Here is a 57,671-nt window from a genome sequence, read left to right on the forward strand (position 1 = left end):
AGATGCATAACGCACATCCCCTGCCCATTGAAAGCCCAGCCATTGCACATCATCCTTGATAGCTTCAATGTACTCCTGCTCTTCCTTAGCTGGATTGGTATCATCAAAGCGTAAGTGACAGTCACCGCCGAACTCTTCAGCTAAACCGAAGTTCAGACAGATAGATTTCGCGTGACCAATATGGAGATAACCGTTTGGTTCAGGTGGAAAACGTGTGACGATTTTGCCAGTCACCCTTCCCGTATCAATATCTTCCTGAATGATAGGACGAATAAAATTATGATTAACAGCAGACTCGGACATATTGAATGACAAATTTTTTATGAAAACGCGCATTATACGCTCTCCGTTAGGATGGGTAACAGCGCTGTTTTTCATCCTCATATAGAAAACCGCTAAATCCTGAACGATTGTTCTTTCGTATAGCCCCATTGTCGATTCACATTGAATCCCTTATTTGTGATAGACATAGTTCAATTATTACAAATCCAGTATTACAGGATAGCGACCTGTTTATTCCCATCAGAACCCATATTGCTCTATCATGTTGTGTTTAAAATTGATCCGGGACCTTTCCGTTATGATCAGACGTTTTACGCAAATATTGCTATGGCTATTTGCCACTTTTTCTTTTTCAATACAAGCAGATGGGATATCCAAAATGCCACAAGTCAAACTTGAAACCAGTCATGGTGACATCGTTATCGAACTCAATGAAGATAAAGCGCCTGTCACTGTTGCCAACTTTCTTAACTATGTTAACGAGGGTTTCTATGACGGTACGATTTTTCACCGTGTTATCAAAAATTTTATGATTCAAGGCGGTGGCTTTACTCAAGAATTCCAACAAAAACCCACCAAATCAGCCATTGAGAATGAAGCTGACAATGGTTTGAGTAACAAGCGAGGCGCTGTTTCTATGGCGAGAACCAATGATCCTCATTCAGCCACTGCTCAATTTTTTATTAACACTGTCGACAATGGCTTTCTTGATTTTCAGGGTAAAGTACCCAGCGGTTGGGGCTATGCCGTATTTGGTGAAGTCATTGAAGGTATGGATGTCGTCGACTCAATAAGAGAAGTCGATACGACTATGCGTGGACCACATCAGGATGTGCCTACTGAAGACATTATTATCATTAAAGCCAGCGTCATCAATTAATCAGATAAAACCTGCTTGTTGTTACACAAGCAGGTTTCTTTCTTATGACCAAACTATTTATCTCTGACCTTCACTTAAATCCTGCCAAGCCTGAATTAACCACGCTAGCCTGTCAGTTTCTTCAACAACAGTCTGATGCTGTTTCTGAGATTTATATTCTGGGTGATATTTTTAATACTTGGTTAGGAGATGACTTAGTCCCTGCTGAGTTTTCTGATTTCACCGACACTCTGCGTTCATTGACCAAAGCCGGAATAAACCTTTATCTGATGGTGGGTAACCGTGATTTTATGCTCGGTAAAGCATTCGCAGACGCTGTGAATGCCACATTGATTAAAGACGGCTTCGAGCTCGATTTGGCAGAGACACCAACCCTGTTATTACATGGTGATAGCTTATGTATTGATGATGTTAGCTATCAACGTTATCGAAAAGTGGTGAACAATCGTTTTCTGCAATGGTGTTTTTTAAAGCTCCCTGCACGTTTCCGCCAAAAAATATCCGACAAAATAAAACAACAAAGTCAGCAAAAGAAACAATATAAATCCAGCCAAATAATGGATGTGAATCAGGCCGAAGTTGAGAAAGTGATGTTTGAGAGTAATGTCAGACTACTGATTCATGGTCACACCCATCGTCCCGCCATTCATCAAGTTAGATTAAGAAACAATCAAGATGCCTATCGCATTGTATTAGGTGATTGGGAAAATAAAGTCAGTTATCTTTTGGTCGATGATCAGCAACTCACATTACATGATCACCGACTAGATAATCAGCAGCAAACTTTACGATTGCGATGAATTTTCGTCCAGTACCTGAATCAACTTTTCAGGTGGCAAATAGCCAGGCAAATTCTGGCCAGACTCGAGAAAAATAGAGGGGGTGCCTTGCACACCCAGTTGCTGACCTAATTCGAACTCAGCTTTTACCGGATTAGCGCATGTCTTTGTAGGAATTTCCTGACCCTGTTTTGCTTTGGTCATAGCTTTCTGTCTATCGGCCGCACACCATACATTGACAGCATCATCATAAGATTTAGACCCTATCCCACCTCGCGGGAAAGACAGATATCGGACTCGAATGCCCAAATCGTTGTATTTCTCCATTTCAGCGTGCATCTTACGGCAATAGCCGCAATCAATATCAGTAAACACAGTAATGGTGTATTTCGCTTTTTGGGGACCGAATATAATCATATCTTTTTCATCAAGCTTGGCTAAAGCATCTTTACGTAAACTCACCCGACGTTGTTCAGTAAGATTGATTCTTGAATCCAATGACATCATGTCACCCTGAATCACATAACGGCCATCTTTAGAAAAATAGAGAATTTGACCATTAATAACGGCTTCATAAAATCCAGTATCGTCTACCGCTTTTAGGCTAGTAACTTTTACATCGGGTAATGACTTTTCTATCTTTTTACGGAGCTCATCATTATCGGCGTTTACGACACTGACACCGAACAAAGACAGTACTAATATGGCATATTTCAACATGGAGTTATTATTCTCTAAAGTTATTAAACTGTAATGGCATATCGATTTTATCGTGACCTTTTAGCATGGCAATAATAGATTGCAGTTCATCACGCTTTTTTCCCGTTACTCTGACGCTCTCGCCTTGAACAGCCGCTTGCACTTTCACTTTACTTTCTTTGATGAGTTTAACAATCGTTCGGGATAAGTCTTTGTCGATACCTTCTCTTACTAAGACATCCTGTTTACGCATTTTCCCGTTACCAACAGAATCTTTGACTTCCAAACAGCTGACATCAACGCCACGCTTGACTAGCTTGAGTCGTAAAATATCGAGAAGTTGATCTAACTGGAAATCACTATCTGCATGCATCGTGAGCACTTTGTCAGACTGCTCTACTTTGGCATCAGTTCCACGGAAATCAAACCTGTTCTTTAACTCTCGGTTTGTTTGGTCCACTGCATTGGCAAGTTCATGTTTATCGACTTCAGAAACGATATCAAAAGAAGGCATCTGTTCACCTGATTGCGCTATAAAATCGAGCCAGTTTAGCATTAATGTTTGATAGCGTCAGGCTTATCAACTCTTAGCCACGCGGGTGGTGCTGGCCGTGTAATTGTTTTAATCGCTCTTTGGCTACGTGAGTATAAATTTGTGTTGTGGATAAATCAGAATGACCGAGTAATAACTGCACGACCCGTAAATCTGCGCCATGATTGAGTAAATGTGTTGCAAAGGCATGTCTTAATGTATGGGGTGACAAATGCTTATCAATACTTGCTTGGCTGGCATAACGTTTAATGATGTACCAAAAGGCCTGCCGAGTCATTGCCTTGCCTCGGCGAGTAGGGAATAAGTCATCCGTGATCTGACCATTCAATATCGCAGGCCGACTTTCGTAGAGATAGTCCTGTAACCAATCCAATGCAATTTCACCAATGGGCACCAAACGTTCCTTGTTTCCTTTGCCAATACAACGAATCAGACCTTGCCGAAGATTAACTTGCTCTAACTGCAATGACACCAGTTCAGAAACCCGAAGTCCTGCTGCGTAAAGCAGTTCCAGCATTGTTCTATCTCGTAAGCCAAGTGCATCAGTAATATCTGGTTGAGCTAATAACGCTTCGACTTCTGTTTCCGTCAGACTGTCAGGTAAAGATCGACCTAGTCTTGGTGAGTCTAGCTGGGCCGTCGGATCGGAATCACGAATATCTTCACGCAATAAATAGCGGTAGAATCGTCTCAGAGAAGATAAAAGTCTGGCTTCACTTCGGACTTTTCTTCCTTCGCGTAAGCGCTGGCTTTGATAGCGTTGAATATCTAATTGCGTGGCTGAGACTAAATCAATATCAAACTGATTCAACCAGGCAGAGAAGGCTAATAAATCTCTACGGTAAGCGTCCACTGTATGTTGACTTAGCCCAGATTCTAACCATAAGCTGTCTAGGAAAGGTTCAAGATAATAAGAAGGTTGTGGCTCGCTCATAAAACTACTGTTAAATATCCGATATTTAATAGTAACAACTAAGCAATAAAAAAGGGCAGTGTATACACACTACCCTTTCTTTCCAATCGTCTGTTATGACAATTCGGGTTATAGCTTTTCTTTAATACGTGCTGCTTTACCAGTCAAATCACGTAAATAGTAAAGTTTAGAACGACGGACATCACCGCGACGTTTTACTTCAACACTGGCGATTGAAGGGCTGTGTGTTTGGAAAACACGCTCAACACCGACACCACTAGAAATTTTACGAACAGTGAATGCTGAGTGCAGACCACGGTTGCGTTTAGCAATAACGACACCTTCGAACGCCTGTTCACGTTCACGGTCGCCTTCTTTGATTTTAACTTTAACAACAACAGTATCACCCGCTGAAAATTCAGGGATATCCTGTCTCACTTGTTCAGCGTTAAGCTGTTCGATAATGTTACTCATTGTTAACTCCCAACTAATCCTGCCCGCTCTCGGCAATAAACTCTTTTAATAACGCAGCCTGTTCATTAGTCAACGTGTCTTTGTCTAATAAATCAGGTCGTCGCAACCATGTTCGTCCCAAGGACTGTTTGAGACGCCATTTACGAATTGCTCCATGGTCGCCTCCCAGCAATACCTCGGGTACTGACTGGTCATCTAAAACTTCTGGTCTGGTGTAATGTGGGTAGTCCAGCAAGCCAGCTACAAAAGAATCTTGCTCTGCAGACTGCTCATCACCTAATACACCGGGTATCAACCTGGCCATGCCATCGATCATCACCATGGCTGCCAATTCTCCACCACTAAGGACGTAGTCACCTATCGACCACTCCTCATCAATTTCTTTTTCTATCAAGCGTTCATCAACGCCTTCATAACGCCCGGCCAGCAGAATCAACTTCTCTTTACCAACCAGTTGTTGCAGACTTTTCTGGTCCAGTTTTCTGCCCTGCGGTGAGAGATAGATAACCGTTGCATCTTCACCCAGCTTTTCTTTTGCTGATGATATTGCCTCTTGCAGAGGCGCAACTTTCATTACCATACCAGGACCACCGCCATATGGCCTGTCGTCTACAGTTCGATGTCGGTCATAAGCAAAATCTCGCGGATTCCAGTAGTCTACTTTCAATAAACCATTTGTTACCGCTCTGCCTGTTACACCGTAATGAGTAACCGCATCAAACATTTCAGGAAAAAGGGATATCACACCTAAGTGCATTATCCGTCTCCCATCAATAGTCTTTACTCCAATCAACTTGGATTAGTTCTTCATCCAAATCGACCAGTTTTACAATCTCATCCACAACAAAGGGAATCAATATCTCAGTTTTATTGCCTTCAGCTTTAACAACCAACACGTCATTTGCACCGGTTTCAAGCAGATGGTCAACTTTTCCTAATATTTCTTGCTGAAGATTGATTACGGTCAGACCTTCTAAGTCATTCCAATAAAACTCATCTTCATCAACAGGTTCCAGTTGAGATTTTTTAATCGCCAACTCAGCACCAAGTAGTGGCTGAACCTGATCGCGGTCTGTGACGTTCTCAATTCCCATCACAACCCCTTTTCCTTGCAAACGGCCTCCAGATACTTTTATCTCAAGCCATTCACCACGTCTTGATAAAAACAGTGGTGAATATTGCAGGATATTCGCCCTAGGTTCAGTAAAAGAATACACTTTGACCCAACCTTTGACGCCAAAGGCACCGGATATTTTACCTACCGGGATAAACTCCTCGGATGTTGACATATCCTAGCGCCCTTGCGATTTATGCTGCTTTTTGTGCTTCTTCAATCAGCTTAGCAACGCGTTCTGATGTTTGCGCGCCTTGGCTGATCCAATGAGCAACACGGTCTAAGTCAACGCGAAGCTTTTCTTCTTGACCACGAGCAACCGGGTTGAAGAAACCAACGCGTTCGATGTAACGACCATCACGCTTGCTGCGTGAGTCTGTTACGACGATACCGTAAAAAGGGCGTTTTTTTGCGCCACTGCGTGTCAATCTAATTGTTACCATAATTTAGCCCGTTGAAAACTGGATCGGAAAACCGTCGTATTCTACGCAACTCTCCGATATTTGAAAAGTCCTTTTAACACTTATTAGAAAGGAAGGCCTCCACCCATCGGAAATTTACCACCTAAACCTCTCATCATTTTGGCCATCCCGCCTTTAGAACCCATCTTCTTCATCATTTTTTGCATCTGGCTAAACTGTTTTAGAAGACGATTCACATCTTGAATTTGTGTGCCACTCCCCGCGGCAATTCTTTTTTTGCGCGAGCCTTTAATAATTTCAGGCTTTTGTCGTTCTTTCTTCGTCATGGAATTGATAATAGCTTCGAGCTTGGCTAACTCTTTATCATTCACCTGCTGTTTAGCCGCAGCCGGAATATTCCCCATGCCAGGCATTTTTTCCATTAAAGAACCTATTCCGCCCATCTTGCCCATTTGGCGCAATTGTTCCTGAAAATCTTCCAGGTCAAAGCCTTTACCTTTTTTCAGTTTATTAGCCAGCTTTTCTGCCGAGCCAACATCCATTTTACGCTGAGCTTCTTCGACCAATGACAGCACATCGCCCATTCCGAGGATTCGTGAGACAACACGATCAGGATGGAAAGGTTCAAGTGCCGCTGTTTTTTCACCCACCCCCATAAACTTAATGGGTTTACCAGTAATATGTCTTATTGATAAGGCAGCACCACCACGAGCATCACCATCTGTCTTAGTGAGAATGACACCTGTCAGGGGTAAGGCTTCATTAAATGCTTTTGCGGTATTCGCGGCATCTTGGCCGGTCATACTATCGACGGTAAATAACGTTTCAATCGGATTAATAGCAGTATGAATCTGCTTAATCTCATCCATCATGTCATCATCGATATGCAATCGACCAGCCGTATCAATGATGACCACATCGACATAATCTCGCTTTGCTTGCTCTATGGCATCACGAGCGATATCAACCGGATTTTGTGAAGACTGGCTGGGGAAAAATCGAGCATCAACTTCTTTTGCAAGTGTTTCTAATTGATCAATCGCGGCAGGTCGATAAACGTCCGCACTAGCGACCATGACAGATTTACGCTCACGTTCTTTTAGCCATCTAGCTAACTTCGCCACACTGGTTGTTTTACCTGCACCTTGTAGGCCAGCCATTAAGATTACAGCGGGTGGCTGGGTATTAAGATTCAGTGATGAAGAGCCATCGCCCATGACAGCGACGAGTTCATCATTAACGATTTTTACTAAAGCCTGACCTGGCGTTAAACTACGGAGAACATCTTGCCCCATCGCGCGTTCTTTGACATTTTCAATGAACTCGCGCACCACGGGTAGAGCGACATCAGCCTCAAGTAATGCCATACGTACTTCACGAAGTGTTTCTTTGACATTTTCTTCAGTGATACGTCCCTGACCACGAATTTTTTTGAGTGTACTGCCGAGTCTATCGCTTAAGCTATCAAACATAGATCACCTTGTTAGCTGATGATGTCCTAATAAGAATTTTAGGATTAGTTAATTCAATACACCATTATAACTGATATATTGTTTCGGTCATTGTTACATCGTTATATTATTGAAGTAATAGGGTAAAAAAAATTAGGTTCAAGGATCACACATAATTATGGCAATAGCGAATGCATTAGCATTTCTACTTTATTTAAGCAGTAGCGTTATTCTTATCAGACGTTTTGTACAAAAGGATCCAACGTCAGTCAATGCCAGTATCCCCGTTGGGATTTTGATCATCATGGCATTACTTTTTCATGGCACAGATATCTTTTTTACCATGAGAAATGCTGGAGGTTGGGAACTGGGTCTGTTTACAACATTTTCACTGACCACTTGGCTGATGGCATTTATCGCGTTGATTATCGGTTTTCGTTTACCTAATACGCATCCAGGCATTATTGTCTATCCTCTGGTGGCCTTGAGCTTGATGCTAAAGGTGGAGCTCCCCTCTCCTGAGCCTCCATCTATCTCTCAACCCGCATTGGAATGGCATATACTATTATCGCTTGCCGCTTATAGTTTTTTTATGCTCGCTGCCATACAAGCCATCATCCTAGCGGTCCAGGAAAAACAACTTCATCAACGTCACTTGAATGGGTTAATCCGAAAACTACCGCCCCTACAAACGATGGAACGGGCCCTCTTTCAACTCTTGAGCAGTGGCTTTGTACTATTGACGCTGGGCTTGATTACTGGCCTGATGTTTGTTGATGATCTCTTTGCTCAGCATCTTGTGCACAAGACCGTCCTGTCTATCATTGCCTGGTGTGTATTTGCCAGTCTGCTTTGGGGAAGATGGCGATATGGCTGGCGCGGACAAACAGCAGTGAAATGGACACTTGCTGGATTTATTTTTTTGTTACTTGCTTATATGGGCAGTAAATTCGTTCTTGAATACTTGATGAGCTAACGGTTTATGCTAGAAGAAACCTCTATATTGGTTCTATTCCTTATCCTATTTTTTTTATTGTTTCTGTCGGCATTTTTCTCAAGCTCAGAAACAGCGTTAATGTCACTCAACCGTTATCGTCTGAGACATTTAGAACAAGAAGGTCACCGTGGCGCGGTGATTGCCAGTCAGCTATTAAATCGCCCCGACAGACTGATCGGCCTCATTCTACTTGGCAATAATTTCGTCAATATCCTCGCTTCAGCTATCGCGACAGTCATTGGCATAAAACTGCTTGGAGAAAACGGTATCGTTGCCGCCACGTTTGCACTCACACTTATTGTGTTGCTTTTCGCGGAGGTCACACCAAAAACACTGGCAGCCTTACACCCTGAAAAAGTCGCTTTTCCAGCCAGCTTTGTATTGAAACCTCTACTATTCTTGTTATACCCACTTGTCTGGTTCACAAATGGTATTACCAATAATATGGTCAGACTGTTTGGTGTGTCACCAGAACAAGCGGCTACTTCAGCGATTAATACTGAAGAGCTGCGGGTCGCACTAATGGAAGCGGGTAGCATGATTCCAACACGTCACAAAGACATGCTGATGAGCATCCTTGATCTGGAAAAAGTGACGGTGAATGACGTCATGGTGCCAAGAAATGAAATCGAAGGTTTGGATATCAATGCCCCTTTTCCTGAGATTGTGCAACAACTCTCTCATTGTGGTCATACCCGTTTACCTGTTTATGAAGACAGTATGGATAATATTGTGGGTATTCTTCACCTACGCAAAGCCTTACATCTCATCTCACAGAATAATCTCACTCTGGACAGTCTCCGCAGTATCATTAAAGGCGCTTACTTTGTTCCAGAAGGCACGCCTTTAAATACACAACTCATCAACTTCCAAAGAAATCGCCGTAGAACAGGGCTGGTTGTGGATGAATATGGCGATCTATTAGGCCTGATAACACTGGAAGATATTTTCCGGGAAATCGTAGGTGAGTTCACCGCTGATACCATTGACGAAGACAAAGATATTCATCCACAAAATGATGGCAGTTATCTTATCAACGGTACGGCCAACATTCGCGAAATAAATCGAAATAATAGCTGGGACTTACCAACAGATGGCCCTAAAACCATCAACGGTCTCGTGCTTGAGTATCTGGAAAGTATCCCTGATCCTGGCGTCAGCGTTCGAATGGGAGAATACGTTATTGAGGTCATTCAGACATCAGATAACGCCATTAAAACAGTGCGTATCAGACATTTACAGTCTGAACTGGAACAGGAAGAATAAACTTGTCGCTCAGATATATAAAATTATCTGGTCTGAGCGAAAGTGAAAGTCGTGCCTTAAAGTCGATGTTACGTATCGCATCGCCCTTACTCACTTGTCAGTGGACTATTACAGAAAAACATGATGCTGATTTAGAAATTTATAGTTTTGACTCAGCTGCAGGGCTCAAAGCGTGGAAAAATCATTCCTCCACCCTGGCCGCACTGTTGACCCACCAGTCTGAGCATAACGATGCCATTGATATCATTTTCAAAAAACCGCTACATAAAACCCAGTTTGCTGAAACACTAAACCTGGCAGCAGAACAATTGTCAAAGCACTATTTGCAGTTATTAGATGAGACTAATTTACAGCCAATTCAAACCCATAAAAAAAGCTGGCTCAGCAAAATCACAGACTTTATTCGTATTCAAAAAAACCGCGCCCCACCTTCCTGCATTGAACTTGCAAGTCATTACGCATGAAACAAGTACGGTTTCAGCAATAAAAGATCCAGCGTTACTACTGATATGGATCAACCAACTACCCCATGATTTTTATCAGCGTGTCCCTTCTTTATTAAGCAACCTGAAAGCGCTTATTCATCAGAAAATTAAACCAGGCCTCTTACTGCAGCTATTAGAAATGTATCGTGCTCAGGTCAACGAACTGTTGTTCACCCGAGATATCGCCGCAGTAAAGCGTGATTTATATATCAACACGGAAAGTCTTCGTACGATAAGCCTGATAAACGAGCTCATCAGTTTATTGTCCATAGCCTATCAACAAATCATTCAGGTTCATTACCAACGTGGGAAAACGCCACTTGCTAATCCAGTTATGTTATTGGCACTGAACAGAACGGCTGAGATGCTTAGCTTGCAGTTACTTCATAACTTTCAGTACTACCGGCTAGCCCCAACTGGCGCCTGGAAACAACTGCACGAAATGTTTCTCTATCAAGAACAAGCACAAACTTTACATCAGGACCTCTCCGTTAAACCTTACTATCAAAGTCGTAGTTTTTTCGAAATTTATGGCCAGATTGTTCTGACTGCATTGACCGATCCTTATAGTCAGATGAGGTTTGATGTGCTGCGCTTGTACAGACTTATGGCGCAATTCACCGATAAGATTGTGATCGACAGCATGTCTGAACAGCAAAGTAAGGTGAATAGTCGCTTCTTACTACTGGGGCACTTCTGCATTGATGCCAAGCAGGATATCTGCCCACAACCACTTCATAAAACAGACATATCAATAAGACATGCCCCAACAAGTCGGCGTCTGGACACACAAGCCGTATTAAGAGCCATTGAATCAACGTTACGTGATGCAAAAAGTCATCGTACACAGACGGTCATGTCGTCGGAATTGAGACTGGTCAAACATATCATCCCTCAACTCAACACAACTTATGAGCGACGTTTTGAACGTATCAGAGAACAGTCATCCAAGCCCATACATATCAGTTTAGGTCTAGAGTCAGTTCATCAAAGCCTTCAAGGTAATGTCGTCAATGCGTTGGAGTGGCAATTAATTAATCACAGTCAGACAGGGTTGATGGCAAAACGCGCGAATAAAGGCTGTTATCACCTAAATATCGGTGACTTTGTGGGTATTTTCGAAAAAAACAGTCTTCTTATGCTGGCTGTCATCAAATGGTTACAAATTGATATCCATAATGACGTCCAGATTGGGCTTGAACAAATAGAGGGGCGACCAGTTCCTGTAAAATGCCACCCCGAGAATGATGAGGAAGCATATCCTGGTTTGTTGCTGGAGACAGAATTTGATTCTCGCCCACACATCATTTTGACAGACAAAGGCTTATTCTCACCCAAAAGAAAAATACGGCTGGAAGGGCAAAATCTATCTAATTCAATTATTGCTAATGGGCTTATCGACAGCAGTTTGGATTATGAAATTTTCAACTACAGCCTCAATCTTGGTTCATAAATGCGTGTCGATCGCATATCATGGATGGACTTGTCGAGATAAAAACTCAAAAACGGAATACCAATATGCGTACCTTTATAAAAATTGTCGTCTTTTTAATCGTTATTGTTATAGCAGGCCTTATTGCTCTGCCATTTTTCATCGATCCTAACGACTATAAAGATGAAATTTCACGTGAAGTTGAAAAAGTCACTGGACGAAACTTGACTCTACAGGGTGATATTGGTTTATCCGTGTTTCCCTGGATTGCCCTCGATCTAGGTCCGCTGTCACTAAGCAATGCAGAGGGTTTTAACGCAGAAACATTTGCTAAAGTTCAGGCCGCAGAAATTCGTATCAAGCTTATTCCGCTACTAAAAAAGCAGTTAGAAATGGATACCATCATCCTCGATGGTCTTGTACTTAATCTTGAAACAGATAAAAGTGGTAAAACCAACTGGGATGATCTGGTTAAGCCTGATGCCACAGAAGAAGCAACAGTCACTGAGGCGGAATCTACAGCTGATTCTGATGAACAATCCAGTCCTGCCTTACAAACCATTACCGTTGCAGGCATCAAACTCAGCAATGCTAATATTCTCTGGTCAGATGCGTCTAAAGGAGAAAGTTATCAGTTACGTAATCTTAATCTGACAACTGACCCTCTCGAACCAGGCGTTCCCACGGCTGTTGATATGGACTTTGATGTCATCAGCACAAAACCAGAAGCCAAAGCGCATGTCACACTGACAACCAATGCTGCTGTGGACATGGAGAAACAGCAATATGCCTTAGAGGGCTTCTCATTCTCAGCCATTGCAGAAGGTAAAGAGCTGGCTTTCAATCAGGCTGATTTATCTCTTAAAGGTGATATTAAAGCGGATCTAGCAAAACAATGGGTGGAAGTAAGTGACCTCGCGCTAGCAGCCAAAGCAACAAATAACCAGCAAAAAGTGGATGCCAAATTAACGGGACAAGTCACTTCCAATCTGGCTACCCAGCAATCCAATATCGATAATCTAGACATCACTGCCACCATCCAGGATCCAAGCTTACCTGATGAACAAGCTGAATTTCACCTGACCAGTGGTATCAAAGCTGACTTAAAACAAGAGACCCTCACCGTGTCTGCTCTTGTCTTAAAACTGCAGGATTTACTCCTTGAAGGGGATATTCAGGCTAAAGATATCCTCAAAGAGAAACCGACCTTTGCAGGCAGCATTCATATCCAACCTTTCAGCTTAAGAAAATTGGCGTCTGATATGAAAATTGAATTGCCTGAAATGAGCGATGAATCCACACTGGAGAAAGTCGAACTTCGTTCAGAACTGAGTGGTTCTACCAATCAAATTAATCTAAAACAGCTGGCTCTGACTTTGGATCAAAGTAATCTGACAGGACAATTTGCTGTAAGCAATTTCAGCAAACCTGCGTTCAATTTCAATCTGAAACTGGATCAAATTGATGCAGATCGCTATATGCCGCCTGTAAAAGAAGAAAAAGAGACAGATAAGACTCCAACCACAAATGACAACGCAAACAAAGCAGCGACAGCTGAAGAAGCTTTACCGCTGGATGCATTGCGCCAAATCAATGCGAAAGGCAGCATTGATATTGGCAAATTAAAAGCCACAGGCCTGAACAGTGAAAATATTCATATTTCCATTGATGCCGGCGATGGCCTGGTTAAACTTACCCCACTTAAAGCAAACTTATATCAAGGACAATACAACGGTAATATCATTCTTGATGCACGCAGTGACGCATTAAAACTGTCACTGAATGAACAAGTAAAAAATGTTCAGGCTGGACCCTTACTCAAAGACATGACCGGGGATGCCAAAATCAGTGGGACCGCCAATGCGAATGCCAAGTTAACAGGCTCTGGAGCCACCGTTTCACAAATCAAGCAAACCCTGACAGGTAATGGTGGCTTTGCTTTTACAGACGGTGCATTGCAAGGTATCAATATTGCCGAGATTATTCGTAAAGCCAAAGCGGCTTTAAAAGGTGAATCACTGCCTGCATCTGACGCGCCCGTTCAAACTGACTTTTCCAGTATGTCTGGCACGTTTACGGCAAACAATGGTGTTATCAACAATCAGGATCTCGCCGTTAAATCCCCTTTGCTGCGTATCGATGGCGCCGGCAAAGCAAACCTGGCAAATGAAACACTAGACTATGGCTTAAAAGTCGCTGTCGTCGGAACAAGTAAAGGTCAAGGCGGTAAAGAGCTTGAAGAACTTAAAGGTGTGACCATTCCCATCAAAATCACTGGCACATTCTCAGAACCTAAACCCACCGTGGACCTCGCTAATCTTGTCAAAGATAAAGCAAAAGAAGAACTCAAATCTAAAGCAGAAGAAAAGCTTAAAGAAAAACTGGGAGATGATTTAGGCGGTCTTCTTGGTGGCAAATTAGGAGGTTCAAAAGCCAAGTCTGAAACTCAATCAACAGAGGCGGAGAATGCAACTGATGCTGAGTCTGAAGAAGAAAAGTCCTCTGATAAAAAATTAGAAGATGCCGTCAAAGATAAATTGAAAAACTTCTTCTAAACGATAAATACTCTTTCGTATCTGCCCGCCTTGATACACCATCAGGCGGGCTTTTAATTTGAAAAACATGACAAAACCTTTCCATTTCGCTGATGCATTACTCGACTGGTTCGATCACTACGGTCGTAAGAATCTGCCCTGGCAACAAAATCCAACGCCCTACCACGTCTGGTTGTCTGAAATCATGTTGCAGCAAACGCAAGTTTCCACTGTCATTGATTACTACACACGATTTATTCAGCGCTTTCCCAACGTCTACTCATTAGCCGAAGCAAAACAAGATGATGTTTTAGCGTATTGGTCAGGTTTAGGTTACTACGCCCGTGCTCGTAATTTGCACAAAACAGCTCAAATAGTCAGCGCAGACTACACCGGCGCTTTTCCAGAAACGTTAGAAGAACTGATCAATCTACCAGGTATTGGACGCTCTACCGCGGGTGCGATTCTGACACTCGCCTATCACCAGAAATATCCTATTCTAGATGGGAACGTGAAACGCGTCCTGACACGTTTTTTTGCGATAGATGGCTGGCCTGGCAATAAAAAAGTAGAAGATAGTTTATGGGAAAAAGCGGAATCACTACTGCCCGATAAACGTATTGCTAATTATATTCAGGCACAAATGGATTTAGGGGCAACACTTTGCACACGAAGTAAACCGGACTGCCCACGTTGCCCATTACAATCCCACTGTTTAGCCTATAACAATGGTAACCCCACAGCTTATCCAGAAAAAAACCTAAAAAAGCCATCCCTACCAGAACATGTTACTGGCTTGTCTGTCAGAATAACGATGAGTTATTTATGGAGCAAAGACCTTCAACGGGTATCTGGGGCGGTTTATGGAGTTTTCCAGAACGTCCGGATAAGCAGGATCTGATGGCTTATTGTGAGCAGACTTTGCATTTTTCTATCGATAGCATTGAAGAGTTACCTGAAATGACGCATGTGTTTAGCCATTTCAGATTAATGATTCGACCACTCTTAATAAAATCACGTATTAATGCTGTGACCGACAACAGCATCGGCAACTGGTATAAAATAAACGACATTATGCAACTGGGTCTTCCGGCACCAGTGCGTTCTTTTTTACACACTTTACAATAGAGGCAAATATGGCACGCACAATACACTGTGTAAAACTTAACAAAGAAGCCGAAGGTTTAGACTTCCCCCTTACCCTGGTGAAATGGGAAAAACGCTTTATGAATCTGTTTCAAAAGAAGCATGGCAAATGTGGTTAAGCCAACAAACCATGCTGATTAACGAATATAGGCTGTCACTTGCCGATCCCAAGTCGCAAGCATTTCTGAAAACTGAAATGGAAAAATTCTTTTTTGGTGAGGGTTCGGCACCTCCAGCAGACTTTGTTCCAAAAGGATAAAATCCGCAAACCAATCAAAAAAATGAGGGCTGTTAGATTTAACGGCCCTTTTTTTATTTATCACCAAAATCTATTACATTACCAATAAATATATATAAAACAATTTAATAAAACATAAATCATCTTTACATTCAGACTTAACCCAGGATATGTAACAAAAAAAATATTGCTTTTTATCATAAATAAAGTGTCTTTTTTTTATTTTATATGGTTACAATGCCATTAAGCTTCTTAGAAGTGTCAATCGGTCAACAAGGAGTTGTGCCGATAGTGTTATTAAATTGAGGTTGATATGGCAGAGCAAGTTACAGGTAAAGTTAAGTGGTTCAATGATGCAAAAGGATTCGGTTTTATAGAGCAAGTTGATGGTCCAGACGTATTTGTCCATCACTCAGCGATTAAGTCAGAAGGCTTTAGAACATTGAAAGAAGGTCAAACAGTTACCATGGAGGTAACTCAGGGGCAAAAAGGTCCGCAAGCAGAAAACGTCATCCCCGGTTGAGTAAGAAGTAAACCAAAAATAGAAAGGCCGTTCAGCCATCACTGCACGGCCTTTTTCATTTCAAAATGCTTTAAATAAAGCCATAGAAATAATTGATAGAACGACTATTGCAGCAAAGGACTCACATGAAATTAACACCAACCAGCATCATTTTAGGCATTGCTTTCAGCTTCACTACTTCTCATGCCATGGCAGACTGGGGCGGTTTAGTTAAAGATATTCAAGAAAATAGTAAAACATTACTCAATTCCTCTATCTCAGACGCTACATCATCCAAACAGTCTAACAATCTGGATATATCTACTATTATTTCTGGTCTTAAAGAAGCATTGAAGGTAGGCAGTGAGCGTGCCGTTGCGAGTGTCAGCCAACCGAACGGTTATCTAAAAAATGCCGATATCCGTATCCCACTCCCTCCTCAAATTGAAAAAGTGGGTATGGTAATGCGCCAGTTTGGAATGGAAGGTCTGGCAAATGAATTTGAGACCAGTATGAATAGAGCGGCTGAAAAAGCGGCACCACAAGCAACGACTATTCTAGTCAATGCTATAAAAGCCATGAGCATTGATGACGCGAAAAAAATATTGAATGGTGGTGACAACGCTGCAACACAATATTTCAAACAGCACACAGGGGAAGAACTACGAACATTATTCAAACCAACCATAGAGGAAAGTCTGGACCAAGTGGGCTCGACTAAGTACTACAATCAGCTCACCGATAAAGTTGCAGACGTACCTGTGGTAGGAAAAGAGATTAATATGGATTTACCTGATTATGTGACTGAACAGGCTCTTGATGGCTTGTTTACCATGTTGGCAGCTGAAGAGAAAAAGATCCGGGAAAACCCAACGGCTCGCACAACAGAATTGCTTAAAACTGTATTTCAATAATGAATCTTTCTCAATAGCTACTATTGAACGATTGAATGTAATAACATAGCGCTTACATAGAAAATAAAGGAAAAATTCATGGCTCAATCGCACAAGCTGAACCTCGCCAGTCAAGGCACTTCATTAAAAGCTTTGTTTAGTGGATACCTGATGGTGGTCGCTGTTGGCTATCTGATGGCTATCGTTCAGATTCAACTCACGCATGGCTTGGCGGATGGTAAATACGGTCTATCTGTTGATGATATTGTTATCAGCTATTATGGCAACCGAAATAACTCTTTATTGGAAAACAAACTAAGTGGCTCAATGAAGCCGATGGCGAGTGATGAAGATCGTGCTGCCATAGTTACATGGGTGCATCAGGGCGCCACGGAAGCCGCTTATGAAGGCACTGGTATTAAACAAATCTTTGAAGCCAATTGTATCCCATGTCACAACGCTGACTCAGGTATGCCTATCCCTGACTACACTGATTTTAAAAATATCAAAGAACGTGCGGTTGTAGACACCGGCGCCTCATTCCAGTCACTCGCTCGTGTCTCACATATTCACTTATTTGGTATTGCCTTTATCTTTATGTTTGTAGGTTTAATCTTCAGCTTGGCTTCAGGCGTACCTAAAGCACTGAAAGTTACCGCAATAGTGACACCTTATGTCTTCCTAATTGTTGACATTAGCTCATGGTGGCTGACAAAACTTAATCCAAACTTTGCATGGATGGTCATCATAGCCGGTGGCGCCATGGCGATGTCATTTGCCTTTATGTGGTGTGTATCGATGTATGAAATGTGGATTATGCCAAAACGCCACAGTGACGACCGTGATGCATTATTAGACGAATAAGTCATCACAAAACACTACTTAAAACTCAAGCCATTTACCCCTTTCGGGTAAATGGCTTTTTTATTTGTTTCTCTTCAGAATAATGGTCGGTCTATCGGGAAAGTCTTCCATTTCGTTATATAACGTATAGATTTATTTTCTGAAATATCGTAAAAACAGAATAAATCAGATCTAGAAAGGGTACCCCCAGTCGTGGATACATTATGGTTACTTTGCTCAGCTTGCCTTGTGTTTACTATGCAGGCCGGATTTCTCTGTTTGGAAAGTGGCTTGGTCCGCAGTAAAAACAGCATTAACGTCGCCGCAAAAAATATTACTGACTTTACTATATCCAGCGCCATCTTTTGGTTAATTGGCTTTGGCATTATGTTTGGGGATAGTGTTTCTGGCTTTTTTGGTTTAAGCCATTTTATGTTTGGGGATACCCCCACAGCTAATGCCACCACTTTCTTTATTTTTCAGATGATGTTCTGCGGCACGGCCGCCACCCTGGTTTCTGGTGCCGTAGCCGAACGTACCAGTTATATTGGTTATGTGATTATTACAGTGACTATCACCTTATGTATCTACCCTATTATCGGTCATTGGGCCTGGGCAGGTATTTTCACAGGCACTCCCACAGGCTGGCTTGAAATGCTGGGGTTTGTTGATTTTGCCGGCTCGACAGTTGTGCACTCTGTCGGTGGCTGGGTAGCCTTAGCGGCTATTTTGATCATTGGGCCGCGTATTGGACGCTACGATGTCGATAACCGACGTATCCCTGGCAGCAATCTGCCCATGGCCGTGTTAGGTGCGATGCTTATCTGGTTTGGCTGGTTTGGCTTTAATGGTGGCAGCACACTGGCCTGGTCAGATAATGTGCCCAGCATATTACTCAATACCTTAGTTGCCGCACTTTGGGGTGGTATCTCAACCACCCTTCTGAAATACATCTCCGACGGCTATGTTGATGTATTAATGATTATTAACGGTGTATTAGGCGGTTTAGTCTCAATCACGGCAAACTGTCATGCAGTGAGCAGTGACCAGGCGTTTTTAATTGGCATCATTGGTGGGATTATCGTCTTTTATGGTGACAAGCTGCTCGAGTGGAAAAAGATCGATGATGCTATCAGTGTTATTCCTGTGCATTTATTTGCAGGTATCTGGGGTACGGTTGCACTCGCATTACTTGGCGATCCTGCCAAAATTGGCACAGGGCTGAGTCGATTAGATCAGTTAGAAGTGCAACTTTTAGGGATTGCCAGCATCGGTCTTTACAGTTTTGTCATTGCCTATGTAGTGTTCAAAATAATCAATCACTTTTATCCACTGCGTGTTGATGCGAATGCAGAATTAATCGGGCTCAATGTGGCGGAGCACCGTGTCAGTACCGAAGTTTTTGACCTTCTTGCTGCCATGCATCACCAGCAACAAAAGTCTGATTTTTCATCTACTGTCCCTGTTGAGCCTTTCACTGAAGTGGGTCAAATTGCTCAACAATACAATCGCGTTATAGATAAGGTTAATCAAGAGATAAAACAACGCGATCAAGCATTCTCTGCTTATAAAGAGAGTGAGTTTCGAAAAGGTGCCATTTTGCAGGCAGCCATGGATTGTATTGTGACTGTCAACGAACGCGGAGAAATTATTGAGTTTAATCCAGCTGCTGAGCAGTGTTTTGGTATGTCGAAGCGCTCAGTGATGGGACAAAACTTTTTTGCTTTATTTATTACTGAACAGTCTCGTACTGCAGCGATGAATAATTTATCACAAGGCTTTGTCAGTGGTGATGGATTGGTGCTGAAACGACACAATATTGCTGAGTTAACACGAAGTGATGGCGAAGAGTTTCCTGCTGAAGTAGTCATCACACAAACTACAGACACAACACAGCCGCGTGTCGAATATACCTTGCATATCCGTGATATTACCCAGCAAATAAAGCTACAGAATCGCCTTAAACAACTGGCTTATAACGATCCGCTCACCGGGCTCTATAACCGTACTTATTTTATGAGCCATTTAAAGCAGCTACTGCAATATCATCAACAAACGCCCGGTTCGGTCGTGTTGATGTTTCTGGATTTAGATCAGTTCAAAAAAATTAATGACAATCTGGGTCATAAAGCCGGTGATGAACTGTTATGCGAAGTCGCTCATCGTCTCGGTAAAGTGACACGAGAACTTGATCTGGTTGGACGTTGGGGTGGTGATGAGTTTGTCATTGTCCTGTCTGGTGATATCACGCTCGAGAATGCCGAAAGCAAAGCCATGGATATTTTGAGTGTGATGCGGGCTCCAGTGACCTTGGCTCAACAAAATCTGGTCGTGCCTACCAGCATTGGTATTGCTATATCCGTAAACGGTCAGGTTCAAGCTGAACAGCTGTTACAGCACGCTGACATTGCTATGTACAAAGCCAAGCAGGCAGGACGCAACACCTATCGCGTTTTCCTTGAAGAAATGAGCGAAAAATCCCTGCAACATTTTCAACTTGAACATGCATTACCTGATGCTATCAAGAAAAATCAGTTATTTTTGGAATATCAACCAAAAGTGTCTTGTGAAACCAGTGAAGTAGTCGGTTTTGAAGCCTTATTACGCTGGAAACACCCGGATCATGGCTTAATCATGCCTGGTGACTTTATTCCGGTTATTGATGAATCCAATATGATCATAGATGTGGGGGAATGGGTCATTGAAAATGTCATCAAGCAGTTGTCAGCATGGCGTGATGCCGGTGCGACCCTATTACCCATCGCCATCAATATCTCAGGTCATCACCTGCACTCCAATACATTAAGCGCTTATGTTGAAAAACTGATGACGCAGTATGGCATCCGCGGCGACATGCTGGAATTTGAGATTACGGAAGGCGTTTTAACCGGCAACACAGAAGAAAGTATTGCGGCTTTGTCAGCGTTGAAAAAAACGCATATCCGCTTATCAATCGACGATTTTGGCACCGGCTATTCCTCTCTCAGTTACCTGAAAAAATTTCCTGTGGATGTGCTGAAAATTGATCAGGCCTTCATTAGAGAGTGCAGTATCAATATTGAAGATGCCGCGATTTGCAAAGCGATTATTACATTAGCCAAAAGTCTTGGCCTGGAAGTCATCGCAGAAGGCGTTGAAAATCAGGAACAATTACAGTTCCTGAAACAACACCACTGCGATGTTTATCAGGGATATTATTTCAGCCGGCCTATAGCAGCAAAACACGTCATGACGTTATTAGAGCAAAACCTTTCTGTGACTTAAACCTGCTTAGCTGTTGGCCTTTTCCTCCAACAGCTCCCAGCGCTCGAAAGCTTCTGACATTTTTGCTTCTAATTCAGACAGTGCTTGTTGAACCTGGCTGACTTTGTCTGCCTCTTGCTGATAGAAATCTGGCTCCGACATCTTTGCTGTTAGAGTTTCTTGCTCCATTTCCAGCTTTTCAATAATGGCTGGCAACGCTTCAAGATCCAGTTTTTCTTGGTAAGTCAGTGTGGATTTCTTTGCGGGTTTACTCGCTGGCTTTTCAACTGCAGGTTTAGTTTCAACTTTTGGTTTGTTGTTTTGTGTTTCCGTGCGTTGTCTTAACCAGTCATCATAACCACCGACATATTCACGTAGTTCGCCGTCGGTATCAAACACAATACTGCTGGTGACCACATTATTAATAAAAGAACGATCATGGCTGACCAACAGTAAGGTACCAGAGTAGTTCAGCAACAAATCTTCCAGCAATTCCAATGTCTCAGCATCGAGATCATTAGTCGGTTCGTCCATCACCAGTAAGTTAGCAGGTTGGGTAAACAGTTTCGCTAGTAACAGCCGATTTCGTTCGCCGCCAGATAAGGCTTTGACCGGTGTTCTCGCTCGGTCAGGCGTAAACAGAAAGTCCTGCAGATAACCAATAATATGTTTACGGCTACCGTTAATTTCTACGTGATCACTACCCTGTCCCACGTTTTCAACCACCGATTCTTCTTCATCGAGTTGGCTGCGTAATTGATCAAAAAAGCAATTTCCAGGTTGGTACCGAGTTTCACTGAACCGTGTTCAGGTTCGATTCGTTTCAACAAGATGGATAACAGTGTACTTTTACCGCAGCCATTCGGACCGATGATACCGATACGATCACCACGCTGAATGACAATAGAAAAATCGTCAAACAACATTTTGCCATCATAACTTTGGCCAATATGTTCAGCCTCTAATACCAGCTTGCCGCTTCTGTCAGCTTCCTGCAGTTGAATATTTGCTGTTCCCTGACGCTCACGTCGTTGACTACGCTCTTTACGCAAAGCTTCCAAAGCTCTGACGCGGCCTTCATTACGCGTGCGACGAGCCTTGATGCCCTGGCGAATCCAGACTTCTTCCTGAGCCAGTTTTTTATCAAACTGCGCATTTTGTTCAACCTCTGCCGCCAGCAACTCTTCACGCTTTTTCAGGTAGTTTTCATAGTCACCAGGGAAGCTGACCAGATTGCCACGATCCAGTTGAACAATACGTGTGGCTAATGCCTGCAGGAATGTCCGATCATGGGTGATAAACAAGACTGTGCCACCATAACTTTTCAAAAAGCCCTCAAGCCAGGTGATCGATTCGATATCCAAATGGTTAGTCGGCTCATCGAGCAAAAGAATATCTGGCTGTTTGACCAATGCCTGTGCCAGTAACACCCGACGTTTTTTACCACCAGATAAACTATCAAATTCTGCATCAGGGTCTAAAGATAATTTTGAGATAACTGTTTCGACGCGTTGCTCTAATGACCAGCCATCAGCCGCTTCAATTTTATGCTGTGCTTTTTCGAGTTTATCCAACAGAGCTTGTGAGCTATCTGTTTGTAATTGATGAATAATATCGTGATATTCCACCAGCAGCGGCGCCACTTGACCCAAGCCAGCCGCCACCACATCAAATACTTTGCCGTGTGTACCACTGGGGACTTCTTGTTCCAGACGCGAAATGACGAGGTCTTGAATACCGATCATTTCACCTGAATCAGCCGTGACTTCACCGGCAATCAATTTCATCAGTGTCGATTTGCCGGCACCGTTGCGACCAACTAAACACACTCGCTCACCACGATCGAGTTGAAAATCGACATTATTTAATAAATTTGGACCGCCAAAACTGACGGTGATTTGTTTTAATGACAGTAATGCCACAGTTATTCCTCAGCAGCTTGTGCTGCTTCTAATTGTTCGCTGGCATCAAACCATTGCATTTCAGTTTCTTCCAGCTGTGTTTTAAGATCCGCCTGCTGTTGTAATAAGTCTTTTAACTTATCCTTGTTAGCATCGGTATAAAGTGCTGTGTCGGCAAGTTGCATTTCTAGTGTGGATAACGCTTCATTGAGCTTCTCCATCTTCTGCTCGGCTTTTTTCACCGTGTTACGAAGCGGTTGCAGCTTCTGCCGTTGCTGAGCGGCGAGTTGTCTGTCCTGTTTTTTATTATTAATCGCAGTAGACGACTCGGCTGTTTTTTCCGGTTTATCTTTATTTAATAACCACTGACGATAATCATCCAAATCGCCATCAAATACGGTCGCCAGCCCATTCGACACCAGCCATAAATCATCGGTGACCGTACGTAGTAAATGTCTGTCATGCGAGACAACGACGAGTGCGCCTTCAAAATCCTGCAAGGCTACAGTCAAAGCTAAACGCATTTCCAGATCAAGGTGATTGGTTGGTTCATCCAGTAACAATACGGCCGGTTTCTGATAGACCAGAATAGCGAGCACCAATCTGGCTTTTTCACCACCAGAAAATGGCGCAACCGGCTCTAATGCTTTGTCACCGTGGAAACCAAAACCACCGAGAAAATTTCGGCACTCTTGTTCTGAAGCCAGTTTATTCAAACGTTGGATGTGCTTTAAGGGACTGTCATCTGGTCTTAGCTGTTCCAGCTGATGCTGAGCAAAATAACCAATGCGAATCTCTTTGCCTTCTTTACGTTTACCGCTCAGAGGCTCTAACACGCCGGCAATGAGCTTAATTAATGTCGACTTACCCGCCCCATTCGGCCCTAACAGCCCGATTCGATCTCCCGGTGCCAACCGCATTTTGATATTGCTGATCAGAGGCTTATTTTCATCATACCCCACCGACGCTTTATCTAAATCCAACAAAGGTGTGGCCAGACGACTTGGCGGGAAAAAATCAAAATGAAACGGTGAATCCACATGGGCTGGTGCGATTAATTCCATTCGCTCCAGCGCTTTAATACGGCTCTGGGCTTGTCGAGCTTTTGTCGCTTTCGCCTTAAACCGCGTCACAAAACTGCGCATATGGGCAATTTCACGCTGTTGCTTTTGATGGGCCGCTTGTTGATTGGCCAGATGCTCAGCTCGAGCCAGTTCAAAGTCTGAGTAGCTACCGGTGTATAGTTTTACACGCTGTTGTTCAATGTGCGCGATATGTGTGACGACCCGATCCAAAAAATCACGGTCATGCGAAATCACGATTAACGTGCCAGGGTATGCTCGCAACCATTCTTCCAGCCAATAAACAGCCTCTAAATCCAGATGGTTAGTTGGCTCGTCCAGGAGTAATAAATCAGAACGGCACATTAATGCTTGTGCCAGATTGAGTCGCATTCGCCAGCCACCTGAGAAAGCGGTCACAGGCCAGCTCTCTTGCTCAGCCGTAAAACCCAAGCCATGTAACAGTTTGCCTGCACGGCTATTTGCTGTGTAGGCATCAATCGCGGCCAATTTATCGTGTAACACGCTGACTAGGTGACCATCATGATTGGCTTCTGCTCCAGCCAGTTGTTGGTTCAATTCAGTTAACTCGGCATCACCTTCCAGTACATAATCCAGTGCAGAAGTGTCCACGGCCGGTGTTTCCTGGGCCACATGAGCGATGGTCCAGACATCAGGAATCGACACCTCACCGGTATCGGCATGAAGTTGTTGACGTAACATCGCAAACAAACTGGATTTACCGGTACCATTTGCACCGGTCAGACCAACCCGCTGTCCGGGGTGAACAATAAGATTGGCTGATTCAAACAGTAATTGCGTGCCGCGACGAAGAGAGACTTGATTGAACTTTATCATGGCACGAATTGTATCAAGGCCCGGGCCTGTCTAGCAGAATTTCTTACGATGCGGTCTCGGGTAACTGCCAGTTTATGGGTGATAGCCCATGTTGTGTCAGGTAGTCATTCGCCTGACTGAAATGACGACAGCCAAGAAAGCCGCGATGTGCAGATAATGGCGACGGGTGAGGTGCTTTTAAAACCAGATGTTTCTGCGGGTCAATCACGCTACCTTTTTTCTGGGCGTAGCTACCCCACAACATAAACACGACATTTTCACGTTGTGCATTTATGGTTTCGATGACTTTATCAGTGAACTGTTCCCAGCCTTTACCTTGATGGGCATTGGCATTTGAATCTTCGACGGTTAATACCGCATTGAGTAACAATACTCCCTGCTTCGCCCACGACTCCAGATAGCCATGCTTGACAGGCATCACACCGAGATCGGCCTCTAGCTCTTTATAAATATTCACCAGTGATGGCGGCACTTTGACGCCGGGTTTGACCGAAAAGCATAAGCCATGAGCCTGACCTGGCTGATGGTAAGGATCCTGTCCGAGGATGACGACTTTTACCTCATCAAGTGGTGTGGTTTCTAAAGCATGAAACCAATCAGCGGAATGAGGATAGATTTTTTTATGCTGATCTTTTTGCTGACGTAAAAACGTCTTCAGATTTTGCATATAAGGTGCTTCAAATTCTGACGCCAAAACGGTCTGCCAGCTGGGCGCATGTTCCAGAACCATGTTTATTCCTTACAAAAAACTCAAGGTATGATACCGAATGTTATTGACTGTAAAACAGCTTTCACAGAATAAATGCGATACAAGAAGTTTTTCCTTAAATAAAACAGGAGAATATCCGATAGGGTCATCATCTCCCTGATGCTAGCCTATGTGTATTGTTTATTGCAGGTGTCACTTTCGTGAGAACACATTTACACATCCTCATCAGTCTTTTTATGATTGGGCTACTAAGCGCCTGTGACAACAATGAAGAAGACTATGACCTGAGTGCTTCTGATACGACAGTGCCATCACCACTAGAAAAAGAGGATATACCCCAATGGTTGGAAGCCTACGATGATCTGACACCTCAAGACTGGCTTATTTTACGCAGTGCCGCCGCATTGAGAGGTGAAGTTACAGATCGTGACCATCGGGTTGAAATTTTGAAGCATGCCTCACAACACTTCCGTGAAAGTCCACGCATGATTGCCAACAGAGCGGTACAGTTGGAAGACATGTTGTTAGAAATAGGTATTGAAGAGAGCGCTGTTAGCCTGATAGATATGTTTACCCACTTGCCAACCGAAGGCACGCCTCATAATTTCTCAGCCTATTGTCAGTACTATTTTAATATGCGGTCAAAAGGCTATCATCAAGGGTACGCCCTCACCCAATTATCAAAACTGAAATAAATGCAGCAGCTCTCCCCATCATTTGGGACGGGAGAGAGGATTGGTCAGGGAGAGCCGTGCATATTCTCTAGCCGGGAAATGGTGCATTAAAACTCAGCATCTTAAGTTTTAATGCTTGGCGTTGTTGCTCGGTAAGCACTTCAAATAGCTCATGAGAAAACTGAGCCTTTGTTAAGGCATAACGTTTGTGAATGACCAAGGATTGATCAATTAATTTTTCCAGCTTGTGCTTATCAAAATCATCAGACAATGCCATTTCTTGAATACGGCGTCTGACTTGTCGTGCCTTCTCTCGATCCTCCTCCATTAAGTCGCGCTCTTTTTCCAGCAACATTAAAACTTTTGAATTTTGAGCCGGAGTTAAATTGAGATCGTGTAAGAAAAACCCTACATCATCAGGCTTTGGTTTGTGTTGCATGTTTGGATGCACCAACGACACTTCATGATGTTTTATGTGATTGGCCTCGCCATTCATAGTAATAGCGATGGCAACAACAGGCAGAATAATCATCAGTAAAATTATTTTCTTTATCATTGTCTTTAACCTACTTTCAGGCCAATCACCTTGAACTTGAGAGCCAGTATCACGCATCAGCATGTTAACGAGGGTTAGACAAAGGTAAAAACAAGTAAAGATTGCTGGCTAAAGCTGGAGCCATCATTCAGTACACTCTATGATGGCAGCATCAACAGAATAAGGAGTTGGCTGTGGCGAATGTACTCATCATTGACGATGATGCTGAATTGGTTGAATTATTTGAGGAGTATCTGGAGCAAGAACAGTTTCAGGTGAAAAGTAGCTTAACCGGTAAAGTTGGTTTGGAAATGGCGCTCAGTGGCTCGTTTGACTTGATTATTCTGGATATGATGTTGCCAGATATTTCAGGCACAGAAATCCTGCTACAAATTCGCCAGAAAAGTCTGATTCCGGTACTGATGTTCACCGCTAAGGGTGATGATATTGATCGTATTATAGGCCTGGAGTCGGGTGCTGATGATTATGTGCCCAAACCCTGCACACCAAGAGAGCTCGTTGCTCGTATTCGTGCGATTCTTCGGCGAATGGATGCTGTTATGGTGGATATGCAGTCACAGGATATTCAAATAGGTCCTCTTCAACTGAGTGCTCAAAAACGACAGGCCTTGTGGTTTGAAAAGCCACTGGAGTTGACCAGTACTGAATTTAACCTACTCGAAGCATTGGTGCGTAAAGCCGGTCAAGTTGTCAGCAAAGATGAACTATCTCAACGCGCACTGGGTCGGCCATTGGTGCGGTTTGACCGCAGTATTGATGTGCATATGAGCAGCATTCGTCAGAAACTGGGCAACCAGCAAGACGGACAGTCCTATATTCAGACAATAAGAGGCAAAGGTTATCAATTCATTCGGGAATAATCATTAGGATGAGTAAGTTATTCTGGAAATTCTTTACTGTGTTCTGGCTGGCATTATTATTAGCCGGACTCAGCGTGGGAACGGTCGTTTGGTTACATCATAAATCCATACAAGAACAAGCCAATAAAACCGATCCGGAAATCGATGTTGATGCGCATGCTTTTGTCTCAGTCGCCGCCGAAATTTTCAGCTATGGTGGTAAGACTGCATTAATTACTTTCTTGGAAAAAGCGCATCATGCACCATTTCCAGACGTCTATGCCATCGATGATAAGGGGAATGACGTACTGGGTCGCTCTATTGATCCCAAAGTTGTGGGCTACGCGCGAGCATTATTTCTGCAGGGGAGTTCCCCCTCGCCATCCGCTACGTTTCTGATAAAGAAAATAATGCATTACTCTTTTTCTCGCCAATAAAACGCGGGGTATCAGAAACACTCTTTATCGGGCCACCGCATGAGCGACGTGAGTTTGGGCCAGCTCCCATGCTCAATGAACCTTTTCCAACACCACCCTTTGAAACCAGGCGCATTCCCCCTCCCCCTCTGAAACCGTGCCCTATCCACTCGTTTTATTGATTGGCTCTGGTTTGATTGCAGCGATTTTTTTAGCGCGTTGCTGGCCTGGTACTTTACCAAGCCCATCGGATTACTGAGACAGTCTTTCTCAAAGTTAGCAGAGGGCCAACTTAACACCCGCATAGGCAACAAAATGGGGCATCGACGAGATGAGTTGGTGGAACTGGGCCAGAATTTTGATGATATGGCCGGAAAGATTAGTCATCTAATGTCAGCACAACAACGCCTTTTGCACGATGTCTCACATGAACTTCGTTCACCACTGGCGAGAATGCAAGCGGCCATTGGTATTGCTGAACAACAACCAGAGAAAACACCAGAAATATTAAATCGTATAGAGCGGGAATCACAACGCATGAGCGATCTGGTCGGTGAATTACTCGTCTTATCCCGTCTGGAGACTGGCGTGACGGATAATGTTCATGTGGAGATTAGCTTGAATGATCTGCTGGATGAAATTATCAGTGATGCCCGTTTTGAAGCCAGTAGTAAACAGATAACAATCCATTACACGATTGCTGAAGATATTTTTATTACGGTAAGAAGTGAATTGATACACAGAGCTATCGAAAATATTCTGAGAAATGCTATTAAGTTCTCTCCTGAAAATGCAGAGATCACTCTGCGGGTAACAACGGACAGCATAAAGCAACGTTTATGTATTGTGATCGAAGACAACGGTCCTGGTGTTGCAGAAGCCGATATTGAATCCATATTCAAACCCTTCTTCCGGGGACAGCTCACACATAGAAATGACAGTATAGGTTTAGGCTTGGCTATCGCGTATCGAGCGGTGAGTGCACATCATGGTGAAATTAAAGCAGCTAACAGGCAGGAAGGTGGTCTTCGAGTTGAGGTCGAATTACCCTATAAAAAATAATCCGTTTAGGCGGTTAAAGAAACATGGCGTTTAACATTAGTTTCAAGGCTTAACGCTTCTTTATCGTTTATTTGAGCTGAACTCCTCGCTTTGGGTTTCTGATTAATTGTATCGATATCACTCACCAACACACCGACATCATCAACACGAAGATTGTATGCTTGAGGCCGTTTTTCTGGCTTGCCATCATTCGCCTGTATTCGTATAGCTAGCTCATTAGCGAGTTCATATTGCTTATTAGGAATTACGCCTTGGCCATCTATTATTTCGTTGGCATCATTTTGCAATGGAAAAGAAGATTTATTGTTATTGGCTCGACTTTCCGCTATCTGCTGAAGCGCTTTTTCTATCGTGTCTTTATCAAGAAAGCTTTGCTCTTCTTCATTCAACTTTGCATAAATAGCATTGGCCTTCTCAGTTATATTCGTTGACCTTGAATATTGATAATGCAGATTATTAGATAGACCGTTTATAGCCATAACTTTACCCTTATCCTTTTTAAGGGTGACGATAGCTTTAAAGCTATGTCACTTAGTTATCTCACACTATATTTCTATTAACTTATTGATAATAGACAGGAAAAAGTAAACCTATGTAAAAGCATGTAAAGGACTCATGAACACACGGAGCAGAGAAATGACGCTGATTTGTAGCCTAACAACGCTGCCTAAACAAAAAATATGATCTTTTTCTATGAGTTAAGCAACTGACTTAAATAGAGAAATACTAAACCTCCAATTAATTTCAAAAAACTACTTGCTAATTTAAATGATAATCATTATCATTATTAACCGATGGAGTTGATAGGAATTTGTGACAACAAAGGCCGACCTACTCCCTCTCTCTTAAATCTGAAAACCGAGTTTGTTGCCAGTCTTTTGGCTGGCAACTTTTTTCAGTCACTCCCCGTCGATGGCTTTCAAAAAATCCCTTTGAGCTGATTTTTCTACGTGTTTTGCCTACAATGTTATTTTTTCTAGGTACAACTTTGACAAAAAATGCCCGACAAACTGATAAAATCTGACGCTGAATGGCGTGAAGAACTGAGCGAAGATCAATTTTATGTAACGCGTCAGTCTGGCACAGAACCCGCATTCTCTGGCATCTACGTCGATCATGATGATCAAGGCGTCTATAGATGTACCTGCTGTAAACAAGCCTTGTTTTCGTCTGAAAATAAATTCGATTCTGGTTGCGGCTGGCCAAGTTTTTCTGCTCAGATATCTCATGGCGTGGTCAACCATCTGGCCGATCACAGTCATGGCATGGACCGAACAGAAGTACGCTGTCAACACTGTGATGCACACTTAGGTCATATCTTCGACGATGGTCCGGCACCGACAGGGCTTCGTTATTGTATTAATTCGGTAGCACTCGATTTTGACGACCAAAACTGAATGGACGGTTTATATCATCGAGGCAGATAACGGTCATCTCTATACCGGTATCACCACTGATTTATCGCGCCGATTTCAAGAGCATCAAGCCGGCAAAGCTGGTGCGCGTTTTTTTCACACCAGTCAGGCAAAAAAGATTGTCTACCAGGAAACACAGCCTGATCGCAGTCAAGCTTCTAAACGTGAAGCAGCTATAAAAAAACTCAGCCGACAGGCGAAATTAGCCCTTATCGCTACACGCTAACAATCTGTATAATGGCGCTTTTTTTCAGCGTCATTCTTGTCGCAATCAGATAACAGGATATTCCCTTGCTCAGTACTGCAAATATCACCATGCAATTTGGTGCTAAACCCCTATTTGAAAATGTGTCCGTCAAATTTGGTGACGGCAACCGTTATGGTCTCATTGGCGCTAATGGTTGTGGTAAGTCCACCTTTATGAAAATTCTCGCTAAACAACTTGAGCCTACCTCAGGCACGGTTATGCGTGACGTGAATGAATCATTTGCCGTATTAAAGCAGGATCAGTTCGCGTATGAAGATCAACGCGTCATTGATGTGGTAATCATGGGACAACCTGAGTTATACGAAGTCCACATTGAGCGTGACCGCATTTATAACCTGCCAGAAATGAGTGAAGAAGACGGTCTCAAAGTCGCTGAACTGGAAGGTCAGTATGCAGAAATGGATGGTTACACCGCTGAATCACGTGCCGGTGAACTATTACTGGGTGTCGGCATTCCTGTTGAACAGCACTACGGCCCGATGAGTGAAATCGCACCAGGTTGGAAACTCCGTATTTTACTGGCACAAGTGCTGTTTGCTGACCCGGATATCATGCTGCTTGACGAGCCGACTAACCATCTGGATATCAACACAATCCGCTGGTTGGAAGACACACTTAATCAGCGTAACAGTACCATGATTATCATTTCGCATGACCGCCATTTCCTGAACAGTATTTGTACACATATGGCCGACATGGACTATGGTGAACTGCGAATCTATCCAGGTAACTATGACGAATATATGCTGGCATCGACACAGGCTCGTGAACGTTTGATGGCGGATAATGCAAAGAAAAAAGCGCAGATTAAAGAACTTCAGGGCTTCGTTGCTCGCTTCTCTGCGAACGCATCCAAAGCTAAACAAGCCACTTCTCGCCAGAAACAAATGGAGAAAATTCAGTTGGAAGATATCAAACCTTCCAGCCGGGTCAATCCCTTTATTCGTTTTGAACAGGACAAGAAGCTATTTCGTAATGCATTAGAAGTCAGCAAAATCACCCAGTTTTATGAAACGGATGAAACCTCATTATTTAAAGACTTTAGCTTTATGACTGAAGTTGGTGAGAAAATTGCCATTATCGGCCCCAATGGTATTGGTAAAACCAGTTTAGTCAAAACCCTGGTAGGTGAGCTTCCACCTAAATCAGGTGAAGTGAAATGGTCAGAGAATGCCAATATTGGTTATTACGCGCAGGATCATGATCATCTATTTAAAGATGATTTGACCCTGTTTGAATGGATGTCTCAGTGGGCCGGACCTGAAGACGATGAACAAGTCATCAGGGGCACTCTGGGTCGCTTATTATTCTCGGGCCACACCATCGACAAAAAAGCCAATGTGTTATCTGGTGGTGAAAAAGGTCGGATGTTATTCGGTAAATTGATTCTGCAACGTCCGAATATTCTGGTCATGGACGAACCCACGAACCATATGGATATGGAATCAATTGAATCGTTGAATATGGCACTAGAACAATTTGAAGGCACGCTGATCTTTGTCAGTCATGATCGTGAATTTGTCTCTTCACTCGCGACACGCGTCTTTGATATGGAAGCCGATGGTATTACGGACTTCCGTGGTAGCTATGATGAGTATTTAAAAAGTCTGGGTGTAACAAATTAATTCAGCAAAATAGCCATAAGGCTGGGAGCGTAAGCCCCCAGCCTGAATTAATCTAAGGCTTCGGCCTGGAAGGCATCACAACGGGATAAGTCAAAACTGTGTGATGTTTGTATTTTCTTATTCGCATCACGCAAAGCTGTTCGCATCCCCTCTTCCAGTACCGGATGATAAATTGGCATCGACAGCACTTCGGTTGCCGTCAATTCCTGACTGATAGCCAAAGCCAGCGAATGAGCCATGTGCTCAGCCGCAGGACAAGCCATTTCTGCCCCCACAATCTTTCCAGATGATTTATCCAAGTAAACTCGCATCACTCCCTGGTTTCGTTGTGCAGCCCGCGCCCTACCCTGATCTGTAAAGCTCGCTTCCCCTATGACGATTGTCTGCTGATCAAGTTGTTGCAAAGCAGTGCCCACCACAGCACAGCCTGGTTCACTAAATACAATACTGAGAGGTATACGACGACAATAGGCTTCTACATGGTCACTCATTACATTATGCCCTGCGATACGCCCTTCATCAGCCACTTCGTGTAATAACATTTTATCGGCCGTCGCATCACCAGCGATAAATACCGCTGAGCCTTCTATTTGAGTCGTATTCGGATTAATGTCTGGCATCCCCTTGTCATCAAGGCTGACATCCAGTTTATTCAGTCCCATGCCATCCAGATTGGGGCGTCTACCCACTGCTACCAGCACTTGATCCACTTCCAATTCACTTTTCTGAGTGATGACTTTGACCCCGTTTTCAGTCTCCTCTAAATCCGCTTCAGTTTCTGTGTAGAGCGTAAATTCTTTAGCCAGTGTTTCGTGCAATGCCTCACTGACCTTTTTATCTGTCAGTCCCGCCAACATAGACTCTGCGCCAAATGCCGTGACTTCGATACCCAATCGTGACAGAGCCTGAGCCATTTCAATACCAATAGCCCCCAGACCGATAACAGCGATCCTGGGCTTTAAATCAGTTTGTTCAAACAAGATATTGGTGGTGAGAATTTTATTGTTGCCTATTTGCTCCCACTCAGGCGGTAGTACAGGTCTGGAGCCAGTGGCGATAATGATCTTTTTGGCGGTATACACATCATCGTTCACTCTGACAGTGTTGGGCCCGGTGAGCGTGGCTCGACCGGTGATCACCTTATCCTCAATCTGACTGATCGACTTTAATGTACTGGAAACAAAATAATCTCGTATATGACGTAGCCGGCGTAATACCGCTGGTATATCAATACTGAGTTGTTCCGCATTCTGGATACCAAACTCAGCAAAAGTATGACGACGGTGATAAGCATTTGCCGCTTCAATAAGCAGCTTGGATGGCATACAGCCAACTCGGGCACAGGTGGTGCCATATTCACCTTCGTTAATTAACAAAAACGCATCCGTTTTCTTCTGCACTTGCTTGAGCGCGGCTAAACCTGCGGTACCTGCCCCGATAATAATGACATCGGTCTGGGTTGTATTTGACATGATAGTCCTTTGAGGAGCGATATTTAATCTTCGATTCTAAACCCAACTTTGATGGTGACCTGCCAGTATTTCACACCATCATTTTCAATATAACCACGGGTTTCAATCACTTCGAACCAGTGCATATGTTTGACCGTTTCACCGGCTTTTTTGATGGCATTTTGAATCGCCTGATCGGAACTTTCACTTGAACTACCGGTTAATTCAATCAGTTTATAGGTATGTTCACTCATCTCTGTCTCCTCACTGTCAGAAAGTCATTTGAATTTCCATCATAAAACCTAAAACCCGACATTACCAGAAATGCGCAATATCACATTAAACAAATGATTTTTCTATCTTTTGCCATTTCAGGATCGTATAATATGCCGTTTATCATCCCGCTCCTCAGTTTTGCGTTCAAAACTGACATTCACAGGTTTTTGCATGTCCACAGAACAACTTGACTCGATCCCCTCATTCAGTGAGCTGGGTATCGCTCCCGCTATTGTCAAAGCAATCAAAGAAGCCGGTTACGAAACACCGTCACCGATTCAAGCCCAAAGTATTACGCCATTATTAGAAGGTCGTGATTTGCTGGGTCAGGCCCAAACCGGTACAGGTAAAACGGCCGCCTTTTCTCTCCCTCTATTAAGTCGTTTGAATGATCGTCAAAAGACACCACAAATTCTGGTACTCACCCCCACGCGTGAGTTAGCTATTCAAGTCGCTGAAGCCATGCAAGGTTATGGTCGTCATATGAAAAACTTCCATGTGTTACCTGTTTATGGTGGTCAAAGCATGGGCATTCAATTACGCCAGTTACAACGTAGCCCACAAGTTATCGTCGGTACGCCTGGTCGTATTCTTGATTTGATTCGTCGCGGTAAATTACCCCTCGAAGATTTGAAAGCACTGGTGCTGGATGAAGCTGATGAAATGCTGCGCATGGGCTTTATTGATGATGTTGAAACCATTCTGAAAGAAACACCAGAAACACGTCAGGTGGCTTTATTCTCAGCCACCATGCCTAAACCAATACACCGTGTTGCACAGCGTTATCTCAATAATCCTGTTGATGTGCATATCAAATCAAAAACATCGACCGTAGATACGATCACACAACGCTACTGGCAGGTAACCGGGTTACATAAACTGGATGCATTGACGCGCATTCTTGAAGTTGAAGACTTTGATGGCATGATTATCTTCGTGCGTACTAAAAATTCGACAGTGGATTTATCTGAAAAGCTAGAAGCACGTGGTTACGCCAGTTCACCACTAAACGGTGATATGAATCAGGCGCTACGTGAAAAAACCATCGAAAGAATGAAAGCAGGCAAGATTGATATCTTGGTTGCCACCGATGTGGCTGCTCGCGGTCTGGATATCGAACGTATGAGCCATGTCGTTAATTACGATATTCCTTATGACACCGAATCTTACGTTCACCGCATTGGTAGAACGGGTCGTGCAGGCCGTAAAGGTGAAGCAATTTTATTCGTCTCTCCACGTGAAAAACGTATGTTGGGTGCGATTGAAAAAGCCACTAAACAGACGATTACTCGGATGCAACTGCCTAGTAGCGAAGATATTGCTGACCGTCGTGTTATGGCCTTTAAACAAGACCTGACAGAAACCATCGAATCTCAAGATCTCGCTTTTTTTGAAAATCTGATTCGTCAGTATCAAGAAGAACATAATGCGGATCCGATTGAAATGGCGGCCGCCCTTGCCTTCCAGGTACAGAAAAGTCGTCCTTTAAATCCTCCTGTTGTCCATTCAGAACGCAAACAACCTAGAGAGCGAGCTGAGCGTGGTGATCGTCCTGAACGAGCGAATCGTGGTGAACGTGGTATGCGTTCAGAAAGACCACCAAGAGCAGAACGTAGTCCTCGCCGTCAGGCAGCTCATCAGGCTGAAGAAGGTATGAAAACATACCGGATCGAGGTCGGTGTAGAACAAAATGTTGAGCCAAAGCATATCGTGGGTGCTATCGCCAATGAAGCTGGTATGGATAGTCGTATGATTGGCCGTATTACGATTAATCAGGATCACAGCCTGGTTGATTTGCCTGATGGTATGCCAAAAGATATTTTCCAGCATTTAAGAAAAGTCTGGGTTAATAATAAGCAGCTCGAGATTAGTCTGCCCGGCGCTGAGGCAGATATGTCATCTGCGAGATCAGAAAGAAAACCTCGCCGAAATGGACCGCCAGGAAAAACCAAGAAACGTCCAGCCATAGCCGCAAAAAAGCAAAGAAAAGCTAACCGCGACTAAAGGCCATATAAGCACTCAAAAGAGCCCGCAAGTGAATCGTACTGAGCGGGCTTTTTTATGTCTTTATTCCCACTAACTTCCGCAATGCAGACACTCATGCCACAATACGCGCATGCTGAATATTATCTGGATCGCTTTTTTCTCATCGCGTTTCTCGTTGCCTTGTTTAAATTACTGGTACTGGGCGATCAGTTAATATTCACCCAACTCATGCAAGCCATGTTTGAACTGGCCAAAACCGCCTTTGAGATTTCTCTCGGGCTGACAGGTGTGCTGGCACTATGGTTGGGTATCATGAAAATCGGGGAGCGAAGCGGCTTTATTCAATTACTGACGGCGGCTTTAACACCATTATTTCAACGCCTCATGCCCGATATTCCCAGAAACCATCCAGCTATTGGGGCCATGGTGATGAATATCTCTGCTAATGCACTTGGTCTGGATAATGCCGCGACGCCGCTGGGCATCAAAGCCATGAAGGAACTACAGAAATTAAATCCGTTCAAAGATACTGCCAGTAATGCCCAAATACTGTTTCTGGTGATTAATACCTCTGCTGTCACCTTGTTTCCCGTCACCATCTTTACTTATCGTGCACAAATGGGCGCAGCCAACCCAACCGATGTCTTTATTCCCATTCTAATTGCCACATATATCTCTACTTTGGTTGGTTTACTCAGTGTGGCATGGGTACAGAAAATTAATCTTCTGGATCGTGTTATTTTGGCTTATCTGGGTAGTTTCACAGCGTTTGTGCTGGCCTTACTCATCTATTTTTCTCATCTACCGCAGCAAGAAATGGTCAGCCAATCGTCATTAATCAGTAACCTAATTTTATTTACCTTGATCATTATATTTATCACAGCCGCCTGGAAAAAAAGGATCAATGCTTACGATGCCTTTGTTGATGGGGCAAAAGAAGGGTTTGAAACAGCCATCACCATTATTCCCTATCTGGTAGCTATGCTCGTAGCTATTGGTGTATTTCGCGCCAGCGGTGCTATGGATATGCTTGCTGAAGGCTTACGCTATATTATTTTGAGCCTGGGTTTAGATGACCGCTTTATAGAAGCCTTACCCACCGCATTGATGAAGCCTTTTAGTGGCAGCGGCGCACGAGCAATGATGGTCGATACGATGCAAGCCTATGGTGCAGACTCATTTTCCGGACGACTTTCGGCTATTGTTCAGGGAAGTACTGAAACCACCTTTTATGTTTTAGCAGTCTATTTTGGCTCTGTTGGTATCAAGCACATCCGTCATGCTATCGGCTGTGGACTCGCCGCAGATATAGCCGGTATTTTGGCGGCTATCACTGTCGCCTATTGGTTTTTCGGCTAGTAAGTAAAAAAAACATACCTACTCAAGAAAAATTTGCTAAATTTTGCAACCTGTTCAACCCCTTACCTCAATGGAACCAGCAGGTCACCCGACTAACAGCACTCCATCTAAGTAATTGGTCTGGTTTATTTGTCCGTTTGGAGATTCCATGCTTGAAGCCACTACTACAACCTACTGAGTCAGCGTACGATCTTATCGCCGATACCATCGCCGATCGCGGCTACTGTGTTCTTCCACAACTTCTTCACGCTAATCTTAATCATGCCCTTCATCAGCGTGTCATGAATTTAGATGATGATGATTTCAAACGCGCAGGTATTGGACGAGAACAGGATTTTCAGTTGAATAACGCTGTTCGACGTGATCAAACTCGTTGGTTAACCCCAGACAATAGCACTGATAAGGCTTATCTCGATCAAATGTCAGAGTTTAGGCTCGCTATAAACCGCCGACTGTTTATGGGCTTGTTTGACTATGAAGCTCACTACGCACATTACGCACCCGGCGCTTTTTATAAAAAACATATGGATGCTTTTAAAGGTGAATCTAATCGGGTTTTAACTACCGTGCTCTATCTCAACCCAGAATGGCAGGAAGAAGATGGCGGTCAGTTGTTAATTTATGCGCCTGAGACTAACACTGTCATTGAGACGGTCAACCCAAATTTTGGCAGTTTTGTTATTTTCTTGAGTGAGGAGTTTCCTCATGAAGTAGTCAAAAGCTGTCGAGATCGTTACAGTATTGCTGGTTGGTTCCGATTACATGATCCTTTACAAGCCCCGTTGATATGACAAAAGACTTCACTATTTTTCAGTTAGGGCACCCAGTTCTTCGCCAAGCAACTGAAAAAGTTGAAGATATTCTAAATCCTGAGTTCCAGGCCCAACTCGATGCGCTCATGGAATTTGTTCTTGAAAAAGGTGGCATGGGCATAGCAGCGCCACAAGTGGGCATCTCACAACGTTTTTTTATCATGTCTTCCCATCCTAATGCCCGTTATCCGCATGCGCCTGATATACCTGCGTTTTTTGTCATTAATCCAGAGATTATTACTACCTCAAATACACAAGAAAAAGATTGGGAAGGTTGTCTGAGTTTACCCGGTATTCGTGGTTTAGTTCCGCGTCACACACATATACTGGTTCGTTATCAAACGCGTCATGCAGAATGGGTCGAAACGCATTATGATGATTTTCTAGCACGTGTTTTTCAGCATGAATTTGATCATCTGCAAGGACATGTTTTTCTTGACCGTGTTGAGACAAATTTTGACATCATGATGGAACAAGAGTGGCAGAAACTAATGATGACAAGAACAGAGAGTTAAAAACCATATGGGACAAAAGTTTGATGCCTTATCTGATCGCTTAATCGAATTCATCCAACAGCAGCACATTTTTTTTGTGGGCACGGCAACAGAAGACAGTCGGGTTAATATTTCGCCTAAAGGAATGGATTCTTTGCGTGTACTGACACCAAATAGAGTGATTTGGCTAAATGTCACGGGTAGTGGTAATGAAACCGCTGGTCATATTCAGCAATTGCCAAGAATGACAGTCATGTTCACTGCATTTCATGGTAAGCCAATGATCCTGCGTCTGTATGGTACTGCCAAAGTCATTCATCATAATGATGCCGAATGGAGCGACTTATATCACTTATTTGATGCCCTTCCCGGTGCACGGCAGATCTTCGATCTCAGCATTGAGCTCGTGCAAACATCCTGTGGTATGGCCGTCCCTTACTATGCTTATCAGGGCGAACGTGAACAACTCAATAATTGGGCTGAAAAAAAGGCGTTGAAGGGATTGAAGACTATTGGCGAGAAAAAATGCCAAGACCATTGATGGCATTGTGACTGACATTGAAGATAAGAATTTAAGCTAAAGCATGCTCGAATATACGGAATACACAAAATTTCTGGTGTCATTAATCGCCATTGTTAATCCCCTAGGCATTATTCCAATCTATATTAGCCTGACAGCTGACTATAGTAGTGCTGAACGAGCGAAGATCGCGCGAACCGTCATTATTGCAGCGACTACTATTCTGCTGGTGACAGCCTTTTTCGGGCAATGGGTATTAGAGTTTTTTGGTATCAGCATCAATTCATTTCGTGTTGGCGGCGGTATCCTGCTCTTATTGATGGGGATAGGGATGCTACATAACACCAGTAAGGGCTTGAAACAAAATCATGAACTGGCACAACAGTCTGGTGAGTCAATTGCCGTCGTGCCTCTCGCCATGCCACTACTGGCAGGTCCTGGCGCCATCAGTACCGTCATTATCAATGCATACAAAGGACATGGTGTCGCTCACTACAGCCTGATTGCTCTGGACATCATTCTGCTGGGCTTACTGCTATGGATTTTATTGCTGCTTGTGCCGTGGATAGCAAGACGTATGTCAAGCAATGGTATTAACATTGCGACACGTATTATGGGACTGATTCTCACAGCCATCGCCGTTGAATTTATTGCCAATGGTTTGAAAGGTTTATTTCCTGCTTTGTCCGCTTAAGCTTCTTAACCAAACATCTTTCCGACTTGCTGCGTCAACTCAGCTGAGCGATTTGGGTTACGTAAAGCAGACATGACCTTGTCTCGCATGGCAGGCATGTACATCAAGTCGGCCAAGATATGGCTAAAGCCTTCATAATCCGCTTCATTAATAGCGAGCCTCTCAACATAGAGCTGACACAGTTCTGGCTCTTCAAGCACTTTCCAACATCTACCAGCGATAACAGCCAGGACTTCGATATGACGGCTGATGTCTGAACAAAGCACTTGCTTGACCATACCTTCAACTATGCCCTGAGCAGAACTATTTGACACAGCCCTTAGGCAGGCACAAATTTCTGCCATATCAGGCTGATTCTGTTCCAACTCATTCTTCAATCGCCACTGTAGTGCTTCGACCAGATTATTAGCGGGCTCTGCATTTTCCATAAAAGACGTCAACATATGAAAAGGTTGAGGCGGTAATTGAGGCAGGGTTTGTATTATGGCTTTCGTCAACGCTCTATCATCAGTTCTCACTGCCACATCAGCCACACCCTGCATGCCGAGCACTTGCCAACTGTCGAACGATTTTTGCCCAGTAAAATACGCAAAGGCCGCTTCATAGAATGACGAGGCTTTTAAACTCAGACTCTTTGTGGCCTGAGCATTAAAGGCGGCCATCCGATCTTCACGAGGATTAAAACTGTATGGACTATCTTTTAGGGCACCTTCTATGTAATTTCCATCTGCAGCTGCGAGTAAACACTCACCAACTCTATCCAGAACCATCACCAGAAACTCATCTCGCGCCGCTTGTATCAGCAAGCCCTGCTCATCAAGCGGAAACTTCAAAAACCAGACGTAATGTCTATCTGTGAACTGAGGATGCCAAAAAATAATGCCAAATAAGGCTGTACGTTGAAACGGATAAGGATATGGCACTTCAGCCGCTTCAAAGCGGGTAAATTTCTTTGCACTCAGCTTGGTCACTCTGCGTCCCATATCAAAAACACGATAATGGGCGCCACTCTGCTCTAAGAAATCACTTAGGGTGGTAATGGTATTGTCGCTCATGGATAGCTCTAGCTTAAGTGCGATACTCTGCGTTTATTTTCACATAGTCATACGAAAAGTCACATGTCCAAACTTGATCATGTGCAGCACCACGGTTCAATTTCACCGTGATGGTAATTTCAGACTCGGCCATGACAGCCTGCCCCTTCTCTTCAGTATAATCTGGATCAGGCTGGCCGGATTTAACGATACAGACATCATTAATAAAAATAGACACACCTGATAAATCAAAATCAGCTAAACCGCTTCGTCCCACTGCCGCAAGGATTCTTCCCCAATTTGGATCAGAAGCAAACAGTGCTGTTTTGACTAATGGTGAATGGGCAATGGTATAGGCAACCTGGCGGCATTCTTCCTGGCTTTGTCCTTGCTCTACATTAATGGAAATAAACTTGGTCGCACCTTCACCATCACGTACGATAGCTTGCGCCAGATAACAACAAATATCATTCAGCGCCTTTTGCAAGGCTTCGCCTTCTTCTGAGGTAATCTGAGTAATCTTTGCGTTGCCTGCCTGGCCCGTGGCCATTAGCACACACGCATCATTTGTAGAGGTATCACCATCCACCGTGATGCGGTTGAAAGAATGATTCATGGCGTTGTTTAACATGGTGGTTAAAACAGCATAATCTACGTTGGCATCAGTCGCAATATAAGCCAGCATCGTGGCCATATCAGGTCGAATCATGCCGGATCCTTTAGATATACCGGTTATCGTGACTGTTTTGCCAGCTAATTCAACTTGCACAGACTTCGCCTTAGCGAGCGTATCTGTTGTCATAATGCCTTGAGCAGCGGCTAACCAGTTATCAGCTGATAGACCATCATAGGCATCAGCCAAAACGGCACGGATCTTATCGACAGGTAATGGTTGACCTATTACACCTGTAGAGAATGGTAAAACATTCGCTTCATTGACACCAGCGACTTCTGCTACAGCCTGACAGCACGCTTTAGCTGCAACCAGGCCAGCTTCACCAGTGCCCGCGTTAGCATTGCCAGAATTAATTAATAAATATCGTGTCGCTTCAGCTGCTTGATGCTGTTTCGCCACAATGACAGGGGCAGCACAAAAAGCATTCTTTGTATAAACCGCGGCTGTTTGTGTGCCTTCGGCGAGTTCTATCAATACAACATCTTGTCTGCCTGGCTTTTTTATTCCTGCACTAGCCGTGGCAAGGCGAATACCATCAATGGCCAGTAAATCTTCCGCCTTAGGTGCTGACAAATTGACTGCCATTAACGAATAGCTCCATGACATTGTTTGAATTTTTTACCACTGCCACATGGGCATGGATCGTTACGACCGATTTTACTGCCGTCACGAGTATAAGGTTGATGAGCGGCAAGATCTTCTTCTTGATTCTCTTCACTGGCTAGTTGTTGAGCCTGCTCGTGTTGATACTCCATTTCAGCTGTCTGACGGCGCTGTTCTTCAACCGCTTCCACATCTTCTTCTGCTCTAATCTGTACGCGAGAGATGAGTTTAATCACCTCATGCTTAATATTGTCGAGCATTGCTTTGAACAGGCTGAACGATTCACGTTTATATTCCTGCTTAGGATCTTTCTGTGCGTAGCCACGTAAATTAATCCCTGTACGCAAATAATCCATCTGGGCCAGATGGTCTTTCCATTGGGAGTCCAGCGTTTGTAACATGATGGCTTTTTCAAAGTGACGCATTAATTCTGAGCCAACCGCTTCTTCTTTTTGTTTGTATGCCTTCTCTGCTTCTTCTACGATACGTTCTCTTAATGACTCTTCATGTAAAGAGTCATCATTTTCTAACCATTCGGCTACAGGTGCTTCAAGAGCAAACTCTTCTCTGAGTGCTTCCTCTAAGCCTGAAATATCCCACTGTTCATCAATGCTATTAGGTGGAATATACATACTGATAACATCATTAATCACCGTGCTGCGCATTGATGAGATGGTCTCTGAAACATCGTCTGCAGCCATCAGCTCATTACGCTGCTCGTAAACAACCTTACGTTGATCGTTGGCGACATCATCAAATTCGAGCAATTGTTTACGAATATCGAAGTTATGCCCTTCCACTTTGCGTTGGGCATTTTCAATCGCACGTGATACCCAAGGGTGTTCAATAGCTTCACCCTCTTCCATGCCTAATTTCTGCATGAGTCCAGCCATCCGGTCTGAAGCAAAAATACGCATTAGATTATCTTCAAGAGACAGATAAAAGCGTGTTGAGCCAGGGTCACCCTGACGACCGGAACGGCCACGAAGTTGATTATCAATACGACGAGACTCATGACGCTCAGTACCAATGATATGCAAACCACCTGCTGATAATACCGCTTCATGACGGTTCATCCACGCTTGGCGGATGGTTTGTTTTTGTTCGTCACTTGTATCTTCTGGCAAACCATCTAACTCAGCATCTAAACTACCGCCGAGAACAATATCGGTACCACGACCAGCCATATTGGTGGCAATCGTTACCGCTGAAGGCATACCTGCATTCGCAATAATATGTGCTTCTTTTTCGTGGAATTTAGCGTTGAGCACTTCGTGTGGAATTTTGGCCTTTTTAAGCAGGCTATGAAGATATTCTGAGCTTTCAATAGACGCTGTCCCTACCAGGACAGGTTGTCCACGCTTCACACAATCTTTTACATCTTCCAGAATGGCATCGTATTTTTCTTTTGCGGTGAGATAAATACGGTCTGCTTCATCTTTACGTTGCATTTCTTTGTGGGTCGGAATGACCACAACTTCCAGGCCATAAATGGATTGCAGCTCGTAAGCTTCAGTATCCGCAGTACCTGTCATGCCCGATAATTTAGAATACAGACGGAAATAGTTCTGGAAAGTGATAGAGGCTAAGGTTTGATTCTCGTTTTGAATCTTCACATTTTCTTTGGCTTCAACCGCTTGGTGTAAGCCTTCAGACCAACGACGACCGGGCATGCTTCTTCCGGTGAATTCATCGACGATGACAATTTGGTTATCCTGAACAATGTAGTCCACGTCGCGTTGGAACAAGACATGCGCACGTAACGCAGCAGTGACGTGGTGCATTAAACCAATATTGGCCGCATCATATAAGCTGGCATCGGCTGATAACAAACCGATATCAGTGAGCATCGACTCAATTTTTTCATGACCGGACTCGGTAAAGTGAACCTGCTTATTTTTTTCGTCTAGTGTGTAGTCACCTTCTACGGTAACGTCATCGCCCTCACCTTCTTGTTTGCTCAAGCTAGGGATAAGCGTATTAATTTTTTGATATAACTCTGAACTGTCTTCTGCTGGCCCAGAAATGATCAGCGGTGTTCTGGCTTCGTCAATCAGAATAGAGTCAACCTCATCGATGACAGCAAAATTTAATTCACGCTGGACTCTCTCTTCCAAACGAAACGCCATATTGTCACGAAGGTAATCGAAACCAAATTCATTATTGGTGCCGTAAGTGATATCACAGTTATAGGCTTCACGACGTTCATCATTACCCAGGCCGCCAACAATAACGCCTGTTGTCAGGCCAAGGAACTCATATAGTTTACCCATTTGCGTGGCGTCACGTTTTGCCAGGTAATCATTAACCGTGATGACGTGAACACCTTTACCTTCAAGTGCATTCAAATAGACAGCCAATGTCGCAACAAGTGTTTTACCTTCACCGGTTTTCATCTCAGCGACTTTGCCATCATTCAACACCATGCCACCGATTAATTGGACATCGAAGTGACGCATGCCGAGAACACGTTTACTGGCTTCACGCACAACGGCAAAAGCTTCAGTCAATATGTCATCGATAGTTTGGCCATCAGCAAGACGCTGTTTAAATCCCTCAGTTTTGGCTCGTAACGCCGGGTCATCAAGTTGTTCTATTTCTGTCTCAAACTTGGCAATCTCATCTATCGTCTTACGCATTTTTTTCAATACGCGCTCGTTACGACTACCAAAAATTTTACTGAAAAACTTGCTAACCATTTTTTCGCCTTAAACTGTGTTGATTACGGCGTGAACACCGATAAAAGTAATAAACTTGTGATTATAACGCGGACAAAGTCAGTGTTTGTAGATCACATTGTTTCATGTGGAGACTTCCCACAAATAAAACAAGAGCTCAAAAGAATTTACTTGATAAAACTATAAGGATTGATATGTTGGCCGTCACGTAAGACTTCGTAGTGAACGTGTGGGCCGGTTGACCGCCCTGTCGATCCCATCAGCGCCAACACTTCACCCTTGCTGACGCGCTCGCCCTTACTCACCTTTATTGTTTTATTGTGGGCATATCGTGTGACATAGCCGTTACCATGGTCGACTTCGACTAAGCCACCATAACCGCCACGATCACCCACCCAGCTGACAATACCATCGGCTACAGCCATGACTGGACTGCCTTCTTTGCCGGCAATGTCGATACCTTCATGGAAGGTTTTTTTACCATTAAACGGGTCGATACGATTGCCATAAAATGATGACACCCAGCCATTTTTAACCGGTTTACCTTCAGGAATACCTGCCGCAATATTTTCTTTTGTTATGAGATACTCTTCAAGGGCATTTAATGTATCACTCTGACCACGTAATTGACTTGATAGCTGTTGGATACCTCTTTCCAGTGCCTCACTATTAAGAGGCGAGCCATCATGTTCAATACCACCTTGACCAGGATGCTCATCTAAAGAAAAGTCTTCTGTCTCAAAGCCTGCAATTTGCGCCAGACGCTCACTGAACATTTTCAAACGTATAGTTTCTGCCTGTAAACCACCGAGCTGTTTGGCATAAAAATCTTGTAAATTTTCTTCTTGATTTTCGTCCAGGTTCTGAGTGGTATCGATGGGATTTGAACTAGAAGAGAGAGTAGGAACGGGGACAGGCTGGAGATTTTCTGTTATGCGGTCTGTATAGAGCCATTTCGCCAGGCTATAGCTACTAACACTAATAAGGCATGTCAGCATCAGCATCAGCACGAACAAACTGGATCGCGTTAAATGCCAATGCTTATGGGTCTTGCTGTTTGAGGATATAATGATAACCTGCATTGTTATCCTTTTTCAGTCACTTAAAATAATATGTCAAAAAAACCTGAGCGCATTGGTCAACTCTATCAAAACGATAACCAGATGAAATGGTTATCAATTCGCGCCCAAAAACTGAACAAGCTTAACACCATTTTACAAAAAAGCCTGCCTTTAAAATTTAGTAATCATTGCACATTGGCAAACATCACGGAAGATAAAATCATCATTCTCACTGATAAAGCCAATTATGCGAGTTTATTGCGCTTTCAGGCTGCCTTTATTTGTAAAACCTTATCAGCGCATTTACCGAATCCAGTAAAAAAACTGGAGGTCAAGGTCAGACCACAAAGCGAACCGCTTAAATCGAAAATGAATCCGAATACGCTCCGTGTATCAACTGAAACGGCAGAACTTCTAACAAGTACTGCCGCTGAAATGCAAGACGGCCCATTAAAGGCCGCCTTGAATAAACTCGCTAAACGTCAATCCAATCAGAAAAATTAGCTTGAAATTGAGGCAGCAGGTCGACTGAAAAGAATGGGGGCATCTTTATCGTCTTCGAAGCTGACCAACTCCCAGGCATCTTCCTGAGCTAATAATTTCCGTAATAATTTGTTATTCACCTCATGTCCTGACTTATGGCCTTTGAAAGCACCAATCAGACTGTGTCCCAGCAAATACAAATCACCGATGGCATCCAGCACTTTATGACGAACAAATTCATCTTCATAACGTAAGCCATCTTCATTCAACACACGGTAATCATCAACCACGATGGCATTATCCATACTGCCACCTAATGCCAGATTGTTTTCGCGTAATTTTTCGATATCTTTCATAAAACCAAATGTGCGTGCACGACTGACTTCACGAACAAACGATGTGGAGGAGAAATCAACATCGACTTGTTGAGGTCGTCCAGTAAATGCAGGATGCTCGAAATCGATAGTAAATGACACTTTAAAACCATCAAATGGTTCAAATTTCGCCCATTTATCACCGTCTTCCATCACAACTGGTTTTTTGATGCGGATGAACTGTTTAGCCACATTCTGCTCTTCAATACCTGCCGACTGCACCAAAAACACAAAGGGACCGGCACTGCCGTCCATAATGGGTACTTCAGCTGCATTCAGGTCAATATAAGCATTATCAATACCTAAGCCGGCAAATGCAGATAATAAATGCTCCACTGTTGAAACACGTTGACCATGTTCAATCAGCGTGGTCGATAGAGCGGTTTCACCCACATTCTCAGCTTTTGCCTGAATCTCGACAACCGGGTCCAGATCCACTCTACGAAAAATAATGCCTGTATTAGGGGCGGCAGGTCGCAGGGTCAGATATACCATCTCACCACTATGCAAACCGACACCGGTCGCACGAATCACATTCTTCAATGTTCGTTGCTTTATCACGGTGTTTTACCCCCTTAAACAGTTACAGATCAAAGCATAATATCATAAGCAGAATATAAGCAGCTATACTAAATTAATCCGCCTGACGACGTAGAAATGCTGGAATATCCAAATAATCCATATTGACATCTCCGTTGGCGACTTGTTTCTGCTGACTATCTTTACCATTGCGTATGACTGTTGGTTCATCGTAATCGATTTCAACTGGCTTTTTCACAATTTCAATTTGTGGTGCAGCTTCTTCCGGCGCTTTCGCTACAGCGACTCTGGGTGCGCCTAAACCCGTCGCCACAACGGTCACTCTCAACTCGTCAGTCATGTCTGGGTCAATCACGGTTCCAACAACTACTGTAGCGTCATCTGAAGCAAATTCTTTAATGGTGTTACCCACTTCTTCGAACTCACCAATACTCATATCCAGACCAGCAGTAATATTGACCAATACGCCACGGGCACCAGCCAAATCGACATCTTCTAATAATGGGCTTGAGACCGCTAATTTCGCCGCTTCACGTGCACGATGCTCACCTTTAGCATGCCCCGTGCCCATCATTGCCATACCCATTTCAGACATCACAGTACGAACGTCAGCAAAGTCAACGTTAATCATACCTTCACGTGTGATTAATTCAGCAATACCCTGCACAGCTCCTAATAAGACATCATTCGCTGATTTGAACGCGTTCAGTAAGGTCATATCCTTACCTAATACTTTCAATAATTTTTCGTTAGGAATCGTGATCAGTGAGTCAACATGCTGTCCTAACTCTTCGATACCCGCTTGCGCAATTTTCATACGCTTGCCACCTTCGAATGGGAAAGGTTTGGTAACGACAGCTACCGTCAGAATACCCATTTCTTTGGCCACTTGAGCAACGACCGGTGCGGCACCTGTGCCAGTACCACCACCCATACCGGCTGTGATAAAGACCATATCTGCACCATCGATAACTTCCATGATGCGTTCTCTGTCTTCTAACGCTGCTTGACGACCCACATCAGGATTGGCACCTGCACCCAAGCCTTTAGTAATGTCACCACCCAGTTGCAGTTGTGTGGTTGCTGAGCTTTTACGTAATGCTTGAGCATCCGTGTTTGCACTGATGAAATCCACCCCTTCAATTTGGTTGACGACCATATGCTCAAGCGCATTACCGCCACCGCCACCAACACCAATCACTTTAATGACAGCATTTTCACTGTATGTATCAATTAATTCAAAAGTCATAACTTCTCCCCCAAAAAATTGTGTAAAACAAACATGCTCAATTACTCAGCTTAAAAATTCCCTTGGAACCAGCTTTTCATTCTTGCCAGCATGCCTTTTAAGCCTTCACTTACTTTAATTTCACCATGCCCTGGGGCATGCTCCTGATTGCCAAATAACAGCAACCCAACACCTGTTGCATGAATTGGGTTACGCACCACATCAACAAGTCCCCCGACATGCTGTGGCACTCCCAAACGCACAGGAAGGTGGAAGACCTCTTCAGCAAGCTCAATAGCGCCTTCCATTTTCGAACTACCGCCTGTCAGCACAATGCCCGCAGCCAGTAATTCCTCAAACCCACTACGACGTAGTTCAGCCTGAACTAACATCAATAATTCTTCATATCTCGGCTCAACCACTTCAGCTAGAGTTTGTCTAGCAAGCTGACGTGGCGGCCTGTCCCCCACACTCGGTACCTCAATGGTTTCATCTTCACGAGCCAGTTGTGTCAATGCACAGGCGTATTTAATTTTGATTTCTTCGGCATATTGCGTGGGTGTGCGTAATGCCACGGCGATATCATTGGTGACCTGATCACCAGCAATCGGAATGACCGCTGTGTGGCGAATAGCGCCATCAACGAACACAGCTATGTCCGTGGTTCCACCGCCGATATCAACGATACAAACACCCAGTTCTTTTTCGTCCTGATCTAAGACAGAGTAACTGGATGCCATTTGCTCAAGCACAATGCCATCAACTGTTAAACCACAACGTTCAATACATTTTGTGATGTTCTGAGCCGCACTGACAGCTCCCGTAATCAGGTGAACTTTTGCTTCCAAACGTACGCCTGACATCCCAATTGGTTCACGTATGCCTTCCTGGTTATCGATAATGTATTCCTGTGGCAATACATGCAGTAATTGTTGGTCTCCGGGGAAATGCACAGCTCGTGCTGCATCCATCACCCGATCAATATCACCCTGAGTCACTTCCTTATCGCGAATAGCCACCGTGCCATGAGAATTCAGGCTTCGAATGTGACTTCCGGCAATACCTGCATAGACTGAATAAATCTGGCAACCGGCCATCAATTCAGCTTCTTCAATCGCACGCTGAATCGACTGCACTGTCGATTCGATATTGACAACAACCCCTTTTTTCATGCCTCTGGCAGGGTGAGAACCAATGCCAATAATTTCGAGCGCATTATCATTGGGGCCGGCATCAACAACAGGTGCCGCGACAATTGCGACAACCTTTGATGTTCCGATATCCAATCCAACGATAAGTTCTCTTTCAGTTCGTTTCGACATCATACTGTTCCATTAAAATCAGGTTGCTGGCCGGATTTCCATACCACTGCCAGCCCATTGGTGTAACGCATATCAATTTCTTTAATCAGGTCTTTAAATGTTCCTAGCCCACCCGAATAGACGTTAACAAAGCGGGTCAACCTGTCTTCATCATCTGTACGGCCCAATTTAAGATGTAATCCTTCTTTAAAATCTACTTGCCAGGCACGACGTTTATCCATGCTCATACTGATGACTCGTAAGCCCAACACATTCACTTTTTGCTGAACATCGACCAGTCGTCGCGACAGCATTTCACTAGTGCCATCTGGGCCATGCAACTGAATCAAACCATCAGGCATTGTATCTTTGCTGGGCTTAAACACTTTGCCGTGACGGTTGACCAAGCCATCATCATTCCAGCGAGCAACCGCTTCATGCTCAGCAACCATCAAATGCAAGGTGTCTGGCCAGATTCGTCTCACTTGTATTTGCTCGACCCAAGGCAAGGTCTCACCTGCTTTTTGAATACTGGCTACATCTACATCTAAAAAACTGCCTCTGACAAAAGGCATCACCGCTTTGACTAATTCATTTCTGTCGGTATGGCGTAAAGTGCCATCTACCGTCACGTGCTTCACAGGCAAAGTATCGGCTTCACGCAGATACATTCCCCCTGCCACTAAGACGACGACCAAAGCCAACGTGGCGGCATGTTTGAACAATTTTTTCCATGCCAGTGGCGACCTGGGCTGTTTTACCTTAGCTGGCTCTTGTAATATGGCGCCTCTCCGCTGTTTAGCCATCAGCCCTCACCTCTGAAGCTTGTTTCTAAAATGCGGCAGACTAAATCATCGAATGACATTCCAGCTTGCTTCGCAGCCATGGGGACTAGACTGTGATCGGTCATACCGGGAACACTGTTTGCTTCAAGTAAAAACAGATTGCCTTGCTTGTCACGCATAAAGTCGATACGCCCCCATCCTTGCATGCCTAGGGCATTAAAGGCTTTTAACGCGATGTCTTGCATACCTTTTTCAACATCGGCTTCCAAACCGCAGGGACATAAATATTCAGTGTCATTGGCGTGATACTTGGCGTCAAAATCATAAAATTCATGTGGCGTTTTTAACCGGATGGCAGGTAAAGCTTCACCGTCTAAAATGGCAACGGTATATTCCTCCCCGTGTATCCACTGCTCAGCGATAACATCGGTGTCATATTTCAATGCCAAATCAATGGCCTTTTGTAAGTCACTGTGGTCATTGACCTTGGACATTCCAATGCTGGAACCTTCGTTAACAGGCTTAATGATGAGAGGTAGCCCTAAATCAGCAACTAATTCATCGGTATTGGTTTGTGCAGACACAGGAACAAACAGGGCAGTTGGTAAACCCTGTTGAATCCACGCTAATTTGCTCAATCGTTTGTTCATAGACAGTACAGAAGCACTAATTGCACTTCCGGTGTAAGGCAGATTGATGGCCTGTAAAAAACCTTGAATTTCACCATCTTCACCGCCACGTCCATGGAGGACGATAAACGCACGATCAAATTCACCACTGTTCATTTTTTGACAGATATCGAAGCTGACATCGATGCCATACGCATCGATACCACTACGTTGTAAGCCAGCTAATACCGCATTGCCACTAATGAGTGAAATCTCACGTTCAGCAGATCGGCCGCCCATCAGTACAGCAACACGACCAAATTCAGCAGCAGACACAGTGTGTTTTATCATGATGGCTCTCCGATTATATGCACTTCTGGAATCAGCTTAACGCCGTGCTCTTGCTCAACCCGTTGCTGTACTTCAAAGATGAGTGTCTCGATGTCTTTTGCTGTGGCATCACCATTATTAACGATAAAGTTTGCATGTTTATCTGACACACTGGCACCGCCCACTGTGAGTCCTTTCAGACCACTGACTTCAATCAAACGACCAGAAAAGTCGCCTGGTGGGTTTCGAAAAACTGAACCAGCACAAGGTTGATTGGTGGGTTGACTGATATTTCTTTTTTCAGTAGGTCGCGGATAAGCTCCAGCTCAGTCTCTTTATCACCTTGTTCAAATCGCATTTTTGCTGCTACGAACCACTGATTTTCTGGCAAGTTCACATGACGGTAGCTGACCTCAAACTGATCAGCATTGTAGAGATGTAACTCACCTTGTTTATCAATCGTTGTGACTTCTACGACGGAGTCCCATGTCTCAATACCATGAGCACCAGCATTCATGGCTAAGGCGCCACCTAAAGTACCCGGTATCCCTGCCCAGAAAGCAGCACCTTTTAAGCCAGCCTTCGCCGCTTGTTTCGCTAACTTGCTGCAATAGAGTCCGACTTCTGCCGTAATCTCATTATCAGTGACATCGATGGTTTGTAATGCGCCGGCAGTGACAATCACAGTGCCGGCAAAACCACCATCACGAATTAATAAGTTACTACCCAGACCGACCCATAGCACAGGTTCTTCTGCAGGTAGTTGTTGTAAAAACAGGGCGAGATCATTTCTGTCGGTAGGACGGTAAAGCTGTTTTGCCGGCCCTCCTACACGCCATGAGTTATAACGAAAGAGTGGCTCATTTGTTTTTAGTTCACCTTTTAAAGTCCGAGGTAATGCCATCATTCAGCACCCCCATCGTTTAAGATCTCAGGTAAAGCCTGTGCCATCCGGCCGATATCACCAGCACCTAATGTCAACAACACATCGCCGTCTTGTAGTAAGCCCGGTAATAATGCGTAGAGTTCCTGCTTGTCTTCTGCAAATACAGGCTCAACCTGACCACGCAAGCGGATAGCCCGACATAAACTACGTGCGTCTGCCCCGGCAATTTTTGCTTCACCGGCTGGATAGACCTCTAACACAACTAGCACATCAACACTGGATAAGACATGCGCAAAATCTTCAAACAAGTCACGTGTGCGTGTGTAGCGATGAGGTTGGAATACCAATACTAAACGGTTATTTGGCCAACCACCGCGTGTGGCGGCAAGCGTCGCTGCGATTTCAGTTGGATGATGCCCATAATCATCAATCAGCATGGCCTGACCTGTACCCGCTTTAACCTGACCCAGTAGATTAAAGCGTCGCCCTACACCATCAAACTTCAGTAAGGCTCTTTGGCAATCAGTGACACTGACATCAAGGTTACGTGCTACAGCCATGGCAGCAGTCGCATTCAAGGCATTGTGTAAGCCAGGCATATTCAATGTGACAGGGAAGCTCTGTCCTGAGCGTTTCTCTACCACGGTGAAAAAGCTTTGCCCCTGATGTTGCGTGAGTTCCATTAACTGATAATCAGCATCAGGGTTTTGTCCGTAAGTGATAAACGGTCTGGTTACATCAGCCAATAACGATTGGATAACCGGATCATCAAGACATAACACTGCCAGTCCATAGAATGGTAAGTGATGAAGAAACTCAATGAAGGTGGCCTTCAATTTGCCAAAATCACCGTCATATGTCGCCATATGATCTTCATCAATATTCGTCACCACCGCAATCATTGGCTGCAGGTATAAGAATGATGCGTCACTTTCATCAGCTTCAGCGACCAGATAACGCCCTGTACCCAAACGCGCGTTCGTGCCGGCACTATTTAAACGTCCACCAATCACAAAGGTAGGATCCAGCTCGCCTTCGCTTAATAAGGCGGCTATCAAGCTGGTTGTTGTGGTTTTACCATGCGTTCCTGCTACAGCAATGCCATAACTAAATCGCATCAGCTCGGCCAACATTTCCGCTCTGGGTACAACAGGAATCAATTGCTCTCTGGCTGCCACTAATTCAACATTATCTTCGCTGACAGCAGTAGTAACGACCACCACATCAGCATCGTCAAGATACGATGCATCATGGCCAATCATAATGGTCGCACCCAGACTACGAAGATGCTTGATCAAGCTGTTCTCAGCTAAATCACTACCACTAACTTGATAACCCAAGTTCAATAATACTTCTGCGATACCGCCCATACCCACGCCACCAATACCGATGAAGTGGATATGCTTAACGCGGCTCTGCATGGCTGAGGTCAGTCTATCCATTGGCAGCCTCCATACAAATATCAGCGATATGCGCTGCTGTGCCCATTTTTGCGACTTGTTTTGCCGCATTTGCCATGTTTAATAACCCTTCTCTATCACCATCTAATCTACGAACCGTATTCGTTATCACATCAGCATCTAAATGTTGATCTGCCATTAAAATTGCTGCATTCGCATCCACCAAGACAGCGGCATTGTGGGTCTGATGATCATCCACGGCATATGGATAAGGCACTAAAATTGATGCAATACCGGCCGCAGCGACTTCTGCCACAGTCAGTGCGCCAGCTCGGCATATCACTAAATCAGCCCATGCATATGCCGCTGCCATATCCTCAATAAACTCTTTAACATCAGCCTCAACACCAGCGTCTTTATATGATTGGCGGCAATCATCACTATGCTTGCTACCACACTGATGGATGACTTCAGGACGATGGTCAGCGGATATCTTGGCTAAGGCTTGCGGCACGTAAGTATTCAATGACCGGGCGCCCAGGCTTCCGCCCAGGACCAATAGATTTAATCGACCTGATTTTTCTGTCTGACGAAGGTGTGGCATTGGTAAATCTTCAATCGTTTTCCTCACCGGATTACCAACCCACTCTGCATCGATTTTTTTATCAAAACTGTCAGGGAAACCGGTTAGCACTTTGTCTGCTAATTTTGCTAATAAACGGTTCGTCAGACCTGGAATCGCATTTTGCTCATGAATAATTAATGGTTTTCCCATCAACCATGCTGCAAATCCACCAGGACCAGAGGCAAAACCACCCAGCCCCATCACTACATCAGGTTTTAATTGACGAATGAGTGAGCCCGCTTCCAGTATCGCTTTGACGACTTTAAATGGCGCCATTAACCAACCAAGCACACCATTCCCACGTAAGCCTTTGACTTTAATTTCTGATAATAGATAGCCAGCTGCAGGCACTAATTTCGCTTCAATACCATGAGCGGTACCAATCCACGATACTTCAACATCTCTCAGACGTAACTCTTCTGCCACCGCAAGCGCAGGGAAGACATGTCCACCGGTACCACCCGCCATAATCATGACTCTTTTCATCGTCTGATCCTCGCTGAGGCTTTTTCAGGTATTCGTGTTTCCATATCGACACGGAATAACAGTGCAATCGCCGCACACACAATCACCAAACTACTGCCGCCATAACTCATTAATGGCAAAGTCAGACCTTTTGTCGGAAGCGCCCCCATGTTCACACCAATATTGACGCAAGCCTGTAACCCCAACCAAATGCCGATGCCATAAGCGATCTGTGCACCAAATACTTGTCCAGCCTGCTCTGCAGCTCGTCCGATCGCTAGGGCTCTCCAGATAAACACGAAGAACAACACAATGACAGTCAGTGCACCAATCAGTCCCAGTTCTTCTGCAATAATCGAATACAGAAAGTCGGTATGCGCTTCTGGTAAATAAAATAACTTCTGCATACTGCTACCAAGGCCCACACCGAACCAATCGCCACGACCAAAGGCAATGAGTGCCTGTGTTAACTGAAAACCACTACCAAATGGGTCAGCCCAAGGGTCCATAAAACTCTGTAAACGTTCCAGACGGTATGGTGCAATCCAGACCAGCATCGCAAATAGCAGCCCCATCACACCAATCAATGTCGCAAACACATCTAATCTGGCACCACCTAAAAACAGCATGGCAAGCACGGTTGACATGATCACCACCATCGATCCCATATCAGGTTGTAATAACAACAATAAGGCGGCTACACCTAACAGGGTCAGTGGCGCTAAGACTTTTAAAAATGAGACGTGCAGCTGTCCATGGTGACGTTGCAAGTAATCAGCAATGTAGATAATGGCAAACAGCTTAATCAGCTCTGCTACTTGTAAATTGACAGGGCCAAGAGGTAACCAGCGTGAGCTGCCATTGACTTCACGTCCAACGCCTGGAATAAGCACCATAATTAACATCGCCACACCAGCCATTAGCAGTTGTGGGGCAATGCGCTGCCAAACGGCTAATCTGACAGAAATGAATCCCCAGGCAATGGCTATACCCACTGCAGCAAAGGCAAACTGGCGTATGAAAAAGTATAAAGGTTGCTCAAGACGACTATCTGCAACAGTAATCGACGCAGAACACACCATCACAAGACCGATAAACAGCAATGCGCCGGTAGAAAACAACAAGCTTTTATCAAATTGCAGTGAAGACTCACTCATGCTGCAATCTCCCTAACGGCTTGTTCGAAACAATTTCCACGTTCAACATAGCTACTGAACATATCGAAACTGGCACAGGCAGGAGACAATAAAACATTGTCGCCTTCCAACGCGATTTGCTGTGCAATTTTAACAGCATCAGCCATATCTTTTGCTTGAAGCTGATCAACACCAGTCGGAATGACTTGGGCGATTTTATCGGCATCTAATCCCAGCAGAATAACTGCCTTCACTGAGGCTTTGAGTGATGGTGTCAGTTCCGAAAAATCCTGTTCTTTTCCGACGCCACCAGCAATGAGAATAATTCTGCCATTACCTGCCAACCCGTTAATGGCGGCAACTGATGCACCCACATTGGTTGCTTTAGAATCATTAAACCAACGCACACCATTCAGCTGTCTGACGAGACGACAACGATGTGGTAGGCCTTTATATTCTCGAATGGCTGACAACATGGATGACATGGGTAATGCCATCGCTGAGCCCAGTGCCAGCGCTGCCAGCGCATTGGCAATATTATGCATACCAACGATTTTCATCTGATCGATGGGTAATAAGGGATATTCGCCCTCAGCTAGCCATGTTTGTCCTTCTGTTTCTAATAAACCGAAGTCGACGCCTTGTGACTCATGAAGACTAAAACCGATAATGTTTCGGCCAGGCTGGCTCATGCTGTTCACAATCGGGTCATCCCGATTAATCACCATGACACCATCACCGTTAAAGATGGTTTGCTTAGCGCGTTGATAAGCCTCTACGGAGTCATATCTGTCCATGTGATCCGGACTGACATTCAGCACAACAGCAGCAAAAGCATTCAATGAACGCACAGTTTCTAGCTGGAAACTGGATAGTTCAAGAATATAGAAATCGGGAGCGGACTCTTCTAACAGATCTAAAGCGGGTGTTCCTAAATTCCCCCTGCTCTGACTGTTTTCCCTGACACTTGTGCCATCAGGGCCAAAAGCGTGGTGACCGTGCTTTTACCATTTGAACCTGTAATCGCCACAATAGGCGCATCAGCATAGCGAGCAAACAACTCAATATCACCCACAATCTCAATGCCTGCCTGGCGTGCAATTTCAAATTCAGGAAGACGCGGATCGACTCCAGGACTCAAAACAATCAGATCAGCTTTTAAGATCCAGTCCTGATCCAGCCCGCCGGTTTTAATTAATACTTGTGGATACGCATTTTTCACATCCTGAACAGAAGGTGGATTCTCACGGGTATCCATGATGGCAATACCTAGCGCTCTATTGGCTAAAAAGCGAGCACACGATAACCCGGTCTGACCCAGACCGATGATTAGGCA

The 57,671-nt window shown here is 44.1% G+C and carries 57 protein-coding genes and 3 pseudogenes (2 of these 60 cut by a window edge); 28 read left to right on the forward strand and 32 right to left on the reverse strand.

Translation table 11 applies throughout. From position 1 onward, the window contains the following. Nucleotides 1-303, reverse strand: a pseudogene (locus QUE24_RS04375) (glutamine--tRNA ligase/YqeY domain fusion protein) (it extends 1,370 nt beyond the left edge of the window). A gap of 277 nt (nucleotides 304-580) precedes the next feature. On the opposite strand from QUE24_RS04375, the gene QUE24_RS04380 reads away from it, so the two are divergent. Further along, nucleotides 581-1,162 (forward strand): peptidylprolyl isomerase, encoded by a 582-nt coding sequence (locus QUE24_RS04380; RefSeq protein WP_286305429.1) that lies wholly within the window; start codon nucleotides 581-583, stop codon nucleotides 1,160-1,162. A gap of 44 nt (nucleotides 1,163-1,206) precedes the next feature. Further along, on the forward strand, nucleotides 1,207-1,962 hold the full coding sequence (locus QUE24_RS04385; protein ID WP_286305430.1) for a UDP-2,3-diacylglucosamine diphosphatase: 756 nt from the start codon (nucleotides 1,207-1,209) through the stop codon (nucleotides 1,960-1,962). On the opposite strand, the gene QUE24_RS04390 is transcribed toward QUE24_RS04385, so the two are convergent. From QUE24_RS04390 to ffh, 8 genes are all read right to left on the reverse strand, one after another. Further along, nucleotides 1,948-2,661, reverse strand: a complete 714-nt coding sequence (locus QUE24_RS04390; RefSeq protein ID WP_286305431.1) for a DsbC family protein — start codon at nucleotides 2,659-2,661, stop codon at nucleotides 1,948-1,950. The two genes, QUE24_RS04385 and QUE24_RS04390, sit on opposite strands and share 15 nt — an antisense overlap. A 7-nt stretch (nucleotides 2,662-2,668) precedes the next feature. Continuing rightward, the gene (locus QUE24_RS04395; RefSeq protein WP_286305432.1) at nucleotides 2,669-3,154 is read right to left on the reverse strand and encodes a YajQ family cyclic di-GMP-binding protein; all 486 of its coding nucleotides are present in this window, start codon (nucleotides 3,152-3,154) and stop codon (nucleotides 2,669-2,671) included. A gap of 73 nt (nucleotides 3,155-3,227) precedes the next feature. Then, nucleotides 3,228-4,127 (reverse strand): site-specific tyrosine recombinase XerD, encoded by a 900-nt coding sequence (gene xerD / locus QUE24_RS04400; RefSeq protein WP_286305433.1) that lies wholly within the window; start codon nucleotides 4,125-4,127, stop codon nucleotides 3,228-3,230. A gap of 108 nt (nucleotides 4,128-4,235) precedes the next feature. Next, the gene (gene rplS, locus QUE24_RS04405; protein WP_286305434.1) at nucleotides 4,236-4,580 is read right to left on the reverse strand and encodes a 50S ribosomal protein L19; all 345 of its coding nucleotides are present in this window, start codon (nucleotides 4,578-4,580) and stop codon (nucleotides 4,236-4,238) included. Nucleotides 4,581-4,593: 13 nt separating this feature from the next. Continuing rightward, the gene (trmD, locus tag QUE24_RS04410) at nucleotides 4,594-5,337 is read right to left on the reverse strand and encodes a tRNA (guanosine(37)-N1)-methyltransferase TrmD (protein ID WP_286305435.1); all 744 of its coding nucleotides are present in this window, start codon (nucleotides 5,335-5,337) and stop codon (nucleotides 4,594-4,596) included. A 13-nt stretch (nucleotides 5,338-5,350) separates the two neighbouring features. Next, complete coding sequence (gene rimM / locus QUE24_RS04415; protein ID WP_286305436.1) at nucleotides 5,351-5,869, reverse strand: ribosome maturation factor RimM; 519 nt, start codon at nucleotides 5,867-5,869, stop codon at nucleotides 5,351-5,353. A gap of 19 nt (nucleotides 5,870-5,888) precedes the next feature. Continuing rightward, nucleotides 5,889-6,137: a 30S ribosomal protein S16 gene (gene rpsP / locus QUE24_RS04420; RefSeq protein WP_286305437.1), complete on the reverse strand. Its 249-nt coding sequence runs from the start codon at nucleotides 6,135-6,137 to the stop codon at nucleotides 5,889-5,891. Between the two features lie 83 nt (nucleotides 6,138-6,220). Continuing rightward, nucleotides 6,221-7,588 (reverse strand): signal recognition particle protein, encoded by a 1,368-nt coding sequence (gene ffh, locus QUE24_RS04425; protein ID WP_286305438.1) that lies wholly within the window; start codon nucleotides 7,586-7,588, stop codon nucleotides 6,221-6,223. A 157-nt stretch (nucleotides 7,589-7,745) separates the two neighbouring features. On the opposite strand from ffh, the gene QUE24_RS04430 reads away from it, so the two are divergent. The 12 genes and pseudogenes from QUE24_RS04430 to amt all read left to right on the forward strand — a co-directional run bounded on the left by QUE24_RS04430 (nucleotide 7,746) and on the right by amt (nucleotide 21,167). After that, entirely contained in the window at nucleotides 7,746-8,543 is a 798-nt protein-coding gene (locus QUE24_RS04430) for a cytochrome C assembly family protein (protein WP_286305439.1), read from the forward strand. Between the two features lie 6 nt (nucleotides 8,544-8,549). Further along, nucleotides 8,550-9,830, forward strand: a complete 1,281-nt coding sequence (locus tag QUE24_RS04435; protein ID WP_286305440.1) for an HlyC/CorC family transporter — start codon at nucleotides 8,550-8,552, stop codon at nucleotides 9,828-9,830. Nucleotides 9,831-9,832: 2 nt separating this feature from the next. Further along, the gene (locus QUE24_RS04440; protein WP_286305441.1) at nucleotides 9,833-10,294 is read left to right on the forward strand and encodes a hypothetical protein; all 462 of its coding nucleotides are present in this window, start codon (nucleotides 9,833-9,835) and stop codon (nucleotides 10,292-10,294) included. Continuing rightward, nucleotides 10,275-11,768 carry a cyclic-di-GMP receptor FimW-related protein gene (locus QUE24_RS04445; RefSeq protein ID WP_286305442.1) on the forward strand — a complete coding sequence of 498 codons (1,494 nt, stop codon included), beginning with the start codon at nucleotides 10,275-10,277 and terminating at the stop codon, nucleotides 11,766-11,768. Before QUE24_RS04440 ends, QUE24_RS04445 begins: the two co-directional genes overlap by 20 nt. A 65-nt stretch (nucleotides 11,769-11,833) precedes the next feature. After that, nucleotides 11,834-14,302: an AsmA family protein gene (locus QUE24_RS04450; RefSeq protein ID WP_286305443.1), complete on the forward strand. Its 2,469-nt coding sequence runs from the start codon at nucleotides 11,834-11,836 to the stop codon at nucleotides 14,300-14,302. Nucleotides 14,303-14,369: 67 nt separating this feature from the next. Continuing rightward, a complete protein-coding gene (gene mutY / locus QUE24_RS04455; protein WP_350226610.1) occupies nucleotides 14,370-15,182 on the forward strand; it encodes an A/G-specific adenine glycosylase in 813 nt (270 codons plus the stop codon). Beyond that, the gene (locus tag QUE24_RS15775) at nucleotides 15,107-15,409 is read left to right on the forward strand and encodes an NUDIX domain-containing protein (protein ID WP_350226602.1); all 303 of its coding nucleotides are present in this window, start codon (nucleotides 15,107-15,109) and stop codon (nucleotides 15,407-15,409) included. The genes mutY and QUE24_RS15775 overlap by 76 nt, the downstream gene beginning before the upstream one ends. Before the next feature lie 8 nt (nucleotides 15,410-15,417). Further along, a pseudogene (locus QUE24_RS04460) lies at nucleotides 15,418-15,686 on the forward strand (oxidative damage protection protein). Between the two features lie 292 nt (nucleotides 15,687-15,978). Further along, nucleotides 15,979-16,188 carry a cold-shock protein gene (locus QUE24_RS04465; RefSeq protein WP_286305444.1) on the forward strand — a complete coding sequence of 70 codons (210 nt, stop codon included), beginning with the start codon at nucleotides 15,979-15,981 and terminating at the stop codon, nucleotides 16,186-16,188. Between the two features lie 125 nt (nucleotides 16,189-16,313). After that, on the forward strand, nucleotides 16,314-17,081 hold the full coding sequence (locus QUE24_RS04470) for a DUF4197 domain-containing protein (protein ID WP_286305445.1): 768 nt from the start codon (nucleotides 16,314-16,316) through the stop codon (nucleotides 17,079-17,081). 78 nt (nucleotides 17,082-17,159) lie between these two features. Further along, nucleotides 17,160-17,924 carry an Aq_1264-related membrane protein gene (locus QUE24_RS04475; protein WP_286305446.1) on the forward strand — a complete coding sequence of 255 codons (765 nt, stop codon included), beginning with the start codon at nucleotides 17,160-17,162 and terminating at the stop codon, nucleotides 17,922-17,924. Between the two features lie 192 nt (nucleotides 17,925-18,116). Next, nucleotides 18,117-21,167 carry an ammonium transporter gene (gene amt / locus QUE24_RS04480; RefSeq protein WP_286305447.1) on the forward strand — a complete coding sequence of 1,017 codons (3,051 nt, stop codon included), beginning with the start codon at nucleotides 18,117-18,119 and terminating at the stop codon, nucleotides 21,165-21,167. A 6-nt stretch (nucleotides 21,168-21,173) separates the two neighbouring features. Here amt and uup read toward each other — a convergent pair. The 3 genes and pseudogenes from uup to ung form a co-directional block, all read right to left on the reverse strand. Beyond that, nucleotides 21,174-23,068 (reverse strand): annotated as a pseudogene (uup, locus tag QUE24_RS04485) (ATP-binding cassette ATPase Uup). Nucleotides 23,069-23,070: 2 nt separating this feature from the next. Further along, entirely contained in the window at nucleotides 23,071-24,966 is a 1,896-nt protein-coding gene (locus QUE24_RS04490) for an ATP-binding cassette domain-containing protein (RefSeq protein ID WP_286305448.1), read from the reverse strand. Between the two features lie 43 nt (nucleotides 24,967-25,009). Beyond that, nucleotides 25,010-25,696, reverse strand: a complete 687-nt coding sequence (gene ung, locus QUE24_RS04495) for a uracil-DNA glycosylase (protein ID WP_286305449.1) — start codon at nucleotides 25,694-25,696, stop codon at nucleotides 25,010-25,012. Between the two features lie 179 nt (nucleotides 25,697-25,875). Here ung and QUE24_RS04500 point away from each other — a divergent pair, with 179 nt between their 5' ends. Beyond that, nucleotides 25,876-26,370, forward strand: a complete 495-nt coding sequence (locus QUE24_RS04500) for a hypothetical protein (protein WP_286305450.1) — start codon at nucleotides 25,876-25,878, stop codon at nucleotides 26,368-26,370. Between the two features lie 67 nt (nucleotides 26,371-26,437). On the opposite strand, the gene QUE24_RS04505 is transcribed toward QUE24_RS04500, so the two are convergent. Further along, nucleotides 26,438-26,905: a Spy/CpxP family protein refolding chaperone gene (locus QUE24_RS04505; protein WP_286305451.1), complete on the reverse strand. Its 468-nt coding sequence runs from the start codon at nucleotides 26,903-26,905 to the stop codon at nucleotides 26,438-26,440. A gap of 173 nt (nucleotides 26,906-27,078) precedes the next feature. On the opposite strand from QUE24_RS04505, the gene QUE24_RS04510 reads away from it, so the two are divergent. The 3 genes from QUE24_RS04510 (at nucleotide 27,079) to QUE24_RS04520 (ending at nucleotide 29,222) form a co-directional block, all read left to right on the forward strand. Beyond that, nucleotides 27,079-27,765, forward strand: a complete 687-nt coding sequence (locus QUE24_RS04510) for a response regulator transcription factor (RefSeq protein ID WP_286305452.1) — start codon at nucleotides 27,079-27,081, stop codon at nucleotides 27,763-27,765. 8 nt (nucleotides 27,766-27,773) lie between these two features. Further along, on the forward strand, nucleotides 27,774-28,181 hold the full coding sequence (locus QUE24_RS04515) for a hypothetical protein (RefSeq protein WP_286305453.1): 408 nt from the start codon (nucleotides 27,774-27,776) through the stop codon (nucleotides 28,179-28,181). Between the two features lie 198 nt (nucleotides 28,182-28,379). Further along, complete coding sequence (locus QUE24_RS04520; protein ID WP_286305454.1) at nucleotides 28,380-29,222, forward strand: sensor histidine kinase; 843 nt, start codon at nucleotides 28,380-28,382, stop codon at nucleotides 29,220-29,222. Between the two features lie 5 nt (nucleotides 29,223-29,227). On the opposite strand, the gene QUE24_RS04525 is transcribed toward QUE24_RS04520, so the two are convergent. Then, on the reverse strand, nucleotides 29,228-29,701 hold the full coding sequence (locus QUE24_RS04525) for a hypothetical protein (protein WP_286305455.1): 474 nt from the start codon (nucleotides 29,699-29,701) through the stop codon (nucleotides 29,228-29,230). A 519-nt stretch (nucleotides 29,702-30,220) separates the two neighbouring features. On the opposite strand from QUE24_RS04525, the gene msrB reads away from it, so the two are divergent. The 3 genes from msrB to QUE24_RS04540 all read left to right on the forward strand — a co-directional run bounded on the left by msrB (nucleotide 30,221) and on the right by QUE24_RS04540 (nucleotide 32,530). Continuing rightward, the gene (msrB, locus tag QUE24_RS04530; RefSeq protein ID WP_286305456.1) at nucleotides 30,221-30,619 is read left to right on the forward strand and encodes a peptide-methionine (R)-S-oxide reductase MsrB; all 399 of its coding nucleotides are present in this window, start codon (nucleotides 30,221-30,223) and stop codon (nucleotides 30,617-30,619) included. Next, entirely contained in the window at nucleotides 30,603-30,863 is a 261-nt protein-coding gene (locus tag QUE24_RS04535; protein ID WP_286305457.1) for a GIY-YIG nuclease family protein, read from the forward strand. Before msrB ends, QUE24_RS04535 begins: the two co-directional genes overlap by 17 nt. Nucleotides 30,864-30,928: 65 nt before the next feature. Further along, nucleotides 30,929-32,530 (forward strand): ABC-F family ATPase, encoded by a 1,602-nt coding sequence (locus tag QUE24_RS04540; protein ID WP_286305458.1) that lies wholly within the window; start codon nucleotides 30,929-30,931, stop codon nucleotides 32,528-32,530. Between the two features lie 47 nt (nucleotides 32,531-32,577). Here QUE24_RS04540 and QUE24_RS04545 read toward each other — a convergent pair whose 3' ends face one another. Both QUE24_RS04545 and QUE24_RS04550 read right to left on the reverse strand, forming a co-directional pair. Continuing rightward, nucleotides 32,578-34,002, reverse strand: coding sequence for a dihydrolipoyl dehydrogenase (locus tag QUE24_RS04545; protein WP_286305459.1), 1,425 nt, complete (start codon nucleotides 34,000-34,002; stop codon nucleotides 32,578-32,580). 23 nt (nucleotides 34,003-34,025) lie between these two features. Further along, nucleotides 34,026-34,235 (reverse strand): dodecin, encoded by a 210-nt coding sequence (locus QUE24_RS04550; protein ID WP_007145985.1) that lies wholly within the window; start codon nucleotides 34,233-34,235, stop codon nucleotides 34,026-34,028. 193 nt (nucleotides 34,236-34,428) lie between these two features. On the opposite strand from QUE24_RS04550, the gene QUE24_RS04555 reads away from it, so the two are divergent. The 6 genes from QUE24_RS04555 to QUE24_RS04580 all read left to right on the forward strand — a co-directional run bounded on the left by QUE24_RS04555 (nucleotide 34,429) and on the right by QUE24_RS04580 (nucleotide 40,122). Continuing rightward, nucleotides 34,429-36,261, forward strand: coding sequence for a DEAD/DEAH box helicase (locus QUE24_RS04555; protein WP_286305460.1), 1,833 nt, complete (start codon nucleotides 34,429-34,431; stop codon nucleotides 36,259-36,261). Between the two features lie 96 nt (nucleotides 36,262-36,357). Further along, on the forward strand, nucleotides 36,358-37,602 hold the full coding sequence (locus QUE24_RS04560; RefSeq protein ID WP_286305461.1) for a nucleoside recognition domain-containing protein: 1,245 nt from the start codon (nucleotides 36,358-36,360) through the stop codon (nucleotides 37,600-37,602). A gap of 152 nt (nucleotides 37,603-37,754) precedes the next feature. Next, a complete protein-coding gene (locus QUE24_RS04565; protein ID WP_286305462.1) occupies nucleotides 37,755-38,393 on the forward strand; it encodes a 2OG-Fe(II) oxygenase in 639 nt (212 codons plus the stop codon). Beyond that, complete coding sequence (def, locus tag QUE24_RS04570; protein ID WP_286305463.1) at nucleotides 38,390-38,929, forward strand: peptide deformylase; 540 nt, start codon at nucleotides 38,390-38,392, stop codon at nucleotides 38,927-38,929. Before QUE24_RS04565 ends, def begins: the two co-directional genes overlap by 4 nt. Before the next feature lie 7 nt (nucleotides 38,930-38,936). After that, nucleotides 38,937-39,449, forward strand: a complete 513-nt coding sequence (locus QUE24_RS04575) for a pyridoxamine 5'-phosphate oxidase family protein (RefSeq protein ID WP_286305464.1) — start codon at nucleotides 38,937-38,939, stop codon at nucleotides 39,447-39,449. 43 nt (nucleotides 39,450-39,492) lie between these two features. Continuing rightward, on the forward strand, nucleotides 39,493-40,122 hold the full coding sequence (locus tag QUE24_RS04580) for an NAAT family transporter (protein ID WP_286305465.1): 630 nt from the start codon (nucleotides 39,493-39,495) through the stop codon (nucleotides 40,120-40,122). Nucleotides 40,123-40,127: 5 nt separating this feature from the next. Here the strand turns inward: QUE24_RS04580 and QUE24_RS04585 are convergent, their stop codons facing one another. The 4 genes from QUE24_RS04585 to QUE24_RS04600 form a co-directional block, all read right to left on the reverse strand. Then, a complete protein-coding gene (locus QUE24_RS04585) occupies nucleotides 40,128-41,177 on the reverse strand; it encodes a DUF3549 family protein (protein ID WP_286305467.1) in 1,050 nt (349 codons plus the stop codon). A 13-nt stretch (nucleotides 41,178-41,190) separates the two neighbouring features. After that, the gene (gene argJ / locus QUE24_RS04590) at nucleotides 41,191-42,417 is read right to left on the reverse strand and encodes a bifunctional glutamate N-acetyltransferase/amino-acid acetyltransferase ArgJ (RefSeq protein WP_286305468.1); all 1,227 of its coding nucleotides are present in this window, start codon (nucleotides 42,415-42,417) and stop codon (nucleotides 41,191-41,193) included. After that, nucleotides 42,417-45,134 (reverse strand): preprotein translocase subunit SecA, encoded by a 2,718-nt coding sequence (gene secA, locus QUE24_RS04595; protein WP_286305469.1) that lies wholly within the window; start codon nucleotides 45,132-45,134, stop codon nucleotides 42,417-42,419. Before secA ends, argJ begins: the two co-directional genes overlap by 1 nt. 146 nt (nucleotides 45,135-45,280) lie before the next feature. Further along, complete coding sequence (locus QUE24_RS04600; RefSeq protein ID WP_286305470.1) at nucleotides 45,281-46,195, reverse strand: M23 family metallopeptidase; 915 nt, start codon at nucleotides 46,193-46,195, stop codon at nucleotides 45,281-45,283. Between the two features lie 81 nt (nucleotides 46,196-46,276). Between QUE24_RS04600 and QUE24_RS04605 the strand changes: the two genes are divergently transcribed. Further along, nucleotides 46,277-46,678, forward strand: a complete 402-nt coding sequence (locus QUE24_RS04605; protein ID WP_286305471.1) for a DciA family protein — start codon at nucleotides 46,277-46,279, stop codon at nucleotides 46,676-46,678. Here the strand turns inward: QUE24_RS04605 and lpxC are convergent. The 12 genes from lpxC to QUE24_RS15785 form a co-directional block, all read right to left on the reverse strand. After that, nucleotides 46,675-47,592 (reverse strand): UDP-3-O-acyl-N-acetylglucosamine deacetylase, encoded by a 918-nt coding sequence (gene lpxC / locus QUE24_RS04610; RefSeq protein ID WP_286305472.1) that lies wholly within the window; start codon nucleotides 47,590-47,592, stop codon nucleotides 46,675-46,677. The two genes, QUE24_RS04605 and lpxC, sit on opposite strands and share 4 nt — an antisense overlap. A gap of 73 nt (nucleotides 47,593-47,665) precedes the next feature. Beyond that, complete coding sequence (gene ftsZ, locus QUE24_RS04615) at nucleotides 47,666-48,820, reverse strand: cell division protein FtsZ (protein ID WP_286305474.1); 1,155 nt, start codon at nucleotides 48,818-48,820, stop codon at nucleotides 47,666-47,668. Between the two features lie 50 nt (nucleotides 48,821-48,870). After that, nucleotides 48,871-50,121 (reverse strand): cell division protein FtsA, encoded by a 1,251-nt coding sequence (ftsA, locus tag QUE24_RS04620; protein WP_286306070.1) that lies wholly within the window; start codon nucleotides 50,119-50,121, stop codon nucleotides 48,871-48,873. Next, nucleotides 50,121-50,906, reverse strand: a complete 786-nt coding sequence (locus QUE24_RS04625) for a cell division protein FtsQ/DivIB (RefSeq protein WP_286305475.1) — start codon at nucleotides 50,904-50,906, stop codon at nucleotides 50,121-50,123. Before QUE24_RS04625 ends, ftsA begins: the two co-directional genes overlap by 1 nt. Further along, nucleotides 50,906-51,844, reverse strand: a complete 939-nt coding sequence (locus QUE24_RS04630; protein ID WP_286305476.1) for a D-alanine--D-alanine ligase — start codon at nucleotides 51,842-51,844, stop codon at nucleotides 50,906-50,908. Before QUE24_RS04630 ends, QUE24_RS04625 begins: the two co-directional genes overlap by 1 nt. Next, nucleotides 51,841-52,113: a hypothetical protein gene (locus tag QUE24_RS15780; RefSeq protein WP_350226611.1), complete on the reverse strand. Its 273-nt coding sequence runs from the start codon at nucleotides 52,111-52,113 to the stop codon at nucleotides 51,841-51,843. Before QUE24_RS15780 ends, QUE24_RS04630 begins: the two co-directional genes overlap by 4 nt. Continuing rightward, entirely contained in the window at nucleotides 52,038-52,730 is a 693-nt protein-coding gene (locus tag QUE24_RS04635; RefSeq protein ID WP_350226603.1) for an FAD-binding protein, read from the reverse strand. Before QUE24_RS04635 ends, QUE24_RS15780 begins: the two co-directional genes overlap by 76 nt. Continuing rightward, nucleotides 52,727-54,151, reverse strand: coding sequence for a UDP-N-acetylmuramate--L-alanine ligase (gene murC / locus QUE24_RS04640; RefSeq protein WP_286305477.1), 1,425 nt, complete (start codon nucleotides 54,149-54,151; stop codon nucleotides 52,727-52,729). Before murC ends, QUE24_RS04635 begins: the two co-directional genes overlap by 4 nt. Further along, nucleotides 54,144-55,220, reverse strand: coding sequence for an undecaprenyldiphospho-muramoylpentapeptide beta-N-acetylglucosaminyltransferase (gene murG / locus QUE24_RS04645; RefSeq protein WP_286305478.1), 1,077 nt, complete (start codon nucleotides 55,218-55,220; stop codon nucleotides 54,144-54,146). Before murG ends, murC begins: the two co-directional genes overlap by 8 nt. Continuing rightward, nucleotides 55,217-56,356: a putative lipid II flippase FtsW gene (gene ftsW, locus QUE24_RS04650; protein WP_286305479.1), complete on the reverse strand. Its 1,140-nt coding sequence runs from the start codon at nucleotides 56,354-56,356 to the stop codon at nucleotides 55,217-55,219. The genes murG and ftsW overlap by 4 nt, the downstream gene beginning before the upstream one ends. Then, entirely contained in the window at nucleotides 56,353-57,249 is an 897-nt protein-coding gene (gene murD, locus QUE24_RS04655; RefSeq protein ID WP_350226612.1) for a UDP-N-acetylmuramoyl-L-alanine--D-glutamate ligase, read from the reverse strand. The genes ftsW and murD overlap by 4 nt, the downstream gene beginning before the upstream one ends. A 17-nt stretch (nucleotides 57,250-57,266) precedes the next feature. Beyond that, nucleotides 57,267-57,671 carry the 3' portion of a Mur ligase family protein gene (locus QUE24_RS15785; protein ID WP_350226604.1) on the reverse strand. The gene runs 24 nt beyond the window's last position, so only the last 405 of its 429 coding nucleotides appear in the window; its start codon lies beyond the right edge, outside the window; it ends in the stop codon at nucleotides 57,267-57,269.

It is taken from the genome of Methylophaga marina (assembly GCF_030296755.1).
In the GTDB taxonomy this organism is placed as follows: Bacteria; Pseudomonadota; Gammaproteobacteria; order Nitrosococcales; family Methylophagaceae; genus Methylophaga; species Methylophaga marina.

Coding starts and splice junctions, on each gene's coding strand:
- QUE24_RS04475 (WP_286305446.1), top strand. CDS start 17,160: ATGGCTCAATCGCACAAGCTGAACCTCGCCAGTCAAGGCACTTCATTA.
- murG (WP_286305478.1), bottom strand. CDS start 55,220: ATGAAAAGAGTCATGATTATGGCGGGTGGTACCGGTGGACATGTCTTC.
- murC (WP_286305477.1), bottom strand. CDS start 54,151: ATGGATAGACTGACCTCAGCCATGCAGAGCCGCGTTAAGCATATCCAC.
- QUE24_RS04635 (WP_350226603.1), bottom strand. CDS start 52,730: ATGATGGCATTACCTCGGACTTTAAAAGGTGAACTAAAAACAAATGAG.
- ung (WP_286305449.1), bottom strand. CDS start 25,696: ATGGTTCTGGAACATGCGCCCAGCTGGCAGACCGTTTTGGCGTCAGAA.
- QUE24_RS04465 (WP_286305444.1), top strand. CDS start 15,979: ATGGCAGAGCAAGTTACAGGTAAAGTTAAGTGGTTCAATGATGCAAAA.
- QUE24_RS04515 (WP_286305453.1), top strand. CDS start 27,774: ATGAGTAAGTTATTCTGGAAATTCTTTACTGTGTTCTGGCTGGCATTA.
- xerD (WP_286305433.1), bottom strand. CDS start 4,127: ATGAGCGAGCCACAACCTTCTTATTATCTTGAACCTTTCCTAGACAGC.
- secA (WP_286305469.1), bottom strand. CDS start 45,134: ATGGTTAGCAAGTTTTTCAGTAAAATTTTTGGTAGTCGTAACGAGCGC.
- QUE24_RS04580 (WP_286305465.1), top strand. CDS start 39,493: ATGCTCGAATATACGGAATACACAAAATTTCTGGTGTCATTAATCGCC.
- QUE24_RS04450 (WP_286305443.1), top strand. CDS start 11,834: ATGCGTACCTTTATAAAAATTGTCGTCTTTTTAATCGTTATTGTTATA.
- QUE24_RS04390 (WP_286305431.1), bottom strand. CDS start 2,661: ATGTTGAAATATGCCATATTAGTACTGTCTTTGTTCGGTGTCAGTGTC.
- ftsZ (WP_286305474.1), bottom strand. CDS start 48,820: ATGACTTTTGAATTAATTGATACATACAGTGAAAATGCTGTCATTAAA.
- rimM (WP_286305436.1), bottom strand. CDS start 5,869: ATGTCAACATCCGAGGAGTTTATCCCGGTAGGTAAAATATCCGGTGCC.
- mutY (WP_350226610.1), top strand. CDS start 14,370: ATGACAAAACCTTTCCATTTCGCTGATGCATTACTCGACTGGTTCGAT.
- rpsP (WP_286305437.1), bottom strand. CDS start 6,137: ATGGTAACAATTAGATTGACACGCAGTGGCGCAAAAAAACGCCCTTTT.
- QUE24_RS04585 (WP_286305467.1), bottom strand. CDS start 41,177: ATGAGCGACAATACCATTACCACCCTAAGTGATTTCTTAGAGCAGAGT.
- QUE24_RS04625 (WP_286305475.1), bottom strand. CDS start 50,906: ATGGCTAAACAGCGGAGAGGCGCCATATTACAAGAGCCAGCTAAGGTA.
- QUE24_RS04395 (WP_286305432.1), bottom strand. CDS start 3,154: ATGCCTTCTTTTGATATCGTTTCTGAAGTCGATAAACATGAACTTGCC.
- ffh (WP_286305438.1), bottom strand. CDS start 7,588: ATGTTTGATAGCTTAAGCGATAGACTCGGCAGTACACTCAAAAAAATT.
- def (WP_286305463.1), top strand. CDS start 38,390: ATGACAAAAGACTTCACTATTTTTCAGTTAGGGCACCCAGTTCTTCGC.
- QUE24_RS04430 (WP_286305439.1), top strand. CDS start 7,746: ATGGCAATAGCGAATGCATTAGCATTTCTACTTTATTTAAGCAGTAGC.
- QUE24_RS04630 (WP_286305476.1), bottom strand. CDS start 51,844: ATGATAAAACACACTGTGTCTGCTGCTGAATTTGGTCGTGTTGCTGTA.
- QUE24_RS04545 (WP_286305459.1), bottom strand. CDS start 34,002: ATGTCAAATACAACCCAGACCGATGTCATTATTATCGGGGCAGGTACC.
- QUE24_RS04600 (WP_286305470.1), bottom strand. CDS start 46,195: ATGCAGGTTATCATTATATCCTCAAACAGCAAGACCCATAAGCATTGG.
- ftsA (WP_286306070.1), bottom strand. CDS start 50,121: ATGTCGAAACGAACTGAAAGAGAACTTATCGTTGGATTGGATATCGGA.
- QUE24_RS04380 (WP_286305429.1), top strand. CDS start 581: ATGATCAGACGTTTTACGCAAATATTGCTATGGCTATTTGCCACTTTT.
- QUE24_RS04560 (WP_286305461.1), top strand. CDS start 36,358: ATGCCACAATACGCGCATGCTGAATATTATCTGGATCGCTTTTTTCTC.
- QUE24_RS04575 (WP_286305464.1), top strand. CDS start 38,937: ATGGGACAAAAGTTTGATGCCTTATCTGATCGCTTAATCGAATTCATC.
- QUE24_RS04435 (WP_286305440.1), top strand. CDS start 8,550: ATGCTAGAAGAAACCTCTATATTGGTTCTATTCCTTATCCTATTTTTT.
- QUE24_RS04385 (WP_286305430.1), top strand. CDS start 1,207: ATGACCAAACTATTTATCTCTGACCTTCACTTAAATCCTGCCAAGCCT.
- argJ (WP_286305468.1), bottom strand. CDS start 42,417: ATGGCAGTCAATTTGTCAGCACCTAAGGCGGAAGATTTACTGGCCATT.
- QUE24_RS04505 (WP_286305451.1), bottom strand. CDS start 26,905: ATGATAAAGAAAATAATTTTACTGATGATTATTCTGCCTGTTGTTGCC.
- QUE24_RS04525 (WP_286305455.1), bottom strand. CDS start 29,701: ATGGCTATAAACGGTCTATCTAATAATCTGCATTATCAATATTCAAGG.
- QUE24_RS04605 (WP_286305471.1), top strand. CDS start 46,277: ATGAAATGGTTATCAATTCGCGCCCAAAAACTGAACAAGCTTAACACC.
- QUE24_RS04550 (WP_007145985.1), bottom strand. CDS start 34,235: ATGAGTGAACATACCTATAAACTGATTGAATTAACCGGTAGTTCAAGT.
- ftsW (WP_286305479.1), bottom strand. CDS start 56,356: ATGAGTGAGTCTTCACTGCAATTTGATAAAAGCTTGTTGTTTTCTACC.
- rplS (WP_286305434.1), bottom strand. CDS start 4,580: ATGAGTAACATTATCGAACAGCTTAACGCTGAACAAGTGAGACAGGAT.
- QUE24_RS04470 (WP_286305445.1), top strand. CDS start 16,314: ATGAAATTAACACCAACCAGCATCATTTTAGGCATTGCTTTCAGCTTC.
- QUE24_RS04555 (WP_286305460.1), top strand. CDS start 34,429: ATGTCCACAGAACAACTTGACTCGATCCCCTCATTCAGTGAGCTGGGT.
- QUE24_RS04490 (WP_286305448.1), bottom strand. CDS start 24,966: ATGATAAAGTTCAATCAAGTCTCTCTTCGTCGCGGCACGCAATTACTG.
- trmD (WP_286305435.1), bottom strand. CDS start 5,337: ATGCACTTAGGTGTGATATCCCTTTTTCCTGAAATGTTTGATGCGGTT.
- QUE24_RS15775 (WP_350226602.1), top strand. CDS start 15,107: ATGGAGCAAAGACCTTCAACGGGTATCTGGGGCGGTTTATGGAGTTTT.
- msrB (WP_286305456.1), top strand. CDS start 30,221: ATGCCCGACAAACTGATAAAATCTGACGCTGAATGGCGTGAAGAACTG.